Source organism: Pseudomonas sp. NMI760_13 (assembly GCF_021283245.1).
GTDB classification, from domain to species: domain Bacteria; phylum Pseudomonadota; class Gammaproteobacteria; order Pseudomonadales; family Pseudomonadaceae; genus Aquipseudomonas; species Aquipseudomonas peradeniyensis.
Map to the genome: position 1 here is coordinate 1 of NZ_JAJSRC010000021.1, position 57,323 is coordinate 57,323.

50 protein-coding genes, 3 tRNA genes and 1 pseudogene (1 of these 54 running past the window's edge) are annotated in these 57,323 nt (G+C 63.6%); 15 read left to right on the plus strand and 39 right to left on the minus strand.

The annotated features are described in order from the left end of the window. Window positions 1-379: 379 nt before the first annotated feature. The 3 genes from gabP to LU671_RS19755 all read right to left on the minus strand — a co-directional run bounded on the left by gabP (window position 380) and on the right by LU671_RS19755 (window position 4,781). Window positions 380-1,774 carry a GABA permease gene (gabP, locus tag LU671_RS19745; protein ID WP_203650243.1) on the minus strand — a complete coding sequence of 465 codons (1,395 nt, stop codon included), beginning with the start codon at window positions 1,772-1,774 and terminating at the stop codon, window positions 380-382. Between the two features lie 352 nt (window positions 1,775-2,126). Then, window positions 2,127-3,182 carry a magnesium transporter CorA family protein gene (locus LU671_RS19750; protein ID WP_232856620.1) on the minus strand — a complete coding sequence of 352 codons (1,056 nt, stop codon included), beginning with the start codon at window positions 3,180-3,182 and terminating at the stop codon, window positions 2,127-2,129. Window positions 3,183-3,194: 12 nt separating this feature from the next. Then, complete coding sequence (locus tag LU671_RS19755) at window positions 3,195-4,781, minus strand: RimK family protein (protein ID WP_232856621.1); 1,587 nt, start codon at window positions 4,779-4,781, stop codon at window positions 3,195-3,197. A gap of 92 nt (window positions 4,782-4,873) precedes the next feature. Here LU671_RS19755 and LU671_RS19760 point away from each other — a divergent pair, with 92 nt between their 5' ends. Both LU671_RS19760 and LU671_RS19765 read left to right on the plus strand, forming a co-directional pair. Further along, window positions 4,874-5,980, plus strand: coding sequence for a peptidase C39 family protein (locus tag LU671_RS19760; protein WP_232856622.1), 1,107 nt, complete (start codon window positions 4,874-4,876; stop codon window positions 5,978-5,980). Between the two features lie 138 nt (window positions 5,981-6,118). Then, window positions 6,119-7,012 carry a GNAT family N-acetyltransferase gene (locus LU671_RS19765; RefSeq protein ID WP_232856623.1) on the plus strand — a complete coding sequence of 298 codons (894 nt, stop codon included), beginning with the start codon at window positions 6,119-6,121 and terminating at the stop codon, window positions 7,010-7,012. 25 nt (window positions 7,013-7,037) lie between these two features. On the opposite strand, the gene LU671_RS19770 is transcribed toward LU671_RS19765, so the two are convergent. The 4 genes from LU671_RS19770 to LU671_RS19785 all read right to left on the minus strand — a co-directional run bounded on the left by LU671_RS19770 (window position 7,038) and on the right by LU671_RS19785 (window position 10,398). Then, the gene (locus LU671_RS19770) at window positions 7,038-8,048 is read right to left on the minus strand and encodes a zinc-dependent alcohol dehydrogenase family protein (RefSeq protein ID WP_232856624.1); all 1,011 of its coding nucleotides are present in this window, start codon (window positions 8,046-8,048) and stop codon (window positions 7,038-7,040) included. A gap of 232 nt (window positions 8,049-8,280) precedes the next feature. After that, window positions 8,281-8,871: an HAD family hydrolase gene (locus LU671_RS19775; RefSeq protein WP_232856625.1), complete on the minus strand. Its 591-nt coding sequence runs from the start codon at window positions 8,869-8,871 to the stop codon at window positions 8,281-8,283. Further along, window positions 8,868-9,737 carry an acyl-CoA thioesterase II gene (gene tesB, locus LU671_RS19780; RefSeq protein WP_050707021.1) on the minus strand — a complete coding sequence of 290 codons (870 nt, stop codon included), beginning with the start codon at window positions 9,735-9,737 and terminating at the stop codon, window positions 8,868-8,870. Before tesB ends, LU671_RS19775 begins: the two co-directional genes overlap by 4 nt. Window positions 9,738-9,828: 91 nt before the next feature. Then, entirely contained in the window at window positions 9,829-10,398 is a 570-nt protein-coding gene (locus LU671_RS19785) for a GNAT family N-acetyltransferase (RefSeq protein ID WP_232856626.1), read from the minus strand. A gap of 166 nt (window positions 10,399-10,564) precedes the next feature. Between LU671_RS19785 and LU671_RS19790 the strand changes: the two genes are divergently transcribed. From LU671_RS19790 to LU671_RS19800, 3 genes are all read left to right on the plus strand, one after another. Next, on the plus strand, window positions 10,565-11,251 hold the full coding sequence (locus LU671_RS19790) for a histidine phosphatase family protein (RefSeq protein WP_232856627.1): 687 nt from the start codon (window positions 10,565-10,567) through the stop codon (window positions 11,249-11,251). 162 nt (window positions 11,252-11,413) lie between these two features. Then, window positions 11,414-12,328, plus strand: coding sequence for a histone deacetylase family protein (locus LU671_RS19795; protein WP_232856628.1), 915 nt, complete (start codon window positions 11,414-11,416; stop codon window positions 12,326-12,328). 149 nt (window positions 12,329-12,477) lie between these two features. Further along, window positions 12,478-13,722 carry a TIGR03862 family flavoprotein gene (locus LU671_RS19800; protein ID WP_232856629.1) on the plus strand — a complete coding sequence of 415 codons (1,245 nt, stop codon included), beginning with the start codon at window positions 12,478-12,480 and terminating at the stop codon, window positions 13,720-13,722. Between the two features lie 133 nt (window positions 13,723-13,855). Here LU671_RS19800 and LU671_RS19805 read toward each other — a convergent pair whose 3' ends face one another. Together LU671_RS19805 and yedA are read right to left on the minus strand one after the other, a co-directional pair. Next, entirely contained in the window at window positions 13,856-15,187 is a 1,332-nt protein-coding gene (locus LU671_RS19805; protein ID WP_186734490.1) for a DEAD/DEAH box helicase, read from the minus strand. 150 nt (window positions 15,188-15,337) lie between these two features. Beyond that, window positions 15,338-16,258: a drug/metabolite exporter YedA gene (yedA, locus tag LU671_RS19810; RefSeq protein ID WP_232856630.1), complete on the minus strand. Its 921-nt coding sequence runs from the start codon at window positions 16,256-16,258 to the stop codon at window positions 15,338-15,340. A 153-nt stretch (window positions 16,259-16,411) separates the two neighbouring features. Between yedA and LU671_RS19815 the strand changes: the two genes are divergently transcribed. Then, a complete protein-coding gene (locus LU671_RS19815; RefSeq protein ID WP_110737865.1) occupies window positions 16,412-16,870 on the plus strand; it encodes an Lrp/AsnC family transcriptional regulator in 459 nt (152 codons plus the stop codon). 131 nt (window positions 16,871-17,001) lie between these two features. Here LU671_RS19815 and LU671_RS19820 read toward each other — a convergent pair whose 3' ends face one another. The 7 genes from LU671_RS19820 to LU671_RS19850 form a co-directional block, all read right to left on the minus strand. Next, window positions 17,002-17,481 (minus strand): NYN domain-containing protein, encoded by a 480-nt coding sequence (locus LU671_RS19820; RefSeq protein ID WP_186734492.1) that lies wholly within the window; start codon window positions 17,479-17,481, stop codon window positions 17,002-17,004. A 50-nt stretch (window positions 17,482-17,531) separates the two neighbouring features. Beyond that, window positions 17,532-18,299 (minus strand): SDR family oxidoreductase, encoded by a 768-nt coding sequence (locus LU671_RS19825; RefSeq protein ID WP_203650211.1) that lies wholly within the window; start codon window positions 18,297-18,299, stop codon window positions 17,532-17,534. 703 nt (window positions 18,300-19,002) lie between these two features. After that, a complete protein-coding gene (locus LU671_RS19830; RefSeq protein ID WP_028688239.1) occupies window positions 19,003-19,719 on the minus strand; it encodes an ABC transporter ATP-binding protein in 717 nt (238 codons plus the stop codon). After that, entirely contained in the window at window positions 19,716-20,591 is an 876-nt protein-coding gene (locus tag LU671_RS19835) for an ATP-binding cassette domain-containing protein (protein WP_050707124.1), read from the minus strand. Before LU671_RS19835 ends, LU671_RS19830 begins: the two co-directional genes overlap by 4 nt. Then, window positions 20,588-21,889, minus strand: coding sequence for a high-affinity branched-chain amino acid ABC transporter permease LivM (gene livM, locus LU671_RS19840; RefSeq protein ID WP_232856631.1), 1,302 nt, complete (start codon window positions 21,887-21,889; stop codon window positions 20,588-20,590). The genes LU671_RS19835 and livM overlap by 4 nt, the downstream gene beginning before the upstream one ends. Before the next feature lie 2 nt (window positions 21,890-21,891). Continuing rightward, a complete protein-coding gene (locus LU671_RS19845; protein WP_102683954.1) occupies window positions 21,892-22,806 on the minus strand; it encodes an ABC transporter permease subunit in 915 nt (304 codons plus the stop codon). Window positions 22,807-22,962: 156 nt separating this feature from the next. Next, a complete protein-coding gene (locus LU671_RS19850) occupies window positions 22,963-24,099 on the minus strand; it encodes a branched-chain amino acid ABC transporter substrate-binding protein (protein ID WP_198743819.1) in 1,137 nt (378 codons plus the stop codon). Between the two features lie 575 nt (window positions 24,100-24,674). Between LU671_RS19850 and pncB the strand changes: the two genes are divergently transcribed. Both pncB and nadE read left to right on the plus strand, forming a co-directional pair. Continuing rightward, window positions 24,675-25,880: a nicotinate phosphoribosyltransferase gene (pncB, locus tag LU671_RS19855; RefSeq protein WP_203650205.1), complete on the plus strand. Its 1,206-nt coding sequence runs from the start codon at window positions 24,675-24,677 to the stop codon at window positions 25,878-25,880. Between the two features lie 3 nt (window positions 25,881-25,883). Next, complete coding sequence (gene nadE / locus LU671_RS19860) at window positions 25,884-26,711, plus strand: ammonia-dependent NAD(+) synthetase (protein WP_232856632.1); 828 nt, start codon at window positions 25,884-25,886, stop codon at window positions 26,709-26,711. A gap of 128 nt (window positions 26,712-26,839) precedes the next feature. On the opposite strand, the gene azu is transcribed toward nadE, so the two are convergent. Next, window positions 26,840-27,286 (minus strand): azurin, encoded by a 447-nt coding sequence (gene azu / locus LU671_RS19865; RefSeq protein WP_050707129.1) that lies wholly within the window; start codon window positions 27,284-27,286, stop codon window positions 26,840-26,842. Between the two features lie 349 nt (window positions 27,287-27,635). Here azu and LU671_RS19870 point away from each other — a divergent pair, with 349 nt between their 5' ends. Next, complete coding sequence (locus LU671_RS19870; RefSeq protein ID WP_232856633.1) at window positions 27,636-28,223, plus strand: TIGR00730 family Rossman fold protein; 588 nt, start codon at window positions 27,636-27,638, stop codon at window positions 28,221-28,223. Window positions 28,224-28,352: 129 nt separating this feature from the next. Here the strand turns inward: LU671_RS19870 and LU671_RS19875 are convergent, their stop codons facing one another. The 8 genes from LU671_RS19875 to rnr all read right to left on the minus strand — a co-directional run bounded on the left by LU671_RS19875 (window position 28,353) and on the right by rnr (window position 38,079). Continuing rightward, window positions 28,353-30,650 carry a YgiQ family radical SAM protein gene (locus tag LU671_RS19875; RefSeq protein WP_203650185.1) on the minus strand — a complete coding sequence of 766 codons (2,298 nt, stop codon included), beginning with the start codon at window positions 30,648-30,650 and terminating at the stop codon, window positions 28,353-28,355. A 252-nt stretch (window positions 30,651-30,902) separates the two neighbouring features. Next, complete coding sequence (gene dnaB, locus LU671_RS19880; protein ID WP_110735182.1) at window positions 30,903-32,300, minus strand: replicative DNA helicase; 1,398 nt, start codon at window positions 32,298-32,300, stop codon at window positions 30,903-30,905. Window positions 32,301-32,413: 113 nt separating this feature from the next. Then, window positions 32,414-32,860, minus strand: coding sequence for a 50S ribosomal protein L9 (rplI, locus tag LU671_RS19885; protein ID WP_011535934.1), 447 nt, complete (start codon window positions 32,858-32,860; stop codon window positions 32,414-32,416). Window positions 32,861-32,880: 20 nt separating this feature from the next. Beyond that, the gene (locus tag LU671_RS19890; protein WP_203650179.1) at window positions 32,881-33,747 is read right to left on the minus strand and encodes a hypothetical protein; all 867 of its coding nucleotides are present in this window, start codon (window positions 33,745-33,747) and stop codon (window positions 32,881-32,883) included. Window positions 33,748-33,782: 35 nt separating this feature from the next. Then, entirely contained in the window at window positions 33,783-34,013 is a 231-nt protein-coding gene (rpsR, locus tag LU671_RS19895) for a 30S ribosomal protein S18 (RefSeq protein WP_003249563.1), read from the minus strand. 28 nt (window positions 34,014-34,041) lie between these two features. Then, window positions 34,042-34,467, minus strand: coding sequence for a 30S ribosomal protein S6 (gene rpsF / locus LU671_RS19900; RefSeq protein ID WP_011535936.1), 426 nt, complete (start codon window positions 34,465-34,467; stop codon window positions 34,042-34,044). 292 nt (window positions 34,468-34,759) lie between these two features. Next, window positions 34,760-35,506, minus strand: a complete 747-nt coding sequence (rlmB, locus tag LU671_RS19905; protein WP_203650176.1) for a 23S rRNA (guanosine(2251)-2'-O)-methyltransferase RlmB — start codon at window positions 35,504-35,506, stop codon at window positions 34,760-34,762. Next, entirely contained in the window at window positions 35,503-38,079 is a 2,577-nt protein-coding gene (rnr, locus tag LU671_RS19910; protein ID WP_203650175.1) for a ribonuclease R, read from the minus strand. Before rnr ends, rlmB begins: the two co-directional genes overlap by 4 nt. Before the next feature lie 271 nt (window positions 38,080-38,350). Here rnr and LU671_RS19915 point away from each other — a divergent pair. The 6 genes from LU671_RS19915 to LU671_RS19940 all read left to right on the plus strand — a co-directional run bounded on the left by LU671_RS19915 (window position 38,351) and on the right by LU671_RS19940 (window position 42,537). Continuing rightward, window positions 38,351-38,437: transfer RNA gene (locus tag LU671_RS19915), tRNA-Leu, on the plus strand. Window positions 38,438-38,525: 88 nt separating this feature from the next. Next, window positions 38,526-38,612, plus strand: a tRNA-Leu gene (locus LU671_RS19920). A gap of 88 nt (window positions 38,613-38,700) precedes the next feature. Next, window positions 38,701-38,787 (plus strand) — tRNA-Leu (locus tag LU671_RS19925). A 282-nt stretch (window positions 38,788-39,069) separates the two neighbouring features. Further along, window positions 39,070-40,083, plus strand: a complete 1,014-nt coding sequence (locus LU671_RS19930) for an extracellular solute-binding protein (RefSeq protein ID WP_203650167.1) — start codon at window positions 39,070-39,072, stop codon at window positions 40,081-40,083. Beyond that, a complete protein-coding gene (locus tag LU671_RS19935) occupies window positions 40,083-41,648 on the plus strand; it encodes an ABC transporter permease (RefSeq protein WP_203650158.1) in 1,566 nt (521 codons plus the stop codon). Before LU671_RS19930 ends, LU671_RS19935 begins: the two co-directional genes overlap by 1 nt. Before the next feature lie 190 nt (window positions 41,649-41,838). Next, on the plus strand, window positions 41,839-42,537 hold the full coding sequence (locus tag LU671_RS19940) for a LexA family transcriptional regulator (RefSeq protein WP_203650156.1): 699 nt from the start codon (window positions 41,839-41,841) through the stop codon (window positions 42,535-42,537). A gap of 396 nt (window positions 42,538-42,933) precedes the next feature. Here LU671_RS19940 and LU671_RS19945 read toward each other — a convergent pair. The 14 genes and pseudogenes from LU671_RS19945 to LU671_RS20010 form a co-directional block, all read right to left on the minus strand. Continuing rightward, window positions 42,934-43,551: pseudogene (locus LU671_RS19945) on the minus strand (TetR/AcrR family transcriptional regulator); the annotation flags it as partial. A 181-nt stretch (window positions 43,552-43,732) separates the two neighbouring features. After that, on the minus strand, window positions 43,733-44,425 hold the full coding sequence (locus LU671_RS19950) for a glutathione S-transferase family protein (protein ID WP_203650154.1): 693 nt from the start codon (window positions 44,423-44,425) through the stop codon (window positions 43,733-43,735). Window positions 44,426-44,458: 33 nt separating this feature from the next. Next, on the minus strand, window positions 44,459-46,750 hold the full coding sequence (locus tag LU671_RS19955; RefSeq protein ID WP_203650152.1) for an efflux RND transporter permease subunit: 2,292 nt from the start codon (window positions 46,748-46,750) through the stop codon (window positions 44,459-44,461). Between the two features lie 51 nt (window positions 46,751-46,801). Then, window positions 46,802-47,236, minus strand: coding sequence for an MAPEG family protein (locus tag LU671_RS19960; protein ID WP_028690310.1), 435 nt, complete (start codon window positions 47,234-47,236; stop codon window positions 46,802-46,804). A 102-nt stretch (window positions 47,237-47,338) separates the two neighbouring features. Continuing rightward, window positions 47,339-48,481, minus strand: a complete 1,143-nt coding sequence (locus tag LU671_RS19965) for a cupin-like domain-containing protein (protein ID WP_139668245.1) — start codon at window positions 48,479-48,481, stop codon at window positions 47,339-47,341. A gap of 22 nt (window positions 48,482-48,503) precedes the next feature. Next, complete coding sequence (locus tag LU671_RS19970; RefSeq protein ID WP_232856634.1) at window positions 48,504-49,634, minus strand: N-acyl amino acid synthase FeeM domain-containing protein; 1,131 nt, start codon at window positions 49,632-49,634, stop codon at window positions 48,504-48,506. A gap of 113 nt (window positions 49,635-49,747) precedes the next feature. Continuing rightward, window positions 49,748-51,031 carry a cation:proton antiporter gene (locus tag LU671_RS19975; protein WP_232856635.1) on the minus strand — a complete coding sequence of 428 codons (1,284 nt, stop codon included), beginning with the start codon at window positions 51,029-51,031 and terminating at the stop codon, window positions 49,748-49,750. Between the two features lie 6 nt (window positions 51,032-51,037). Then, window positions 51,038-51,994, minus strand: a complete 957-nt coding sequence (locus tag LU671_RS19980) for a bile acid:sodium symporter family protein (RefSeq protein WP_203650135.1) — start codon at window positions 51,992-51,994, stop codon at window positions 51,038-51,040. Continuing rightward, complete coding sequence (locus LU671_RS19985) at window positions 51,982-52,821, minus strand: dienelactone hydrolase family protein (RefSeq protein WP_232856636.1); 840 nt, start codon at window positions 52,819-52,821, stop codon at window positions 51,982-51,984. Before LU671_RS19985 ends, LU671_RS19980 begins: the two co-directional genes overlap by 13 nt. 115 nt (window positions 52,822-52,936) lie before the next feature. Next, window positions 52,937-54,046 (minus strand): hypothetical protein, encoded by a 1,110-nt coding sequence (locus tag LU671_RS19990; protein WP_232856637.1) that lies wholly within the window; start codon window positions 54,044-54,046, stop codon window positions 52,937-52,939. Window positions 54,047-54,099: 53 nt separating this feature from the next. After that, window positions 54,100-54,876: a hypothetical protein gene (locus LU671_RS19995; RefSeq protein ID WP_203650128.1), complete on the minus strand. Its 777-nt coding sequence runs from the start codon at window positions 54,874-54,876 to the stop codon at window positions 54,100-54,102. A gap of 158 nt (window positions 54,877-55,034) precedes the next feature. Further along, window positions 55,035-56,306, minus strand: coding sequence for a DUF1302 family protein (locus LU671_RS20000; protein WP_203650126.1), 1,272 nt, complete (start codon window positions 56,304-56,306; stop codon window positions 55,035-55,037). 56 nt (window positions 56,307-56,362) lie between these two features. Next, window positions 56,363-57,202: an outer membrane lipoprotein-sorting protein gene (locus tag LU671_RS20005; RefSeq protein ID WP_203650124.1), complete on the minus strand. Its 840-nt coding sequence runs from the start codon at window positions 57,200-57,202 to the stop codon at window positions 56,363-56,365. Beyond that, window positions 57,199-57,323 carry the final stretch of a beta-eliminating lyase-related protein gene (locus LU671_RS20010; RefSeq protein ID WP_232856638.1) on the minus strand. The gene runs 1,129 nt beyond the window's last position, so 125 of the gene's 1,254 nt are visible here — the last part of the coding sequence; its start codon lies off the right edge, out of view — the gene reads right to left on this strand; its stop codon occupies window positions 57,199-57,201. The genes LU671_RS20005 and LU671_RS20010 overlap by 4 nt, the downstream gene beginning before the upstream one ends.

A 57,323-nucleotide genomic window follows, 5' to 3' on the forward strand; every position in this document is an offset into this window, starting at 1 on the left:
ATTATGCCTGTGAAAGTATCGGCGCCTGCCTTGGTGCATGCCTCAAGTCGTGCGCAGCGGCAGTGGTGACCACGCTGAAACCGCGTCGGACCAACAAGGCGGACCAGGTAATGGCCCAGGAGCGATTGGCCCGAAACAAATGTGGGAGCGGGCTCGCCCCGCGATGCGCCGCGCGGGCGGCGCTCGATCTCATAGGCGCCAGAGAATCTTCGGCGAACACTTCTGAGACACACAGCAATCCCACGGCGAACACCTCGCACACACAACCCAATCCCAAGACAGGCACCTCCCACATCTGTTTTGGGCCAGTCTGTCCTGTAATAAGGTTATCGCTGTACGCCTTGTTGGCCCGACGCGGTTTCGGCGTGGGCACCACTGGTTATCCTGCCGAACGCACCCCCACCGCCCTGCGGGAATGGCCGCGCGTGGTGACGATTCCCAGGAACGAGATCACGATCGCCAGGCTCAGGGTGGCGGTTACCTCGGCGCGGTGCTCCTCGGTGAACATCATCACGGCCAGGGCGCCACTGATGAACAGGATCACCGCCCAGGTCAGCCAGGGGAACAGCCACATGCGGAACTTGAGGTTGGCGTTCTCGCGCTCCAGCCGCCCACGCATGCGCAGTTGCGAAATGGCGATCACCAGGTACACCAGCAGCGCGATGGCGCCGGAGCTGGCGAGCAGGAACTCGAACACGCCCTTGGGCGCGAAGTAGTTGAGGATGGCGATGGCCGCGCCGATCAGGGTGCTGCCGAACACCGCGGCGCGAGGGACACCCACCTTGGAGGTGTTCTTCAGCAAGGCCGGCGCATCACCCCGCTTGGCCAGCGAGTACATCATCCGCGAGGCAATATAGATAGAAGAGTTCATGCAGCTGGTTACCGCGATCAGCACCACGAAGTCGACCATCAGCGCCGCGTTGGGGATGTTCATGATTTCCAGCGCGCGCTGGTAGGAACCCACCACCGCCAGCTGCGGGTCATTCCACGGCACCACCGAGATGATCACGAAGATCGACAATATATAGAAGGTGCTGATGCGCCAGATCACCGAACGGGTGGCCTTGGCGATATTGCGCGCCGGGTCGCTGGACTCGGAGGCGGCAATGGTCACCGCCTCGGTGCCGATGAAGCTGAACATTACGGTGATGAAGGCGCCGACCACCGCGGACCAGCCCTTGGGCGCGAAGCCGCCGTGCTCATCCACCAGCGTGCTCAGCCCACTGACCTCGCGTTCCGGCAACCAGCCCGCCAGCGCGGCGAAGCCCAGGCCGATGAAACCGAGAATGGCGGTGACCTTGAGAATGGCGAACCAGAACTCGAACTCACCGTACTTGGCCACGCTGAACAGGTTGGTGCAGGCCAGCAGCAGCACCGAGGCCAGGGCGAAGATCCAGCTGTCCACCTGGGGGAACCAGGCGTTGAGCACGTGCCCGGCAGCCAGTGCCTCGATGGGGATCACCAGCACCCAGAACCACCAGTACAGCCAGCCGATGGTGTAGCCGGCCCAGCGACCGATGGCCTGGTCGGCATAGGTGGAGAACGAGCCGGTGTCGGGGTGGGCCACGGCCATTTCGCCGAGCATGCGCATGACCAGCACCACCAGGGTGCCGGCCACGAAATAGGAGAGAATGGTGGCCGGACCGGCCGCCGCGATGGCGTGCCCGGAGCCGACGAAGAGTCCCGCGCCGATGATGCCGGCGATGGACAGCATCGTTACGTGACGTGGCTTGAAACCTTGAGCAAGGTTGCCATCAGTTCCCACGGTGTTCATTGGTCTTGTTCTCTTTTTGCTGACACAAGGAAGGGACGGGCAGGCGCGGGCGAAACGGTCTCCTCGGCTAAGGGCGGAGTACGTTGCGCACGCTCTGTTACGGCCTTCTCAAGCGCCCGGGCAACGCACCGTGGGGATGCGGGCTTCACTTTAAGCCGGGCGCGGCGCGAGCAAAATGCTCGAAAACGTCAGGCAACGGTTCGATCACGACACCGCGTACCCATGCACGTCAGTCAAGCCCCTCGGCATGCCTGTTTGCGTCAGTCGCGGTCACGCAGGTAGTCCCAGTAGAAGTTCACCACCGCGAACACCACGATCACCGTGACGATCATCAGGCCGATCTGCAGGTTGCTCATGGGGCCTCCCGTTGAGTCATCTGTAGGAGCGGGCTTGTCCCGCGATTGCGATCATGGGGGACGACATCGTTGTGCGGCCCGGCGCTGTCGCGGGACAAGCCCGCTCCTACAGTGCTGCGATGTCTGCCCGAACGGGCCAGGCGCTTGAGCGCCAGCACCATGAGCACGCCCAGCAGCATCATCGCCAGCACCAGCACGGCATAGGCCAGCCACCATGGCACGCCCGTGGTCATCATGCTGAACTCGGACATGCCGCCAATGCTGGCGATCAGGTTCAGCGGCAGGAACACCACGTTGATCAGGGTGAGGTTGCGCAGGGTCTCGTTCATCGCGTTGTTGGCCAGGTTGCCGCGGGCATCCATCAAGCCGGCGAACACCGTCGAGTAGATCTCGGCCTGCTTGTGACACTGGTTGTTCTCGATCACCAGGTCGTCGATCAGCGCCAGCACCTCGGGGTTGAAATGACGCTTCTCGCCATGGGCGCGCAGGCGCGAGAGCACCGCGCCATTGCTGTGGATGGCATTGATATAGTGGATCAGGCTTTCGCTGAGGTTGAACATCTGCATCAGGTGGTGGTTCTCCAGCGACTGCTCGAAACGTTGCTGCAGTTCGCGGGCGACCATCTTGATCACCTTCAGGTGCCCCAGGTAGTGGTGCAGGTTGTCGAGCAGGATGGCCAACAACACATCCATCGGATCGTGCAGTGCATGGCGCTGTCCGAGGCCTTCGAGCAGGGACGCGTCCGGGGCGATCAACACCAGGTGGCCGTCGACCATCAGCATGCCGAAGGAAGACACCTGGAAGGCGAAACTGTCTCCCCCGGTGTAGCTCTCCGGGCGCTTCCAGATCAGGAACAGGCCATCGCGGTGCAGTTCGATGCGCGACACCTCGTCCGGGTCGAGTGCCGAAGCCAGGGCATGGGCATCCAGGTGGAACCACGCCTGCAACAGTTCACGCTCGGCGCTGTCCGGTTCAACGAACAGCAGCACCTCGCAATCGAGCCCTTCGCGCTTGCGCAACTGACCATGGGCCAGGCTGTAGCTTTCGATCATGCCAGCACCTCGTTACCAGGCTTGCCCCCGGCGCTTCTGCTCCAGGCGGCGGATGAATTCCTCCAGCACCAGGGTGTAGAGGTCGTCGTGCAGGTAGGCGTCCTCGATGCCGGCGTCGAGGTTGGGGTTGTCGTTGACCTCGATCACCACCACCCGATCACCGACCTGCTTGAGGTCGACGCCATACAGGCCATCGCCGATCAGGTTGGCGGCCTTCACCGCCAGCTCCACCACCGCCCGCGGCGCCTCGTGCACGGCCAGGGTGCGGCACTCGCCGTTGACCTCGTCGCGCTGGGCCTGGTGGTTGAAGATCTGCCAGTGGCCCTTGGACATGAAGTACTGGCAGGCGAAGATCGGCTTGCGATTGAGCACGCCGATACGCCAGTCGTATTCGGTGTAGAGGTATTCCTGGGCCAGCAGCAGCACCGAGTGCTCGAACAGTTCGCCGGTAGCGGCCTGGAGTTCGGCGGGGTCCTTGACCTTGATCACGCCCCGGGAGAAACAGCCGTCGGGTATCTTCAGCACCAGCGGAAAGCCCAGCCGCACACCGATGCCTTCCAGGGCCTGGGGGTTGTCGCGGTAGAGGATCTCGCTGGCCGGCATGGCCAGGCGATGGCTGCGCAGCAGGTCGGTCAGGTAGACCTTGTTGGTGCAGCGCAGGATCGACGCCGGGTCGTCCATCACCACCAGCCCTTCGCTCTCGGCCTTCTTGGCGAAGCGGTAGGTGTGGTTGTCGACGCTGGTGGTCTCGCGGATCAGCAGCGCGTCGTATTCGGCCAGGCGGGCGTAGTCCTTCTTGCCGATCAGCTCGACATCGACCCCCAGTTGGCGCCCGGCGCGAATGAAGTGCTCCAGCGCCTTGGGGTTGGACGGCGGCAGCGCTTCGTCGGGGTCGTGGAGGATCGCCAGGTCGTAACGCGCCACCCGGCGCGAGCGCGGTTGACGCCAGATCCTGCGGCTGAAGCCATCGAGGGCGTTGGCGAACGGGTCCTGCTGGTCTTCGCGCAACTTGTGCAGCGCGCCGGCCTTGACCCCGGCGATATGCCAGGCGCTGGTCTTGCGGAACTCCACCAGCAGGATCGGACACGGGAAACTTTCGAACAACTGGCGGGCGATGTCCTGCAGCGGTTCCAGATCGGTACGGCCGAAATACAGGGTCAGGGTGAACCCTTCGGTTTCGCCGTAGGGGTGATTGGCCAGGGCGCTCTCGAGGCTGCGCGCCATGTCGTCGAGGGCCAATCCGTATAACGACTTGCGGGTCAACTCACTGATACTTCTGACCGAGGGAATGACTTTATGCCCGCGCGCCTCGGCCAACAACGAACAATAATAACCGTGACCTAGATATTTATAGTTACGACATAGGTTTATTACCTGGACACGTTTGCCGTTATCGGCCTCGCGTGGTTCCTCCAGGTATTCCTGGGCCGTCACGACATCCTCGCTGGGCAGGTACGAAGCCCAGTCTTCACGCCGCTCCACGATGATCACCAGCTGACTTGACTTGTTATCCAGGGTCAGTGGATAAATAACACCAGTTGTACTTGAGTGTGAACTTTCCCCGGGCCAGCCAGGTAAGGGTTCCTGAAACGAAGACATGTTTGAAGCCCTGTGTTGGGTAGACACGGTTTCTATTAAGCACGAAGTTTTTCGAATGTCCCGTTTCATTACGCAACTTTTACGGCGGCCCTATGCACATCGAATTTCGCCTGGCAACTGTTGACGACCTGCCGGCCCTGCTGGCACTGGAGAACCAGTGCTTCGCCCTCGACCGGCTGACCCCGCGCAGCTTTCGCTGGATGCTGTCCCACGCCAATGCCAGCCTGCTGGTGGCGCAACGCGACGGCCAGCTGATGGGCTATGCATTGTTGCTGTTCCACCGCGGCACCTCGCTGGCCCGCCTGTATTCCATCGCCATTGCCGAGCAGGCCCGTGGCCATGGCCTTGGCGCCCGCCTGCTGGAACAGGCCGAACGCTGCGCCCTGGAGCACGAGCGCGCCTACCTGCGGCTTGAGGTGCGCACCGACAACCCCAAGGCCATTGCCCTGTACGAACGCCACGGCTACCGTCGTTTCGCCCAGGTCGACGACTACTACGAGGATCACAGCAGCGCCCTGCGCTACGAGAAGCGCATCCTCCAGCACCCGACGGGCGAGACGCGACCGGTCCCCTACTACGCCCAGACCACCGACTTCACCTGCGGCCCGGCCTGCCTGCTGATGGCCATGGCCGCGCTGCAACCGCAGCGCCCGCCGAGCCGTCGCGAGGAACTGCGCCTGTGGCGCGAGGCGACCACGGTGTTCATGACCTCCGGTCACGGCGGCTGCAGCCCTCATGGGCTGGCGCTGGCCGCCTGGCGCCGGGGCTTTCGCGTCAGGCTGCTGCTCAATACCGAGGGGCCGCTGTTTCTCGATGGCGTGCGCCAGCCCGGCAAGAAGGAAGTCATGCGCCTGGTCCATGAGGACTTCTGCGCCGAGTTGCAGGACAGCGACGTGGTAGTCGCGCGGCAGGCGCCCAATCTGCCCCGGGTACTGGCCGAGGGCGGCCTGGCGCTGGTACTCATCAGCAACTACCGGCTGACCGGCAGCAAGGCGCCGCACTGGGTGCTGGTCACCGCCTGCGACGACGACTTCGTCTACCTGCACGACCCCGACACCGACCACGCTCGTCACCGGCAGGTCCTGGACTGTCAGCACCTGCCGGTCAGTCACCAGGAGTTCCAGCGTATGAGCCTGTTCGGCGGTCGCAAGTTGCGGGCGGCGGTGGTGGTGTATGCAGGGAGTGAAACTGCGGCGTAAACAGAGACCGCCGCCTGACTGCGGTGCGGGCGGCCATCTTTCTACGTCTGCCCTCACCGCGTTAGCACAAACCCTTACAACTTTTCATCCACGCTACGGTTAACGTTCACCCTCACTTCACGGACCGGTATGGACGCCATGGCACTCCTCCTCGACGACCCCGCACTCGCGCAGGTCGAGCACTACCGCGACGACTCGCACCTGCGCGCCGAACTCAACGCCCTCACCCGCCAGACCTATGGCTTCGACTTCGAAGCCTGGTACCAGGCCGGCTTCTGGCAAGCCGACAACCAGCCGTGCTCACTGGTTCGCGACGGGAAGATGCTGGCCAACGCCTCGGCCAACCTGCTCGATTTCACCCTGGATGGCCAGCACCTGCGCTGCGTCCAGATCGGTACGGTAATGACCGCGCCGCAGGCACAGGGCCGTGGCTATAGCCGATACTTGATGGAGGTGCTGGTGGAGCGCTGGGCAGGTAACTGCGACCTGCTGTACCTGTTCGCCAACAGCACCGTACTCGATCTCTATCCCAGGTTCGGTTTTCGCCGAGTGGTCGAACACGAGTACTACCAGCCCTGGTCGACGCAACCACGGGCCACAACCTTCCACCCGGTGAACCTGGATGATGGCGAACAACGTCAACGTTTCATCGATGCGGTGGAAAAGAGTTGTCCACAGGCGCGATTGAGCCTGGTGCCGAATGTGCCGCTGACGATGTTCTATTGCGATGGGCCCTACCGGGAGGCCTTGTTCCATTCCTCGGAGCATGAGGCGTATGTGGTGATGGAACAGGATGGCGAGCGGATGGTGCTGGTGGACGTGTTCTGCGAACGCGAACTGGCGCTGGCCGATGTGCTGGCTGAACTGGTCACGGCAACCACGCGGGAGGTGGTGCTGGGGTTCGCGCCGCTGAACTGCGAAGGCTTCGCGACACGGGTTGCGGATAACGATGATGCGTTGTTCGTCTGGGGAGCGGCACCTACCCGTGTCGATGGGCAGGTGCTGATGTTTCCAGTGCTCTCCCATACCTGAATCGCGGGGCAAGCCTGCCACCATGTCACCAGGTCAGGCAGATCTTGCCAAAATGCTTGTTGCTCTCCTGGTACTTGAAGGCCTCGACCATCTGCTCCAGCTCGAAGTGCTTGTCCACCACCGGCCGCAGGCCATTGGCGTCGATGGCGCGGACCATCGCCTGCTGCTGGGCGCGACTGCCCACCAGCACGCCCTGCAGACGGATCTGCCGTACCAGCGCCTGCACCAGCGGCAGCTGTCCGGCCACGCCAGTGAGGATGCCGATCAGCGACACATGCCCGCCGATACGCGCGGCGATCATCGACTGCTCCAGCGTGGCCGGGCCACCAACCTCGATCACATGGTCCACGCCGCGTCCGCCGGTCAGCGCACGAACCTTTTCGCCCCAGGCGGGCGTGGTCTTGTAGTTGATCAGGTGATCCGCGCCCAGCGCCTTGAGACGCTCCAGCTTGGCATCGCTGGACGAGGTGGCGATCACCGTGGCGCCGGCCAGCTTGGCGAATTGCAGGGCGAAGATCGAAACGCCACCGGTGCCCTGCACCAATACGCTGTCGCCGGGCTTGAGGTGGTCATCGCTCATCAGGGCGCGCCAGGCAGTGACGCCGGCGGTGGTAAGGGTCGCCGACTCGGCATGGCTGTAGCCCTTGGGCGCGAGGGTGAAGGAGCTGGCCCGGGCAGTCACCTGTTCACGGGCATAGCCGTCGATGCCGTCACCCGGCACGCTGGCAAAGCCCTCGACCTGAGCCTGGCCATCGACCCAGTCGGGGAAAAAGGTGCTGACCACCGCATCACCAACCTGGAACTCGCTGACCCCGGCGCCCACCGCAATCACTTCGCCGGCACCATCGGCCATGGGGATGCGCCGCTCGCTCGGCCCCCACATGCCGCTGACCACGGCGAAGTCGTGGTAGTTGAGGGAGCTGGCGTGCAGGCGCACGGTGATCTCGCCGGCCTTGGGCGCGACGGTTTCGCAGGTGCCGACCTGGACCTTGTCGTAGCCGCCGCCGGGCAGGACGTAGAGGGCCTTGGTGCTCATGGGTGGGTCTCCATCAAGGGAAAAGATGCAGTGCAGCTTAGACAGGTCTGGACGATCGCGGGGCATGCCATCGCCAAGGTGACACCATTCCCCTGTAGGAGCGGCCTTGTGCCGCGAAAGGGCTGCGCAGCGGCCCCAGCCATTTTGGCTCTGATGATCCTGGGGCTGCTTTGCAGCCCTTTCGCGGCGCAAGGCCGCTCCTACAGAGGGATTGTGCAGGGCATGAGAGGCATCATCCGAGCAACGCCCTCAGCGCCCGGCAATCGGCCGCATGCCAGTCGGCCAGCTGCGGCCATGGGTTGTCCGGCAGGTTGACCAGCACGGTGCGGGTGCCCGCGGCCCGGCCGCAGTCGAGGTCGAAGCGGTAGTCGCCGACCATCACCATCTCACCGGGGCTCACGTCCCAGGCGCGGGCGATCTGCAGCAGCCCGTCAGGGCTGGGCTTGGGCGCCGCCTCGTCGCGCCCGAGGATGTGCTCGACCGGGAAGCAGTCGGCCAGGCCGATGGCCTCGAGGGTGACATGGGCCAGTTCGCGGGCATTGCGGGTGAGGATGGCCAGCCGGCAATCACGCCCGGCCAGTTCACGCACCAGCTCCACTGCGCCGTCAGCGGCCTTGGAGGCGATTGCCAGGTCGCGCTCGTGCTCCAGCAGCCAGGCATGCTTGGCCGCCGCTTCCGCCGCCGGCAAGGCGGCCAGGTGGGTGAGGATGTCGTGGTCGGACGGGATGTCGAGCGCCTCGCGGATGGCCGCGAAGTCATGCACGGCGACCGTCAGGGTGCCATCCATGTCAAACACCCAGTGGCGAATATCCCCGAGGCTCATGCCCAGTCCTTGCGATGGCGGATCAGGCCTTCCTGGGTGGACGAGGCCACCAGTTGCCCGGCGCGGTTGAAGATGCTGCCACGGCAGAAACCGCGGGCGTTGCCGGCCCAGGGGCTGTCGGTGGCGTATAGCAGCCACTCATCGGCGCGCAGGTCACGGTGGAACCACAGCGAATGGTCGAGACTGGCGATCTGCATGTCCTTGCGCCACACCGACTTGCCATGGGGCAGCAAGGAAGTGGTCAGCAGGCCGAAGTCCGAGGCGTAGGCCAGCAGGTACTTGTGCAGCGCCGGGATGTCCGGGAGGTTGCCGTCGGCGCGGAACCAGGCGTACTTGATTGGTTCGCCCGGCTTGGGGTCGAACGGATCACGCTCGGTGATCGGGCGGATCTCGATGGGCTTGGCGCACAGCACCTTCTCGCGGATACGCTCGGGCAACTTGTCGGCCATGGCACTGGCCAGCTCGACTTCGCTGGGCAGGTTTTCCGGGCCGACCACGTCCGGCATCTGCGCCTGGTGCTCGAAACCGTCCTCGTCGTACTGGAACGACGCGCTGCAGGTGAAGATCGGCTGGCCCTTCTGGATCGCCGTGACCCGCCGGGTGCTGAAGCTGCCGCCGTCGCGCACGCGGTCCACCGAATAGACCACCGGCATGCTGGCATCGCCCGGGCGCAGGAAGTAACCGTGCAGCGAATGCACGTGGCGGGCGTCCTCGACCGTCTGGCTGGCCGCCGACAGCGACTGGCCGAGCACCTGGCCACCGTACAGCTGGCGGAAGCCCAGGTCCTGGCTGCGTCCGCGGAACAGGTTCTCCTCGATCGACTCGAGGCTCAGCAAGTCGACCAGATCGTCGAGTACGTGGCTCATGGGGTTCTCCTGGCAAGGCAATACGGCGCGGTTATACCGGCGAATGATACAGGGTTTTGCCGTTCGTCCCGTCGTACGAATGGCGACCTATTCAGCCGCGCAGGTTCTGTTGCCAGCGGTCGCGGTCGATGCGGTACAGCACATGGGGGCGTAGCGGATCGCCGACGGGCAGCCGCGGGTGCTCGAAGCTGCCCGCCAGGTCCTGGACCATGCCGATGGCCTGCATCACCTTCTGCGATGGCAGGTTGGCCTCGGTGGTGAACGACACCACCTCGTCCAGGTGCAACTGGGCGAAGGCACAACGCAGGCAGGCCCAGGCCGCCTCGCTGGCGAAGCCCAGCCCCCAGTGGCGGCGGGCCAGACGCCAGCCGATCTCCACCGCCGGGCCGAACGGGGCGGCGAAGTTGACGTTGAGCAGGCCGGTCATGCCGATGAAGGCGCCGCTGTCCTTGCGCTCCAGGGCCCAGAGGCCGAAGCCGTACTCGTTGAAATGACCACGGATCCGGCCGATCAGCGCCGCCGCCTCGACCCGGGTCATCGGCGCGGGGAAATAGCGCATCACCTGCGGGTCGGCGCACAGGGCGGCGAACTCGCGCAGGTCTTCGTCCTGCCATTGGCGCAACACCAGGCGCGGGCTTTCCAGTTCGAGAATGGGGGTCATCGGCACGGCTCCGAAATCACGGTCTGGCAGTGTACAGCGTAGGCCGCGCGCATCAGCCAGCCGATGCTTTTTTCACATCGGCTTCACCGCCCCCCGACAGGCCGCTTCGCACAATGCCGCCACTATCGCGGCCTTCGTCGACGCCGCACTGCCATCGGAGTGACGCATGCACCCCAGCAACACCCTGCACAACCCGGCCCTGCTGGCCCCCCGCAAACGCCGCCGCTCGCGCACCGTGGTCGGCGCCGTCATCGGCCTGCTCCTGACACTGGCCGGGGCCAGCACCTGGCTAGCGACGAGGACGCACATCGTGAACCTTGGCAATGAGCAACAGTTGAGCGACAGCGGCCTGCTGCAGGACTGGAAGGAAGGCGCGGTGATCGTGATGATTCGCCATGCCGAACGCTGCGACAGTGCCCCGGGGCCGTGCCTGGACGATCCAACCGGCATCACCGTGTCCGGCAGCCAGGCGGCGCAACGGGTAGGCCAGGGCTTGCAGCAACTGGGGCTGGCCGGCGCCGACCTGCTCAGCAGCCCGAAGCTGCGCACCCGCCAGACCGCGCACTTCATCCTCGGCCAGGCCGTGACCAGCGAAGACTGGCTGGAGCGCTGCGACCGCCCGTTCCCGGCCGAGGCCATGGCCCGCAAGCGGCCCGGGCACAACCTGGTGCTGGTGACCCACAACGGTTGCATCGATCACTTCGCGCGCCAGCAGCATGTGCCGGGCGGTGAACGCGAGAGCGGTTATGCCAGCGCGCTGTTCGTGTCGGTGGATGGCAACGGCAAGGCGCGGATTCTTGGGCGGATGAACGAGCCGGACTGGCAAAGGGTGCTGGCGTCGGCCGACAAGTGATCGGCTACCAGCAATTCGCCATCCCCTGTGGGAGCGGGTTTACCCGCGAAGCAGCCAGCGCGGTCTCTGGCACCCGCTATGCGGGTGATCGCGGGTGAACCCGCTCCCACAGAAGCCAGCAAAGCTGGCAAGATCGGTGCTCGCCCCCACCGCACCGACACCATGCCCCTGCCGCTGATCTACCACGACGACTACAGCCCCGAGTTCCCGCCGGACCATCGCTTCCCGATGGACAAGTTCCGCTTGTTGCGCGATCACCTGGTGGACAGTGGCCTGACCACCGACGCCGCCCTGCTGCGCCCGGAGATCTGTCCCAACGACATCCTCGCCCTGGCCCATGACCGCGACTACATCGAGCGCTATATGAACGGCGAACTGTCCCGCGAGGACCAGCGCCGCCTCGGCCTGCCCTGGAGCGAGGCCCTGGCCCGGCGCACCGTGCGCGCCGTGGGTGGCTCGCTGTTGACCGCCGAGCAGGCGCTGCAACATGGCATCGCCTGCCACCTGGCCGGCGGCACCCATCACGCCCACTACGACCACCCGGCCGGCTTCTGCATCTTCAACGACCTGGCGGTGATCAGCCGTTACCTGCTGGAGGCCGGCCGTGTGCACCGGGTGCTGATCTTCGACTGCGACGTGCACCAGGGTGATGGCACCGCGCGCATGCTCCAGGACACGCCGGAGGCGATCACCGTGTCGCTGCACTGCGAGCAGAACTTCCCGGCGCGCAAGGCCCAGAGCGACTGGGACATCCCCCTGCCCCGCGGCATGCACGACAGCGCCTACCTCAAGGTGGTCGAAGATGCGCTGAACTACCTGCTGCCGCTGTACCAGCCCGACCTGGTGCTGTACGACGCCGGCGTCGATGTGCACAAGGACGACGCCCTGGGTTACCTGCAACTGACCGACGCAGGCCTGGCCGCCCGCGACGAGCATGTGTTGCGCCAGTGCCTGGGCCGCGACATCCCGGTGATGGGCGTGATCGGCGGCGGCTACAGCAAGGACCGCGAAGCCCTGGCCCGGCGCCACGGCATCCTCCACCACAGCGCAGCGCGGGTGCTCGGTTGTTCACAATGACTGTGGAACCGCTTGTGGATAACCTGCGGGAAAGCCGCTCCAGCCCTTTAACTGCCTGAGCTGCAAAGAATTGATCGTTTTTTGAGCAGTGTCGTGACAGGCCCCGCTGAGGTAGAATGCGCGGTCTTTTCCACAGCCTGTCGCCCGCCATGAACGATCCCCGCCCCGCCTCCCGCCCCCTAGTCGCCGTGATCGGCGGCGGCCCCGCCGGCCTGATGGCCGCCGAGACCCTGGCCCGGCGCGGGATGGCGGTAGAAGTGTTCGACGCCATGCCCTCGGTGGGCCGCAAGTTTCTGCTGGCCGGCGTCGGCGGCATGAACATCACCCATTCCGAGCCCTACCCCGCCTTCGTCGGCCGTTACGGCGCACGCCAGGGCGAGATCGACACGCTGCTGCGCGACTTCGATGGCGAGGCCCTGCGCCAGTGGATTCACGGCCTGGGCATCGAAACCTTCGTCGGTACCTCGGGCCGCGTGTTCCCTCGCGACATGAAGGCCGCGCCGCTGCTGCGCGCCTGGCTCAAGCGCCTGCGCGAGTCCGGCGTGGTTATCCACACCCGGCACCGCTGGTTGGGCTGGACAGCCGAAGGTGCCCTGCGGATCAGTTATCCACAAGGCGAGCTGCAGGTACGGGCCGACGCCGTGGTGCTGGCCCTGGGTGGCGGCAGCTGGGCACGCCTGGGCTCGGACGGTGCCTGGGTGCCGCTGCTGGCCGAACGCGGTGTGGATATCTCTGCGCTGCGGGCGAGCAACTGCGGTTTCGAGGTCGAGGGCTGGAGTGATCTGCTCAAGGACAAGTTCGCCGGCGCCCCGCTGAAGAACATCGCCCTTGCCATACCCGGCGCCGCGTCGCGCAAGGGCGAATTCATCCTCACCGCCCAAGGGGTGGAGGGCAGCCTGGTGTATGCCTGGTCGGCGGCCCTGCGGGAGGCGATTGACCGCGACGGGCGGGCGACGCTGCTGCTCGACCTGCTGCCGGACCGGCCTGTGGACAAGATTGCCCAGGCCCTGGCCAAGCCCAGGGGATCGCGCTCGATGGCCAAGCACCTGCACGGCCAGCTCGGGATCGACGGGGTGAAGGCGGCCTTGTTGCGCGAGTTGACCGACCAGGCGACCTTTGCCGACCCCGAGCGCCTGGCGGCGGCGATCAAGGCATTGCCGATCATGCTGGTGCGGACCCGGCCGCTGGACGAGGCGATCAGCAGTGCTGGTGGCGTGCGCTTCGAAGGGTTGGATGAAGGGCTGATGGTGCGCAACCTGCCTGGGGTGTTCTGCGCGGGGGAGATGCTGGATTGGGAGGCGCCGACTGGGGGGTACCTGCTGACGGCGTGTTTTGCCAGTGGTTTGCGGGCAGGAAATGCTGCGGCGGATTGGTTAATGCGTCAGGTCAGGTAGATTGCCGGGGCTGCTACGCAGCCCTTTCGCGGCACAAGGCCGCTCCTACAGGGTGATGCGCGGTCCTCTGTAGGAGCGGCCTTGCCGAGGCGTCGGACCGGCCGGAAAGGGCGGCAAAGCGGCCCCAAAAATCTCAAGGCTTACGCTTGCCCGGTTTGCCACCAAAGCTCGGCACCTTGCGCACGGCCTTGACCGCCGGCGCCGAAGCCCCCGCCTCCTCGCTGTCCATCCAGCGCCCCAGACCACGCTTGGCACTGTTCTCTTTCGGTTTCTTGGGCTTCTTCGGCTTTTTCAGCACCTGGCCACTGGCATCGGTCACCGGCACCCGGTGATCGGGGATGAAGTCCGGCTCCTCATGGCGCGGCAGCACCTGGCGGATCAGCGTCTCGATCGACGCCAGCAGTTGCACCTCGTCGGCGCACACCAGCGAGATCGCCTCACCCTTGTTGCCCGCGCGGCCGGTCCGACCGATACGGTGCACATAGTCCTCGGCGACGATCGGCAGGTCGAGGTTGACCACCAGCGGCAGGTCGTCGATATCCAGGCCGCGGGCAGCCACATCGGTGGCCACCAGCACCTGGACTTCACGCGCCTTGAAGGTGTCCAGGGCACGCTGGCGGGTGGCCTGCGGGCGGTCGCCGTGGATACCGTCGGCGTTCACGCCCTCGGCCAGCAGACGCTCGACCAACTGATCCACGCCATTGCGGGTCTTGGCGAACACCAGCACCTGCTTCCAGCGCTGCTTGCGCAACAGGTGGCAGAACAGGTCGGCCTTGCGCTTCTTGTCCACCGGCACCAGCCATTGCTTGACCGTGTTGGCAGCGGCATTTCGCGGGCTGACTTCGATGCTCAGCGGGTCGTTCAGCGCCAGGCCCGCGAGCATACGGATCTGGTCGGAGAAGGTCGCGGAGAACAGCAGCGTCTGGCGCTTGCGCGGCAACGCCGCATACACCGCCTGCAGCTCTTCGGCAAAGCCCAGGTCGAGCATGCGGTCGGCTTCGTCGAGCACCAGGGTCTGCACCTGGCCGAACTTGATGGCGTTCTGGCGGAACAGGTCGAGCAGACGGCCCGGGGTGGCCACCAGCAGGTCGACGCCACGGCGCAGGCGCATCATCTGCGGGTTGATGCTGACGCCGCCGTACACCGCGTAGGTGGACAGCGGCAGGTTCTCGGCATACTCACGCACATTGGCGTGGACCTGCTCGGCCAGTTCGCGGGTCGGCACCAGCACCAGCGCGCGCACCGAGTTGCTGGCGACCTTCTCCCCTTCCAGCGCCAGGCGTTGCAGTACCGGCAGGGCGAAGCCGGCGGTCTTGCCGGTGCCGGTCTGGGCGGCGGCCATCAGGTCGCGGCCGGCGAGCACGGCGGGGATGGCCTTGGCCTGGACCGGGGTGGGCGTGGTGTAGTCCAGCGTCTGCAGGGTGCGCAGCAGCGGTTCGATCAGGCCGAGTTGGGCGAAATTCATGGCAATACCGTCAGGGGTTCAGCGAAGGCGGCAAGTTTACCCCAGCACCACGGTGGCCCAAAGAACAAAGGGCCCGCTCCCACACGGATCGCGCCAGATTCTAGAAATTGAGCAAGACAGTTGCTCCCACAGGGTCAGAAGTCCGCTACCTTATTTGCACACCCCTTCTTTGAGCGGCACTGGCGACTCCGGCGCCTTGCGCCACTGCGGCAGGCCGATCAGCACCACCGCGCCGATGATCACCGCCATGGCCACGCACTCCTCGGCGCCGATCTGCTCGCCGGCGAAGACGATCCCCAGCAACACCGCCACCGCCGGGTTGACGTAGGCATAGCTGGTGGCCGCCGCCGGGCGCACGTGCTTGAGCAGGTACATGTAGGAACTGAATGCCAGGATCGAGCCGAAGAACACCAGGTAGGCCAACGCGCCCCAACCGGCGGCGGTGGGCATCTGGGTCAGGCGCTCGCCGCTGACGGCACTGCCGATCAGCAACGCGGCGCCGCCCACCAGCATTTCTGCGGCACTGGCCATCGCGCCCTGGGGCAGCGGCAGGCTCTTGCTCCACACCGAACCGAAGGCCCAGGCTGCCGCGGCGAACAGGATCAGCGCCGCGCCCATGGGGCTGGCCTGCAGGTTCGAGCCCATGTTGAGCATGCCGATGCCGACCAGCCCGAGAGCGATCCCCGCCCACTCCAGGCGCGAGTTGCGATGGCCGAAGAACAGGCCGAACACCAAGGTGAACAGCGGCACCGTGGCCACCGCCAACGCCGCCACGCCCGAGGCGACCCCGGCATGCTCGGCCAGGGTCACCCCGCCGTTGCCGCAACTAAGCAACAGGAAACCGATCGCCCCGGCCGCGCGCCACTGGGGCCAGGTCGGCGCCGGCACACCACGCCAGCGCAGGAAGCCATAGAGCAGGCTGCCGGCAATCACGAAACGCACCCCGGCCATCAGCATCGGCGGCCAGGACTCCACGCCGATGCGGATAAACAGGTAGGTCGAGCCCCAGACCAGGTACAGGGCAAGAAAGGCGCCAACAAGCAACAACGGGAAGCGACGGGAGGAGGACATGGCAAGGGCTCGAAATCCGTTTACGGGTGGATTAGTTTAGAAAGGCCCAGGCGCAAACTTAAGTTATAAAACACGTTTAAAACACCAAAACACTTTGTAATGGATGGTTGTTCGGCCACCTTGCCGTCGATTGCAAAGCCAACAGGAATCACCATGGACAAGTATGACCGCATGCTCCTCGCCGCCCTGCTGGAAAATGGCCGGGCCACCTACGCGCAGCTGGCGCGCCAGGTCAATCTGTCGGCCCCGGCGGTGGCCGAACGGGTGGCCAAGCTGGAAGCCAGCGGGGTAATCAGCGGCTACACGGCCAAGGTCGATCTGGAGAAGATCGGCCTGCCGATCCAGTGCGTGATGGAACTGCGCCTGGCCAGCCATGGCAACCAGCAGGCCTACGAGGCCCTGGAGAAAATCCCCGAGCTCACCGAATGCCACCGGGTGACCGGCGACCCGTGCGTGATCATGCAGGCGGCCGTCACGTCGATGGGCGAGTTGGAGGCGCTGATCAACCGCGTATCGCAGCTGGGCTTCACCAAGACCTCGATCATCCTGTCGAGCGCAGTGGCGCGACGGGTGCCGCTGGGGCACCTGGAGGGCAACGGCAAAAAGAGCTGAAACAGCAGCGCGGAAGCGGCGGTTCGCCGTTGCGACTTGGCCCGCGATAGAGCCGGCATTGCGATCGCGCGGCAAGCCCGCTCCCACGCACTGCTCCCACGCACCACTCCAGCCCGGAACCTGTGTACAGGTCAGTGGCGCAACAGTAACTTGCCTTCGATGGGCACATAACGGCTGGCCGCGCGGATCAGTGCCAGGGCTGTCAACCCGGGTACACCGTAGACCACCGTTTCGACGCCATGGCGTTGCATAGCACGCTCCAGCAACAGGTCGAAATCACCGTCGCCCGAGGCCAGCACCACCTGGTCGACCCGCGCCGCCGCCTCGATGACATCGAGGGTAATGCCCACGTCCCAATCGCCCTTGGCGGAACCATCGGCGCGCTGGATGAAGGGTTTGAGGCGCACCTCGAACCCGAGGTTGCGCAGGATCTGCTGGAATTGCTGCTGCTTGCTGTCGCCACGGTCGATGGCATAGGCCACCGCCTCGACGATCTGCCCTTCGCGGCTGACCTCGGCCCACAGCGCGGCGTAGTTGAAATGGCAGCCATGGCCTTGGCGAACCGTGTAGTAGAGGTTCTGCACATCGGCGAACAGGGCGATTTTCTTCAAGCGTGGACACCTCGTGTCTGCGGGGCTGCCTGGCAACCCCGCACCATGATTCAACCCTTGGCCGATCGGTCGATCGAGAAGCCAGCCCAGTCCTGGCTCACCGGCATCAGCTCCAGGCTGTTGATGTTGATATGCGCCGGCTGGTTGAGGATCCAGAAGATGGTCTCGGCGATATCCTGGGGCTGGATCGGATCGGCACCGGCGTAGGTCGCATCATACTTCGCCTGGTCCCCACCGAAACGCACCAGCGAGAATTCGCTCTCGCACAGCCCCGGCTCGATATTGCTCACCCGCACGCCGGTCCCTCGCAGGTCGCAGCGCAGGCTCAGCGAGAACTGGCCGACGAAGGCCTTGGTGCCGCCATACACGTTCGCGCCCGGGTACGGGTAGTTGCCCGCCACCGAACCGACGTTGAGGATCGACGCGCCGCGGCCATGGGCAATCAACCGAGGCAACAGCAAGCGAGTGGTGTACATCAGCCCCTTGATGTTGGTGTCGACCATGGTTTCCCAGTCGTCCAGGCTGCAGTTCTGCGCGGCGTCGACACCCAACGCCAGGCCGGCGTTGTTGACCAGGCCCTGGAGCTTGTCGAAGGTCGGCGGCAGGCTGGCGATGGCTGCCTCCATCGCCTTGCGGTCACGCACGTCGACCACCAGGCTGTGCACCTCGGTCTTGGCCGACAGTTCCTGGCACAACGCATCCAGGCGCTCCTTGCGCCGACCAGTGAGCACCAGCTTCCAGCCGGCGTCGGCGAAACGGCGGGCGGTGGCCTCGCCAAAACCGGACGTCGCGCCAGTGATGAATACGGTGGATGTCATGCTCTTCTCCTCAGCGTGGGATTGTCGTCGACTGGCCTCGCAGCATGCCCGGCGCAGGGCCCGACCACAACCGTCATCGCCACTGGTCAAAAAACGTACTAACCCCGCTGATGCCCGTGATAGAAGGGCTGCGCCGGGCTATGCGCATCTTATCCACAAGGCTTTCCCCACGGATTGGGGGCAACTCGTCGGGTCAAGGGAACCTCTGTAGGTTGTGGACATCGCTGCATGATGGCGCAACGCTTTCAACCATGCTGCCTGTGGCGGTCTGTCCAAGGTTTTTTCACAGAGTTATCCACAGAAAATAACGTACTCTGGGCAAACCGATCTGCTGCGCAAAACCTATGCAAAATCATGCACAAGCAGCACTTGGTCAAAAAACGATCAAATGCTTGGAGGCTCTGGTTTATCTGGGCTGGAGCGAGGTGCCACCATGTTTTCCACAGGCGGTTCCACACAATCCGTGGAAAGTTTTCCACTTGTGGAAACAAGGGTTTGCAGTGGGGTTGTGGAGTGTTTCAAGAAAGATATGCGACAAGTTGTCCACATGCGGTGAAAGCATCGCCAAGCGCTGCGATCCCCTGTAGGAGCGGCCTTGTGCCGCGAAAGGGCCGCGAAGCGGCCCCGGCGATTTCACATGATGCTGAGATCTTGGGGCCGCTTCGCGGCACAAGGCCGCTCCTACAAAGAGCGTGCTAAATCCTCAGTGCCCGCCCAGATAGGCGTTACGCACCTCCTCGTTGACCAACAGTTCCTGACCCGTCCCGGTCATGCGAATCTGCCCGTTGACCATCACATAGGCTCGATCAGACAGCTTCAGCGCGTGGTTGGCGTTCTGCTCCACGAGGAAGATGGTCATGCCGGTCTGCGCCAGCTCGCGCAAGGTGGAGAAGATCTGCTTGACCACGATCGGCGCCAGCCCCAGCGATGGCTCGTCGAGCAGCAACAGCTTGGGCCGGCTCATCAGCGCGCGGGCGATGGCGAGCATCTGCTGCTCGCCGCCGGACATGGTCATGGCGCGCTGGTTGCGCCGCTCCTTGAGCCGCGGGAACAGCTCGAACATGCGCTGCATGTCCTCACCGGCATGTTTGTCGCCAATCGGAATGGTGCCCATCATCAAGTTCTCCTCGACGGTCATGTCGGGGAACACCCGGCGCCCCTCCGGTGACTGGGCGATGCCGTTGGAGGCTATGTAGTGCGACGACTTGCGGGTGATGTCGGTGCCGCGATAGACGATCTGCCCGGAGGCCGCCCGCGGTTGGCCGAAGATCGACATCAGCAACGTCGACTTGCCCGCGCCGTTGGCGCCGATCAAGCTCACCGTCTCGCCTTCGTTGATGTGCATCGAGACTTTCTTCAGGGCCTGGATCGGCCCGTAGAACACATCCAGGTCCTTCAACTCGAGAATGGGCGCGCTCATATCAGCTCCTCTTCATCTGCGCCCAGGTAGGCGGCGATCACCGTCGGGTTGTGGCGGATGTCCTGCGGCGTACCTTCGGCGATCACATTGCCGTGGTCGAGCACGACAATATGATCGGAGATGCTCATGACCATGCCCATGTCGTGCTCGATCAGCACCACGGTGATGTCGTGCTCGTCACGCAGCACGCGGATCATGCGGCTGAGGGCCTCGGTCTCCTGCGGGTTGAGGCCGGCGGCCGGCTCGTCCAGGCAGATGATCTTCGGCCGCGTGCACATGGCCCGGGCGATTTCCAGACGGCGCTGCTGGCCGTACGACAGCTCGCCAGCCAGGCGGTTGGCGCAATCGACCAGGTCGACCACCTCCAGCCAATAGAACGCATGGTCCAGCGCGTCGCTCTCGGCCTTGCGGTAACCCGGGGTGTTGAGCACGCCGGCCAGCAGGTTGCGGTTGACCCACATGTGCTGGGCCACCAGCAGGTTCTCCACCACCGACATTTCCTTGAACAGGCGAATGTTCTGGAAGGTGCGCGCAAGACCTGCGCGGTTGACCAGGTGGGTCCCGCCGAACATCTTGTAGTACAGGCGGTTGGCGAAGCGCGCCGGCGAGACGAAGTCCGCCGCCTGGAAGCGCTCGCCGAGCAGCTGGATGACGTTGGTGTGGCTGCCGCGCACGTTCAGCTCGATACGCCCGCCGCTGGCCTTGTAGAAGCCGGTGAGGCAGTTGAACACAGTGGTCTTGCCGGCGCCGTTGGGACCGATCAGGGCGAAGATCTGGTTACGCTTGACCTTCAGGCTGACATCGCTGAGCGCCTTGATCCCGCCGAACTGCATCATCAGGTTGTCGACCGACAGAATGATTTCGTCGCTCATGGCGCCACTCCTTTACGCGGGACCACGCCGGTGCGGCTGATGCGGATCAGCCCCCGCGGTCGCCAGATCATCATCAGCACCATCAGCACGCCGAACAGCAGCACCCGGTACTCGGAGAAGCTGCGCAGCAGCTCCGGGGCCACGGTCAGCACGAATGCCGCTATCACTACGCCCACGGTCGAGCCCATGCCGCCAAGCACGACGATGGCCAGGATCAGCGCCGACTCGAAGAAGGTGAACGACGACGGGTTGACGAAGCCCTGGTAGGTGGCGAAGAACACCCCGGCCAGGCCGGCGGTGGAAGCGCCCAGGGTGAACGCCGAGAGCTTGACCAGTACATGGTTCAGGCCCATGGAGCGGCAGGCGATCTCGTCCTCGCGCAGGGCCTCCCAGGCGCGCCCGACCGGCATGCGGGTCAACCGGTGCTTGATGTACAGCACCGCCAGTACCACCAGGAACAGCACGGCATAGATGAACACGAACTTAAGGTTAGGGTTGTAATCGAAGCCGAAGAACTCATGGATCGGCACTCCGCCGTCCTTCGCCCGACGGCCGAACTCCAGCCCCAGGAAGGTCGGCGACGGCGCCGGCATGCCGTTCGGGCCACCGGTGAACGACAGCCAGTTGTTCAGCACCAGGCGGATGATCTCGCCGAAGCCCAAAGTGACGATGGCCAGGTAGTCACCATGCATTCGCAACACCGGGAAACCGAGGATGCACCCGGCCAGCGCCGCAGCGATCGCCGCCAGCGGCAGCACGCTCCAGAAGCCCAGGCCCAGGTACTGGTAGCCGAGGGCCAGGCCGTAGGCGCCGATGGCGTAAAACGCCACGTAACCCAGGTCGAGCAGGCCCGCCAGGCCCACCACGATGTTCAGGCCCAGGCCCAGCAGCACGTAGATCAGGCCGAGGATGACCACGGTCAGCAGGTACTTGTTGGCGAACACCGGGAACACGATGGCGATGACGATCAGCGCCGGGATGATGTAGCGCAGCCGCGACTTGTAGTCCGGCGCCAGTACATGCACGCCCGAACCACCGCTGTCGAAGCCCTGGAGCATGCGCTGGCCGGTCGGTGTCTGCAGGAACACACTGAGGATGAAACGCCCGATCATCACACCGCCGACCAGCCAGGCCACGCGGGCCGGCTCGGCGTTGAAGCTGTAGCCGTCGAGCACCACGCCGACGACCGGACCGAAGACGATGAGCGCCAGCAGGCCGGCGACGATCGTCTCCAGCAGGCTGCGTTTGAGGTCGAAACCCTTGGATTGGGCAATAGAGGCAGAATTGGCAGCGGACATGTTCACACCTTAGCCACGAGCGGGCGACCCAGCAGGCCTTGGGGACGGAAGATGAGGATCATCACCAGCAGCGAGAAGCTGAACACGTCCTTGTAGTCGGAGTTGATCAGGCCGGAGAACAACGATTCGGAGATCCCCAGGATGATGCCGCCGAGCATCGCCCCCGGCAGCGAGCCGATACCGCCGAGCACCGCGGCGGTGAACGCCTTGATGCCGATGATGAAGCCGGCGTAGAAGTCGAAGGTGCCGTAGTTCATGGTGATCAGCACACCGGCCAGCGCGGCCATCACCGCACCGATGACGAACACGTAGGAGATCACCCGGTCGGTGTTGATGCCCAGAATCGAGGCCATCTTGCGATCCTGCTGCGTCGCCCGGCACATGCGCCCGAGCTTGGTGTACTTGATGACGTAGGTGAGCAGCGCCATGCCGACGAAGGCGGCCACCAGGATGAAGATCTTGGTGTAGGTCAGTTGCACGAAGCCTGTACCCACCTCCACGCGCATGGCGCCTTCGAGCAGGGTCGGCACGCCTTGCTGGCGGGCGCCCTGGCTGATCTGCGCGTAGTTCTGCAGGATCAGCGAGATGCCGATGGCGCTGATCAGCGGGGCCAGGCGGGTGGAGTTGCGCAGGGGTTTGTAGGCGATGCGTTCGATGGTGAAGCCATAGACGCCGGTGACGACGATGGTGAACAACAGGGTGCCCAACATCAGCAGCGGAAACGACTCGATGCCGAAGTAGGCCAGCAATGCCAGGCTGATCGCCGCGAGGTACGCGGAGATCATGTACACCTCGCCGTGCGCGAAGTTGATCATGCCGATGATGCCATAGACCATTGTGTAGCCGATGGCGATCAGGCCGTAGACCGACCCGAGGGTCAGGCCGTTGACCAGTTGCTGCAGGAAAATACCATCCATAACGCAATCTCACCTGATTGAGATTGCACGAGCGCCGACCACGCAGGATCCGGATGCAACGGCCCTCGCAGCGCAGAACTGTGCAGATCTACTGACAATGACAGGTACCGCGGGGCTACGGCCCGGTGCGAAACGCACGCGGGCCGTTGGCCGTTTTTATTTTTGTTTTTCCAGCTGGTGGTACTTGCCGTTGGCATCCCACTGGTAGACCACGTAGTCGGAGACGGTCAGGTCGCCCTTGCTGTCCCACTTCTTCTCGCCCATGACGGTCTTGACCGGGTTGGCCTTCAGCCACTTGGCGGCGTCCTCGCCCTTGTTCGACTTGGCGCCGTTGAAGGCGGCGGCCAGGGCCTGGACCGAAGCGTAGGCGTACAGGGTGTAGCCCTCTGGCTCGGTGCCGTTCTTGCGGAACTCCTCGACCACGGTCTTGCTGTCGGGCAGCAGGCGCGGGTCGGCGCCGAAGGTCATGTACACGCCGTTGGTGTACTGGGCGCCGCCGGCGGTTGCCACCAGTTCGTCGGTGACGATGCCGTCGTCGGACATGAACGCCACATCCTTCAGGCCCTGCTCGCGCAACTGGCGTACCAGCGGACCGGCCTCCGGGTGCAGGCCGCCGAAGTAGACGACATCGGCACCGGCGGCGCGGATCTTGGTGACCACGGCGCTGAAGTCCTTTTCGCCACGGGTCAGGCCTTCATACAGCACCGGTTTGACGCCACGTTTTTCCAGTTGCGCCTTGGTCGCGTCGGCCAGGCCCTGGCCATAGGTGTCCTTGTCGTGCAGCACCACGACCTTCTTGCCCTTGAGCACATCGACGATGTAGTTGCCGGCGACGATGCCCTGCTGGTCGTCACGGCCGCACATGCGGAACATCGCGGACAGGCCGCGCTCGGTCACTTGCGGGTTGGTGGAGCCTGGGGTGATGGCGATCACGCCGGCCTCGTCGTAGACCTCGGAAGCGGGGATGGTGTTGGAGGAGCAGAAGTGACCGACCACGCCTGCCACCTTGTCCTGGTCGACCAGGCGGTTGGCCACGGCCACGGCCTGCTTCGGCTCGCAGGCGTCATCGCCCTTGACCAGGACGATCTTCTCGCCGTTCACGCCACCGGCCTTGTTGATCACATCGGCCGCTGCCTGCGCACCTTTCATGTACTGCTCGCCAAACGCTGCGTTGGCCCCGGTCATGGGACCTGCGACGCCGATCTTGATGTCGGCCTGAACATACGAAGAAACACCCAGTGCCGTGGCTACGGCCAGTGCCAGGAAACCTTTCTTGTAAAACGTCTGCGACATGAGGTGGTGCTCCTAGAATATTTTTTTTGGTTGGCACTACAACTTCTCAGCCCTGTGCTCCGAGCAAGGGCCGTGCCAGTGGTTTTGTCTTCCGGGAAAACACACGACAGGGGGTGAACAGTGGCGACCGGCGGCCTTTTCTTTATTGAGCGTGCAACCGTCTACTGCGGAGCAAGCGCTACCGACACGCCTAGACAAGGAGCAACCTTCGAGCGCCATCATTGCAACCCTTGCGAGTGTTAACGTGCAACCGACCTGTAACAACGGACGTCACCGAACTGCACACCGCTGGTGCGTGACTGCTACAGGCGGCACCGTTAGAAGGCTAGTCGGTGCACGGAAAAACACCTGTTTTGCCTGAGCCGGCCTCTTCGCGGGTAAACCCGCTCCCACATGGACCGCGCGACGCCTGGGCCTCGCATGGAGGAGTCAGCTTCCACAAAAGACAGTTGCTGTCACAGGATGGCACTCTACCTGTGGGAGCGGGTTTACCCGCGAAGAGGCCGGTACAGGCGCAATATCACCCCAAAGGCTGGCACAATAGCCGCCATTGCCCGCCTTGGAGCTTCCCCCTGATGAGCGAGAGCGCATTCGCCGAGCGCATCGTGCACAACCTGCTCGACACCGACTTCTACAAACTGACGATGATGCAGGCCGTCCTGCACAACTACCCGGACGCCGACGTCGAATGGGAATTCCGCTGCCGCAATGGCGAAGACCTGCGGCCCTACCTGGGGGAGATCCGCAACCAGCTCGAACTGCTCAGCGAGCTGACCCTGGACGATGACCAACTGGCCTTCCTCGAGCGCATCAGCTTCCTCAAGCCGGACTTCCTGCGCTTCCTGCGCCTGTTCCGCTTCAACCTGCGCTATGTGCGCATCGGTATCGAAAACGATCAGCTGTTCCTGCGCCTGCGCGGCCCCTGGCTGCATGTGATCCTCTTCGAGGTGCCGTTGCTGGCCATCATCAGCGAGGTGCGCAACCGCCACCTGCACCCGCGCATGCGCCTGGCCGAAGCCCGCGACCAGCTGCACCGCAAGTTCGACTGGCTGCGCGCCCACGCCAGCGACGACGAACTGGCCCACCTGCAGGTGGCCGACTTCGGCACCCGCCGGCGTTTCTCCAGCCGTGTGCAGGAGGAAGTGGTGCGGGTGCTGCGCGATGAGTTCCCGGGCCGCTTCGTCGGCACCAGCAACGTCGACCTGGCATGGAAACTGGATATCAAGCCCCTGGGCACCATGGCCCACGAGTGGATCATGGCCCACCAGCAGCTCGGCCCGCGGCTGATCGACAGTCAGATCGCCGCACTGGACTGCTGGGTCCGCGAATACCGTGGATTGCTCGGCATCGCCCTGACCGACTGCATCACCATGGATGCCTTCCTCCAGGACTTCGACCTGTACTTCGCCAAGCTGTTCGACGGCCTGCGCCACGACTCCGGCGAGCCGGTGGCCTGGGCCGAGAAGGCCATCGCCCACTACCAGAAACTGGGGATCGACCCGATGACCAAGACCCTGGTGTTCTCCGACGGCCTGAACCTGACCCGCTCGCTGGAGATCTTCCGTGCCCTGCGCGGGCGCATCAATGTCAGCTTCGGTATCGGCACCAACCTGACCTGCGACATACCCGGCGTGGCGCCGATGAACATCGTGCTTAAAATGACCGACTGCAACGGCTCGCCAGTGGCGAAGATCTCCGACGAAGCCGCCAAGACCCAGTGCCGCGACGAGAACTTCGTCACTTACCTGCGTCACGTATTCAAAGTCCCCAGCAAGGAGTAACCCATGCAAGCCGTTCAGCAAGAGATTGCCCGGGCGCTCAAGGTGCAGCCGCCGTTCGCAGACGCCGCCGCCCTCGAGCGGGAAGTCGCCCGGCGCGTGGCCTTCATCAAGGACTGCCTGGCCAATGCCCGGCTCAAGACCCTGGTACTGGGCATCAGCGGCGGCGTCGACTCACTGACCGCCGCCCTGCTCGCCCAGCGCGCCATCAACGAGCTGCGCAGCGAGACCGGCGACCAGGCCTACACCTTCATCGCCGTGCGCCTGCCGTACCAGGTGCAGCACGACGAGCACGACGCCCAGGCTTGCCTGGACGTGATCAAGGCCAACGAGGTGCACACCATCGACATCGCCCCGGCGGTGAAAGCCCTGGCGGCGGAAGTTCAGGAGCTGAAGAACGGCTCGCCGACCCTGGTGGACTTCGTTGTCGGCAACGTCAAGGCGCGTACCCGCATGGTCGCCCAGTACACCGTCGCCGGTGCCCGCGCGGGTTTGGTGATCGGCACCGATCACGCCGCCGAGGCGGTGATGGGATTCTTTACCAAGTTCGGTGACGGGGCGTGCGACCTGGCGCCGCTGAGCGGGCTGGTGAAGAACCAGGTGCGGGCCATCGCCCGCAGCTTCGGCGCGCCAGAGTCGCTGGTGGAGAAAGTGCCGACCGCGGACCTGGAAGACCTCGAACCGGGCAAGCCGGACGAGGCGTCACACGGCGTGACCTACCAGCAGATCGATGCGTTCCTGCATGGGCAGCCGGTCGACCAGGCAGCGTTCGACATCATCGTCGCTACCTACCGCAAGACCCAGCACAAGCGCGAGCTGCCGTTTGCGCCGTGAGGCCTGGCGGGGCCGCTTTGCGGCCCATCGCGGCACAAGGCCGCTCCTACAGAGGATATGCACTCTCCTGTAGGAGCGGCCTTGTGCCGCGAAAGGAGGGCAAAGCCCTCCCAAGTTTCAAATCGTCATTACTTGACGACAACCTTGCCCTTCATCATCGAGATGTGGCCCGGGAAGGTGCAGAAGAAGCTGTAGTCGCCACCGGCTTCCAGCTTCGAGGTGTCGAGCTTGATGGTGTCTTTCTCGCCGGCACCGATCATCTTGGTGTGGCCGATGATCGCGGCGTTGTCGGCCTTGATGTAGTCCTTGTCCAGGCCTTGCGACATGCCTTCGGTGGCGATGGCCTGCATGTCGGCGGTCTTGCTGATGACCAGGTTATGGCCCATGACGTTCTTCGGCAGGCTGCCACCGTGGGTCAGTTCGATCTCGACGGTCTTGCAGCTCTTGTCGATGGTGAATTCCTTGGTGTTGAACGACATCTGGTCGGTCGAGTCGACAGTCACCTTGCAGTCGGCGGCAAAGACAGAGGCGCTGGCGAGGGTCAGCAGGGATACCGCTACAGCTTTCGCAAACATCATGAATCTCCTTGGCAGGGTTTTATCAATTGCGAGATTGCCTGAAAACAGGACGCCCGTACCTGATGTGGGTCAAGGGGTGTCAAGTGGCCAGGCAGTAGATTTGTTCAATGGATTGTATACAACCAATCAAAGTGCACATCATGCCCTCTTGATAGACGATGGGACAACCTCTCATTTAGGAGTTGAATGAAATGTCCCTTTCCAGCTTCATGAACAGCCTGCTCGCCGCCTACGCCCACGGAGCCAGTGGCGCCATCTGCGAATTCGCCCGCCCCGAGTGATCTCCCCCCTTGGAAGCGACAGGCATGCGCCTTACCCTGTGCGCGCATGTAAAGGGAGATAAGCAATGCCTGTACGTTCCGTTTGTGTCTTCTGTGGCGCCAGCATCGGTGCCAACCCCGCCTATCGCGAAGCTGCCATCGCCCTTGGCCAGGCCATCGCCCGCCGAGGCCTGACCCTGGTCTACGGCGGTGGCGCGGTCGGCCTGATGGGCACCGTCGCCGATGCCGCCCTGGCCGCCGGTGGCGAAGTCATCGGCATCATTCCCCAGAGCCTGATGAACGCCGAGATCGGCCACAAGGGCCTGACTCGCCTGGAAGTGGTGGATGGCATGCATGCGCGCAAGGCGCGCATGGCCGAGCTCAGCGATGCCTTCATCGCCCTGCCGGGTGGTCTGGGGACGCTGGAGGAGCTGTTCGAGGTGTGGACCTGGGGGCAGTTGGGCTATCACGCCAAGCCGTTGGGGCTGCTGGATGTGAACGGGTTCTATGAAAAGCTGGGCGGGTTCCTCGACCAAATCGTCGAAGAGGGCTTCGTGCGGCCGCAGCATCGGGCGATGCTGTTGCTTGGGCAGCAGCCGGAGGCGCTGCTGGAGGGGATGGATCGATTCGAATCGCCGGTGCTGCCGAAGTGGGTCGACAAGCAGCCGGATTGAAGACTGAGAGCCTGGGACCGCGTTGCGGTCCTTTCGCGGCACAAGGCCGCTCCTACAGGTGATCGCATTCGCCTGTAGGAGCGGCCTTGTGCCGCGAAAGGGCTGCAAAGCAGCCCCATGAAAGATCAATCAGCGCGGAATGACCGGCTGGCGCGGCTTCTTGCCCTTGCCGCCCTTGGCTGCCTCTTTACGCTCCTTGGCCGCCTGCTGGTTGCGGGCGAACGCCTCGGCCTTGGCCTTCTCGCGCTTGTCCCACGGCTTGCTGCCGTCACTGGCGCGCGGTGGCAGGCCGGTGTGCTGGGTGAGGATCTTCTGGTCCTTGCCCACCTTGTGGCTGCCGGCCGGCGTCGAGTTCTTGCGCCGGGCGCTCTGGTAGGTATCAGTGGCTGGCTGGTGCAGCGGGATCAGCTGGTGCTTGCCCGGCCCGATCAGGTCGGCGCGGCCCATGCGCTGCAGCGCTTCACGCAGCATCGGCCAGCCCTTCGGGTCGTGGTAGCGCAGGAACGCCTTGTGCAACCGGCGCTGCTCCTCGCTCTTGACGATCTCCACCCCTTCGCTCTTGTAGGTGACCTTGCGCAGCGGGTTCTTGCCCGAGTGGTACATGGCCGTGGCCGAGGCCATCGGCGAGGGGTAGAACGCCTGCACCTGGTCGGCGCGGAAACCGTTGCCCTTGAGCCACAAGGCCAGGTTCATCATGTCTTCGTCGGTGGTGCCCGGGTGCGCGGCGATGAAGTACGGGATCAGGTACTGCTCCTTGCCCGCCTCTTTCGAGAACTTCTCGAACATGCGCTTGAAGCGGTCGTAGGTGCCGATGCCCGGCTTCATCATCTTGTCCAGCGGGCCACGCTCGGTGTGCTCCGGGGCAATCTTCAGGTAGCCGCCGACGTGGTGGGTGACCAGCTCGCGCACGTATTCCGGCGACTCGACCGCCAGGTCGTAGCGCAGGCCCGAGGCGATCAGGATCTTCTTCACCCCCGGCAAGGCACGGGCCTTGCGGTACAGCTCGATCAGCGAGCTGTGGTCGGTGTTGAGGTTCTCGCAGATGCCCGGGAACACGCACGACGGCTTGCGGCAATGCTTCTCGATGTCGTGGCTCTTGCAGGCGATGCGGTACATGTTGGCGGTCGGGCCGCCGAGGTCGGAGACCACGCCGGTGAAGCCCGGCACCTTGTCGCGCATCTCCTCGATCTCGTGCAGGATCGACTCGTGGGAGCGGTTCTGGATGATCCGGCCTTCGTGCTCGGTGATCGAGCAGAAGGTGCAGCCACCGAAGCAGCCACGCATGATGTTCACCGAGAAGCGGATCATCTCGTAGGCCGGGATGCGCTCCTTGCCATAGGCCGGGTGCGGGATACGCGCGTAGGGCATGCCGAACACGTAGTCCATTTCCTCGGTGGTCATGGGGATGGGTGGCGGGTTGAACCACACATCCACGTCGCCATGCTTCTGCACCAGGGCGCGGGCGTTGCCCGGGTTGGTCTCCAGGTGCAGCACGCGGTTGGCGTGGGCATAGAGCACCGGGTCGTTGCGTACCTTCTCGAACGACGGCAGGCGGATCACCGACTTCTCGCGGGTGACGCTCGGGCTGTCGAGGATCTGCACGACCTTGGCTTCGTTCGGGTCTTCCTGCTCGCCCTTGGCCTGCTCGATGGCGCAGGCCTGGGTGTCCTGGGTGTTCACGTACGGGTTGATGATCTTGTCGACCCGGCCCGGACGGTCGATGCGGGTGGAGTCGATCTCGAACCAGCCCTGCGGCGTGTCGCGGCGAATGAACGCGGTGCCGCGCACGTCGGTGATGTGCTCGATGCTTTCACCCTGGGACAGGCGCTGGGCGACCTCGACGATCGCCCGCTCGGCGTTGCCGTACAGCAGGATGTCGGCGCTGGCGTCGACCAGGATCGAGTGGCGGACCTTGTCCTGCCAGTAGTCGTAGTGGGCGATGCGGCGCAGCGAGGCCTCGATGCCGCCGAGCACGATCGGCACGTGCTTGTAGGCTTCCTTGCAGCGCTGGCTGTACACCAGGCTGGCGCGGTCCGGACGCTTGCCGGCCATGCCGCCGGGAGTGTAGGCGTCATCGGAACGGATCTTCTTGTCCGCGGTGTAGCGGTTGATCATCGAGTCCATGTTGCCCGCAGCCACACCGAAGAACAGGTTCGGCTCGCCGAGCTTCATGAAGTCGTCTTTCGACTGCCAGTTCGGCTGGGCGATGATGCCCACGCGGAAACCCTGGGCTTCCAACAGGCGGCCAATGATGGCCATGCCGAACGACGCATGGTCGACGTAGGCGTCACCGGTCACGATGATGATGTCGCAGGAATCCCAGCCGAGCTGATCCATCTCCTCCCTGCTCATCGGCAGGAAAGGCGCTGGCCCGAAGCATTCGGCCCAGTACTTGGGATAGTCGTAGAGTGGTTTGGCTGCTTGCATGTCAGTGACCGGTTCTAATGTGCAGGAAAATCGCGGGCGCGGAATATAGCACAAATTTTGACCAAATCCGACGGTAGTGGTCGGATTCATGGGGCAGACGAATAACGTGGTGGGCACGGTCTTTGTAGGAGCGGCCTTGCGCCGCGAAAGGGCCGCATGGCGGCCCCAGCAATTCAGCAGTAGTGCAAAATGCTGGGGCCTTGCGGCCCTTTCGCGGCACAAGGCCGCTCCTACAGGGTTCCTGGGCAGCCTTTATTCGTCGTCGTCGAAATTGTACATGCCCGGCGCGAGGTTCTCGAAGCGGGTGTACTTGCCGATGAACGCCAGGCGCACGAAGCCGATGGGGCCGTTACGCTGCTTGCCGATGATGATCTCGGCCACGCCCTTGTGCTCGGTCTCGGGGTGATACACCTCGTCGCGGTAGACGAACATGATCACGTCGGCGTCCTGCTCGATCGCACCCGATTCACGAAGGTCGGAGTTGACCGGGCGCTTGTTGGGGCGCTGCTCCAGGGAGCGGTTGAGCTGCGACAGGGCGATCACCGGGCAGTTGAATTCCTTGGCCAGCGCCTTGAGCGAGCGGGAGATCTCGGAAATCTCGTTGGTGCGGTTGTCGCCGGCCGAACCCGGGATCTGCATCAACTGCAGGTAGTCGACCATGATCATGCCGATCTCGCCATGCTCACGCGCCAGTCGGCGGGTCCGTGCGCGCATCTCCGAAGGGCTGATGCCGGCAGTGTCGTCGATGAACAGTTTGCGGTCGTTGAGCAGGTTGACCGCCGAAGTGAGCCGTGGCCAATCGTCGTCGTCCAGCTGACCGGAACGCACCTTGGTCTGGTCGATCCGGCCCAGGGACGAAAGCATACGCATGATCAGCGACTCACCGGGCATCTCGAGAGAGAACACCAGCACCACCTTCTCGCTGCGCAACACGGCGTTTTCCACCAGGTTCATGGCGAAGGTGGTCTTGCCCATCGAGGGGCGGCCGGCGACGATGATCAGGTCGGCGGCCTGCAGGCCACTGGTTTTCTCGTCCAGGTCGGTGTAACCGGTGGACACGCCAGTGATGTCGCTGTCGGAGTTGAACAGCGTGTCGATGCGGTCGATGGCCATGGTCAACAGCTCGTTGACCCCCACCGGGCCACCGGTCTTCGGCCGCGCCTCGGCGATCTGGAAGATCTGCCGCTCGGCGTCGTCGAGGATTTCTTCGGCGTTGCGCCCCTGGGGGTTGAAGGCGTTGTCGGCGATGTCGGTGCTGATGCTGATCAGCTGACGCAGCGTGGCCCGCTCGCGGATGATCGCGGCGTAGGCCTTGATGTTGGCCACCGACGGGGTGTTCTTGGCCAGCTCGGCCAGATAGGCCAGGCCGCCGACCTGGGTGGACACGCCTTCCTTGTCCAGCTGCTCGTGCAGGGTCACCACGTCGAACGGCTGGTTAGCATCCACCAGCTTGTGGATGGCACGGAAGATCAGGCGGTGGTCATGCCGGTAGAAATCGCCGTCCGAAACTTGGTCGAGCACCCGCTCCCAGGCGTTGTTGTCCAGCATCAGGCCACCGAGCACGGCCTGTTCGGCCTCGATGGAATGCGGCGGCACCTTCAGGGCAGCGGTTTGCAGGTCGAGTTGTTCGGGGGTGGTGATCTCGTTCATGGCCACGAAAGAATTCTGGAAGATGAAAAAGACAAAGGGCACGGCCTGCACAAAACAGGACCGTGCCCGATGTTAACCGCCTGACCCACGAGGAGCCAGTCGATTAAGGCAGCTTAGGCAGCTACGACAACCACGCGTACGGTGGCTTCAACGTCGCTGTGCAGGTGCACGGCTACGTCGTATTCGCCAACCTGACGGATGGTGCCGTTCGGCAGACGAACTTCAGCCTTGGCCACTTCAACGCCGGAGGCGGTCAGGGCGTCAGCGATGTCGTGGGTGCCGATCGAACCGAACAGCTTGCCTTCGTCGCCAGCGGTGGCAGTGATGGTCACTTCCAGCTCGGCCAGTTGGGCAGCGCGGCTTTCAGCCGAAGCTTTCTTGTCTGCTGCGGCTTTTTCCAGCTCGGCGCGGCGTTCTTCGAACGCGGCCAGGTTGGCGGCGTTGGCAACGGTGGCCTTGCCGAATGGCAGCAGGAAGTTACGGCCGTAACCAGCCTTAACGTTTACTTTGTCGCCCAGGTTGCCCAGGTTGGCGACTTTTTCCAGCAGGATCAGTTCCATTTGGTAAAACCTCTTAACTTTTAACCTTCACCGTTCGCGGAGTCGTCACCCTGTGAAGGGGACTTGCGACCGCGAAAATCAATCAGGCTGTCGACAATGGCCAAAACCACGAGCAACGGATACATCAGCTGCATGAGCAGCGGCAGCGTCACGTACATCCCCACCAGCCAGAAACCGGCCAGTCGCCGCTGTGCCACCAGCCCATGAACCAGGGCGATGCCAGCAAGCAGCAGCACCAGGCTGGAGGCGGAGGCCAGGACGATGAACGACGACCCGAGGAACGGGCCCAGCACCATCAATGACACCAGCACCAGCATTGGTACCAGCGGCAGCCTCAGCTCGCGAAACTCGCGGGCGAAACCACCAGGGTTGTACAACGCCGCCTGCCAATAGCGCGCCAGCATCAAAGCCAGCAGGCTGAACAGCTGCAGCATTACCGCACTGGAAGCGACCAGCAAAGGGCCGATCAGCTCACCAGGTAGTACCGGCTGGCCCTCGATCTGCGGCAGGGCTTTTTCAAGCGCCTTGGCCAGCACCTCGAAGGTCTCGCGCATCACCGCGTCCAGGATCAGGCTGTACAGCAAGCCTAATGCGACACTGGACAGCAGCACCCGGGTCCAGGAATGCCCGGCCCGCAACAAGGCGGCCAGACCCAGCGTTCCCAACAGCACCAGCAAGGTGCTTGGTTCGCCGAAGAACGCGATGATCAACGCTGGCAAAAGGCCCCAGGCGATGACCGATGACGCGTCCTTGAACCCGCGCCGCAGGAGCACCAGGCTCCCGGCGGCGGCACTCAACCAGAACAGCAGCGGCAGTACCGCGCTGATGACCACCACGAGGGTGGCCTGCACACGACCGCGCATGATGAAACCAGCTAACGCTCGCATGCTTATCCCTTGCTACTTAAGTCGACGACCCGGTCTCAGCGGCCGTGGCTGTCGGTGTAGGGCAGCAGGGCCAGGAAGCGGGCGCGCTTGATAGCGGTAGCCAGCTGACGCTGATAACGAGCTTTGGTACCGGTGATGCGGCTTGGAACGATCTTGCCGGTTTCGGATACGTAAGCTTTCAGGGTGTTGAGATCTTTGAAGTCGATCTCTTTCACGTCTTCAGCAGTGAAGCGGCAGAATTTACGACGACGGAAGAAACGTGCCATGTGATTGGCTCCTCAAAAGGTCCGTGGATTACTCGTCAGCGTTATCGCTGTTGTCGCTGTCATTGCTGTCGTCGCCTTCGGCGCCATCAGCATGCTCAGGACGTTCGCGACGCTCACGGCGCTCGCTGCGGTTCTCTTCTGCCTTGAGCATCTCGGACGGGCCGGTAACGGCTTCGTCACGACGGATGACCAGGTTACGGATCACGGCATCGTTGTAGCGGAAGTTGTCTTCCAGCTCGGCCAGGGCCTTGCCGGTGCACTCAACGTTCAGCATCACGTAGTGAGCCTTGTGAACATTGTTGATTGCGTAGGCCAGTTGACGACGGCCCCAGTCTTCCAGACGGTGGATCTTGCCGCCGTCTTCTTCGATCAGCTTGGTGTAACGCTCAACCATGCCGCCGACTTGCTCGCTCTGGTCCGGGTGAACCAGGAAGATGATTTCGTAATGACGCATGAATGCTCCTTACGGGTTAGTAGTCTGCCAGCGAATCTGGTCAGACAAGGAGTGAATGACACTGTAAGTCTTGCCCCGGCGTGTAGGCGCATGCGCACCGGCCAGCTGGCAAGGGGCGCAATTGTAGAGAAGGCCGGGGGCACAAGCAAGGTGATTGGCGAATATTTGAACAGCCGGCAACATATTTCGCGGGCAATCATGGAGCGTGGGAGCGGGCTTGCCCCGCGATGCGATGTCGAGTCCACCACCATCGCGGGGCAAGCCCGCTCCCACGCCGCCCGATATCAAGCCATCAGCGTTTGATCTGGCGCTGACGCACGGCCTCGAACAGGCACACCCCGGTCGCCACCGAGACGTTGAGGCTGCTGACGCTGCCCGCCATCGGCAGCTTGACCAGGAAATCGCAGTGCTCGCGGGTCAGGCGGCGCATACCCTTGCCTTCGGCGCCCATGATCATCACCAGCGGACCGGTCAGGTCCTGCTGGTAGATCTCCTGCTCGGCCTCGCCGGCAGTGCCGACCACCCACAGGCCACGCTGCTGGAGTTTTTCCAGGGTGCGGGACAGGTTGGTCACGGCCACCAGCGGAATCACTTCCGCGGCGCCGCAGGCCACCTTGCGCACCACGGCGGTCAGGCTCGCGGACTTGTCCTTGGGGATCACCACGGCGGTGGCGCCGGCAGCATCGGCGGTGCGCAGGCAGGCACCGAGATTGTGCGGATCGGTGACACCGTCGAGCACCAGGATCAGCGGCGGCGTTTCGGTGCGCTCGAGCAACTCCTCGAGCATCAACTCGCCCCACACCTGGCTCGGACTCACCTCGGCGACCACGCCCTGGTGCACGCCCTCGACCCAGGTGTCGAGCTCACGGCGCTCGGCCTGGCCGACCTGGACGCGGTTTTCCGCGGCCAGGGCCAGCAAGGCCTGGATGCGCGGTTCGCTGCGCCCTTCGGACAGCCAGATCTGCTTGACGCGCTTGGGGTGGTGCTGCAGCAGTGCCTGCACCGCATGTACACCGTAGATCTTTTCCAGCTGACTCATGACTTGTTCTTGCCTTTACGTGGCGCGCCGGACTTGGGCGGCCCCTTGCGATGCTTGGTCGGCTTGCCGGAAGACTTGCCACCCTTCTCCGACTTGCTGCCGGCATGGCCGCTGGCGCGCGCCTCGCCCATCAGCGCCTTCTTCATCTCGCGACTCTTGCGCACCTCGGCGTTGCGCTGCACGGCGTCCTTCGGGAAGTAGGCGTCGGCGCTTTCGCTCTTGCGGCTACGCGGCTTGGGCGAAATCTTCGCTTCGGCGGCGGGAGCCTTTTCGGTTTCAGGCTGCGCTGCGGCACTGCGCGGCTTGCGGCCAACCGGTGCGGTAACGGTCTTCTCGGACATCTCGAAGTCGATCTTGCGCTGTTCGAGGTCGACGCGCATGACCTTGACTTCCACCGTATCGCCCAGGCGGAAGCTGCGACCGCTGCGCTCGCCCGACAGGCGGTGGTGCACCGGGTCGAAGTGGTAGTAGTCGCCCGGCAGGGCGCTGACATGCACCAGGCCTTCGACATAGATGTCGGTCAACTCGATGAACAGGCCGAAACCGGTCACCGCGGTGATCACGCCCGGGAAGGTCTCGCCCACGCGATCACGCATGTACTCGCACTTGAGCCAGTTGACCACATCGCGTGTGGCCTCGTCGGCGCGGCGCTCGGTCATCGAGCACTGCTCGCCCATCTGCTCGAGGCTGTTCTCGTCGTACGGATAGATGCGCGCCTTGGGGATGCTCATGGCGCCGGCCCGCTTGACGTGCGGGGTATCGACCTTGGAGCGGATCACGCTGCGGATGGCACGGTGCACCAGCAGGTCCGGGTAGCGGCGGATCGGCGAGGTGAAGTGGGTGTAGGCCTCGTAGTTCAGGCCGAAGTGGCCGTTGTTCTCGACGCTGTACACCGCCTGGCTCAGCGAGCGCAGCATGACGGTCTGGATCAGGTGGAAGTCCGGGCGCCCAGCGATGCTCGCCAATAGTGCCTGGTAGTCCTTCGGCGACGGGTCCTTGCCCTTGTGCAGGCTCAGGCCCAGTTCACCGAGGAAGGCGCGCAGTTTTTCCAGGCGCTCTGGTGGCGGACCGTCGTGCACGCGGTACAGCGAAGGCACGTTGTGCTTCTGCAGGAATTCGGCGGTGGCGACGTTGGCCGCCAGCATGCACTCCTCGATCAGCTTGTGGGCGTCATTGCGCACGGTCGGACGAATTTCGTCGATCTTGCGGTCTTCGCCGAAGATGATGCGGGTTTCCTGGGTTTCGAAATCGATCGCGCCACGGGTGTGACGGGCGTCGACCAGCACCTTGTACAGGTTGTACAGGTTCTTCAGGTCCGGCAGGACTTCCTTGTATTCCTCACGCAGCGCCTTGCCTTCACGGGTACGGGCATGCTCGAGCATGCTGCTGACCTTGTTGTAGGTCAGGCGGGCGTGGGAGTGGATCACCCCTTCGTAGAACTGGTAGTCGACCATCTGGCCGGCCTTGTTCATGGTCATTTCGCAGACCATGGCCAGGCGATCGACGTGCGGGTTCAGCGAGCACAGGCCGTTGGACAGTTCCTCGGGCAGCATGGGGATCACGCGCTCGGGGAAGTACACCGAGTTGCCACGCTGCTGGGCTTCGACGTCCAGGGCCGAGCCCAGGCGCACGTAGCTGGACACGTCGGCGATCGCCACATACAGGCGCCAGCCGCCGGAGAACAGGCGCAGCTTGCCCAGGGGTTCGCAATAGACGGCGTCGTCGAAGTCGCGGGCATCCTCGCCGTCGATGGTGACGAACGGCAGATGGCGCAGGTCGATGCGCTTCTCCTTGTCCTTCTCCTCGACTTCGGAGCGGAACTTGCGCGCTTCCTTGATCACGTCCTGCGGCCAGACATGCGGGATGTCATAGCTGCGCAGAGCGATGTCGATCTCCATGCCCGGCGCCATGTAGTTGCCGATCACTTCGATCACGTCGCCCTGGGGCTGGAAGCGCGGGGTTGGCCAGTGGGTGATCTTGATCGACACGAACTGGCCGATCTTGGCGCCGCCGTTACGCCCGGCGGTGACCAGCACTTCCTGCTGGATCTTCGGGTTGTCCGGGGTCACGTAGCCGATGCCGCCCTCTTCGAAGTAGCGGCCGACCACGCTTTCATGGGCGCGGGAGATGACTTCGACCAGCACGCCTTCGCGGCGGCCACGGCGGTCGACACCGGACACCCGGGCCAGGCCGCGGTCGCCGTCGAACACCAGGCGCATCTGTGCCGGGCTGAGGAACAGGTCCTCGCTGCCGTCGTCGGGGATCAGGAAACCGAAGCCGTCACGGTGGCCGGAAACACGGCCGCAGATCAGGTCGAGCTTGTCTACCGGGGCATAAGTGCCGCGCCGGGTATAGATAAGCTGGCCATCGCGTTCCATGGCACGCAAGCGGCGACGCAGGGCTTCGATCTGGTCTTCTTCGTAAAGACCGAACTCTTCAGCCAGCTGTTCACGGGCAGCCGGTTCGCCACGGTCGGCCAGGCGCTGCAGGATCAGCTCACGGCTGGGGATGGGGTTGTCGTATTTTTCCGCTTCGCGAGCGGCCTCGGGATCGAGGGATTGCCAATCGGCCATCAGAAGGGGTTCACCTTGGGGTATATAGATATGAATTCTGGCATAGGCGTATTGAAACCGGAAATGTCAGCCTTGGACAGCCCCGGCAGTGCGTCCGTCGTGCAGCAATAGGCCTGCGGAATCAACAAGTTGAATTTTTTGAATTTTTTTTCGTTCGAGGGGTTTACAGGCATCAGGAGCGTCCGTATAGTGCGCACCACAACGACGGACAACCCCGAAGTTGTAGTAGAGATGAACGACGCTGTAAAGCATCTTGTAATCTCGAATGTGTGCCCAGGTGGCGGAATTGGTAGACGCGCTGGTTTCAGGTATCAGTGACTTAACGGTCGTGGAAGTTCGAGTCTTCTCCTGGGCACCAAAATTTTTCAAGTAACAGATGACCAAGGATCTGTTACTACTGTGTGAAAGCGAACGATAGTCGCCTTCATCAGATGATGCAAAGCTTTGCCCAGGTGGCGGAATTGGTAGACGCGCTGGTTTCAGGTATCAGTGACTTAACGGTCGTGGAAGTTCGAGTCTTCTCCTGGGCACCAAAATTTTTCAAGTAACAGATGACCAAGGATCTGTTACTACTGTGTGAAAGCGAACGATAGTCGCCTTCATCAGATGATGCAAAGCTTTGCCCAGGTGGCGGAATTGGTAGACGCGCTGGTTTCAGGTATCAGTGACTTAACGGTCGTGGAAGTTCGAGTCTTCTCCTGGGCACCATACAAAAACCCACTAGCTTGCTAGTGGGTTTTTTCTTGCCTGCGATTTTTGCAGCCACCCGACGCGCCCCCTGTAGGAGCGGCCTTGTGCCGCGAAAGGGTCGCACAGCGACCCCGGCGATCTTGACGTGAACGCTGAAACCTAGGGCCGCTGCGCGACCCTTTCGCGGCACAAGGCCGCTCCTACACAGATCCCATGAATTTCCCGTCATGCGCCCATTTGAGAAACAATTTCGTTTACCATTGTTTCCAAATATGTAGCCGTAAGCGAGGAAATACCCGCATGACGATCCGCCCGCAACCGCTGATGCGCACCCTGGCCGCCGCAGTTCTGAGCCTGGTGATCGGCGCTCCGGCCGCCCTGGCAGACGAACCGGTCACGCTGACGATGTACAACGGCCAGCACAAGGAAATCGGTGACGCCATCGCCAAGGCCTACGAGGCCAAGACCGGCATCCACATCAATATCCGCAAGGGCAGCAGCAACCAGCTGGCCAGCCAGATCATCGAGGAAGGCGCACGCTCGCCGGCCGACATCATCTACACCGAGGAATCCCCGCCCCTGAACAACCTGGGCGAACTGGGCCTGCTGGCGAAGATCGACGACGTCACCGCGAACATGATGCCCAAGGAATATGTGGGCGCCAACGGCACCTGGATGGGCATCACCGCGCGCACCCGTATCGTGGTGTTCAACCCGAAGAAGATCGACGAGAAAGACCTGCCGACCACGGTCATGGACTTCGCCAATCCCGAATGGGAAGGGCGTGTCGGCTACGTCCCCACCAGCGGCGCCTTCCAGGAACAGGCCGTGGCCATCCTGAAGATGCATGGCCGCGAAGCCACCGAAGAATGGCTGACCGGCCTGAAAGCCTTCGGCAAGACCTACACCAACAACATGGTGGCCCTCAAGGCCGTGGAAAAAGGCGAAGTGGCCGCGGTACTGGTGAACAACTACTACTGGTATGCCCTCGAGCGCGAGCGCGGCAAGCTGGACTCCAAGCTTTACTACCTGGCCGATGGCGATGCTGGCAACCTGGTGACCATTTCCGGCGCCGCGGTGGTCAAGGCCAGCAAGCACCCCAAGGAAGCCCAGGCCCTGCTCAACTGGATGGCCAGTGAAGAAGGCCAGCGGGTGATCACCCAGACCACCGCCGAATACCCACTGCACAAAGGCATGGTCTCGGACCGTGGCCTGAAGCCGTTCGATGAGCTGCGCCCGCCGAAGATCTCGCCGGCCGACCTTGGCAATGCCGAGGAAGCGATCGAGCTTGAACGTGAGGTTGGCCTGCTCTGATGACCGCCGCCCTGCCCTCGCCCGCCTTGTCGCGCTTCGTACCGAAGCGCAAGCGACCCTCCGTCTGGGTGGTGTTGCCCGTGTTGTTCCTGGTGACGATGAGCCTGTTGCCATTGCTTTATGTCGGGCTCAAGGCCTGGGAAGCCGGCTGGCACGAAGCCCTGCGCCTGCTCTGGCGCCCGTTTGTCTGGGGTCTGCTGCGCAACACCCTGATGCTGATGGTCGGCGTCACCGTGCTGTGTCTGCTGGTTGGCGTGGCCCTGGCCTGGCTGCTGGAGCGCAGCGACCTGCCGGGGCGGCGCCTGTGGGGCGTGGTGCTGTGCCTGCCGTTCGCCGTGCCGTCGTTTGTCAGCAGCTTCACCTGGGTGTCGCTGAGTTCGGACTTCGAGGGCTTGGGTGGGGCCATTCTGGTGATGGCGCTGTCGAAATACCCGTTGGTGTTCCTGCCGGTGGCCGCCACCCTGCGCAACCTCGACACCTCGCTGGAGGAATCGGCGCGCACGCTGGGCTGCGGCCGCTGGGGCGTTTTCCACAAGATCACCCTGCCGCTGCTGTGGCCATCGATGCTGGGCGGCGCGCTGCTGATCGCCCTGCACATGCTGGTGGAGTTCGGCGCCCTGTCGATCCTCGGCCTGCAGACCTTCACCACGGCGATCTACCAGCAGTTCGAGCTGGAATTCAGCAACGCCAACGCGGCCATGCTCTCGGCGGTGCTGTTGGTGCTGTGCCTGGCGATGCTGTGGCTGGAACTGCGGGTACGCGGCAAGGCCCGCCATGTGCGCATTGGCCAGGGTGTCGCTCGTCGCGCGCAACCGCTGCGCCTGCGCGGCTGGATGCCACTGGGGCAATTGTTCTGCCTGGCCCTGGCAGTGTTGGGCAGCGGCATTCCGCTGGCGATGCTCGGCTACTGGCTCAGCGTCGGTTCGTCGGCGGCCTTCCCGGTCGCGGCCATCGGCAAGGCCCTGGCCACCTCGCTGTCGGTATCCTTGGGCGGCGCCGGTTTCTGCGTGCTGCTGGCGCTGCCGATCAGCTTCCTGGTGGTGCGCTACAAGGGGCGCCTGGCGATCTGGGCCGAGCGTCTGCCGTACCTGCTGCACGCCCTGCCCGGGCTGGTGATCGCCCTGACCCTGGTGTTCTTCGCCCTGCACTATGTGCCGGCGCTGTACCAGACCACCGCGCTGCTGATCCTGGCCTATGCCTTGCTGTTCCTGCCCTTGGCGCAGTCGCCGGTGCGCACCGCGCTGAACAAGGCCTCGCCGACGCTGGAAGAAGCCGCGCGCACCCTGGGTGCTAGCAGTTTCGCGGCGTTCTGCCGGGTCACCCTGCCGATCATCTTCCCGGCGATGGCGGCGGCGTTCGCCCTGGTATTCCTGGATGCGATGAAGGAGTTGACCGCGACCCTACTGCTCAGCCCGACCGGCATGACCACACTGGCCACCGAGGTATGGGCGCACACCGCCAACGTCGAGTTTGCGGCGGCGGCACCTTATGCGGCATTGCTGATCGTCGTGTCGGGATTGCCGGTGTATCTGCTGACCACGCGGATGTATCTGAACAAAGCCTGAGACGTCATCGCGAGACAGGCCCGCACGAATTCGTGTACCGGACACGTGGCGGGCTTGCCCTGCGATAACGCGCAAAACGAAACTTCCTACCCGCTCCTACGCGCATACCTACAAACCAGCACATTTCCTACAAAATTCCTCTACATCGGGTTGATTTCCACACCGTACGAGGGCCTATAGACTCGACACCATGAAAACATCCGGTGACCGTCTCAAAGCCCTCCTGCTGGAGTGCCACCTGACCCCTTCCGACTTTGCCGCCCAGCGCAAGGTCTCGTCGCAGCACGTCAACAACTGGTTCAAGCGCGGCGTGCCCCAGGCCCGGCTCGATGAAATCGCCGACCTGTTCTGCGTACGCAGGCGCTGGCTGCGCAGTGGCGAGGGACCGAAGCATCCGACGCCTCTGGCTCCCGCGACACCAACGGCACCGGCCCTGGCGTTGCCGCCGCCGCTGCAGGCCCTGGACACGGACCTGATCCACCTGCCACTGCACCAGGTGCGCGATGGCAGCCTGCAGGCGCTACCAGGGCATTATCAGCCGATACCCCGGCGAGCCCTGGAGTGCCTGCAGGTCAACGCAGAAAAGGCCATCTGCCTCGGCATGCCAGGTAACAACATGGCCCCGCTGCTGCCCCAGGGCGCCCTGCTGGCCATCGAGCGCGGCTGCACCCGGGTGGTCGAAGGCGAATGCTACGCCCTGCTGCACAACGGTCGCCTGCGGGTGCAACACCTCACCCTTGGCCACAATGGCACGCTGTGCCTGCACAGCCATGACCGCCTCAACCATCCCAGTGAACGCTATACGGCCTATCAGCGCCGGGTGCAGAACGTGGAAATCCTCGGCTGGGTGTTCTGGTGGTCGAGCCTGCGCCCGGCACGCCCCGGCTGAAGCACCTCACTTTTTGCTGGGCATGCGCCACACACACGGGTATGCTACGCCGCACATCATGCCCCCTGATGGTGCAAGCCGCATTCCAGAGGGCCTGGCGACGTCTCACACAGCCGTCCGCCATCTTTTTCAGGCCATGTTGCCAACCGTTTAAGGCGGTTGCGGCTTATCAAAAATGAGCCAAGACCGTCCCCGAGAAGCCGGCCACAAGCCGGCTTTTTAATTCCTGTCGATTTCTCCAAGATGGCTCGCCCCGACGTCGCTCCTGCCGACGCCGGCTATTTGCTGCGGCAGGCTGCTCAACACCGGCCTGAACAGCATGCGCGATCGGTACCCGCCCCCCAGACTGCGTTCGACCATGCCTTCGGCACTCGGCACCGCGCCGCCATGCAAAGCCATGAACATCGACACGACCTCACGCACGTGCGCTTCGGCGTGCTCCCCTTGCAGCGGTGCACACAGGCCGATCAGTACGCGAAAATAGTCATCACCCTTGAGCAGGCAGAAGAAGCGTTTCGCCGACGTCTGCGCATCCTCGACGCGCAGACGACCTGCAAGCGAAGCACGCATCAGCAACTTGGTCATCTCCTTGAGCATGTGCTGTGCACCCGCCTCGTAGAACATGCAGGCCAGCTTCGGCTCCTGACGGGCCATCGCCACGATGATGCGTTGCAGCGCGACCGCCTCGCTGCTGCAGATCAGGTCCAGGTACTTGCCACCGATCTTGAGCAGAACCGACTCGATACTGGCATGCGGCGAAAACTCGAACAGCCGCTCTGGCAGCTGCTCGTCGCACTTGGCTGTGATGGCTGCCGAGAACAACGTCGCCTTGTCACTGTAGTGGTTGTACACAGTCAGCTTCGAGACCCCCGCCTCGGCGGCGATCGCATCCATGCTGCTCCCCTCGTAGCCTTTGCTCAGAAAGAGGCTCTTAGCCGCTTCAAGGACTGCCTTGCGCTTCGCTTGATCCTTGGGACGACCCGATCTACTCACCATCACCGGTTGTTTGGACATCTGATTTCCATACCATTCTTGTTTAATTTTTAGATGACTGACCCCTCCAGCCCGCATTGCTGCGAGCCGGCCAGTCAAGTGTTGCAGGCTAAGACGGCCCGGTCGGCGACCAGGCAGCCGGCAAGGCTCAGGCTCCGTACGAAATGTATCTGCACTCGCCCATACTGCGTTCGTACAGACCCTAGGGCACGAACAATCGCTGCCCTTGCTGTGCATAGGTTTCGCTAGCCTCGGCCGTGCGGCCGGCACCGAAGACATCACTGATATCGAACGGCACCTTCACGCCACGTTGCGCTGCGGGGCGCTGCTCGATAACCGCCAGCCAGCGCCGCAGGTTCGGCAGGTCCTGCACATCGACACCCGACCACTCGTGGCCGCGGGCCCAGCACCAGTTGGCGATATCGGCGATGCTGTAGTCCCCGGCCAGGAACTCATGCTCGGCCAGACGCCTGTCGAGCACAGCCAACAGGCGCTTGCTTTCGGCCTGATAGCGAGCGATCACACTTGGAATGCGTTCTGGAAAGTAACGGTTGAAGACGTTGGCCTGGCCCATCATCGGGCCGACACCGCCCATCTGGAACATCAGCCACTGCATCACCGTCGAACGCGCCTTGGTCTCCTCGGGCAGAAGTGCGCCGTGCTTCTGGGCCAGATAGACCAGGATGGCGCCGGACTCGAAGACGCAAAAGTCCTCTGAATCACGATCGACGATCACTGGAATGCGGCTGTTGGGGTTCAACGCCCTGAAGGCTTCGCTTTCCTGCTCCCGCGCGGCAAGGTCCACCAGAATGGCCCGGTAGGGCGTGGCGAGCTCTTCCAGCATCACCGAGACCTTCCAACCGTTTGGCGTAGCATAGGTATACAAGTCAATCATCGGTTAATTCCTCGAACAGATCGTCTGACTGAATCAGCGTTCGGAAAGCGCAATGCCGGACACATCAGCGCTGGGTTCGGTGCGCCTGGCGAAATGGTGGATGAGGTAGGGTATGCCCACGGCGTTGCAGAACAGCGAGACGAAGATCGCCAAGGCGCAGAACACCCCGAACAGGCGGGTGAAATAGGATTCGCCCAGTCCGAGCACGAGGAACCCCGCACACAGCACCAGCGCGCCGGTCCACAGCGCCTCGCCAATGTCCTCGAAGATCATCACCACCAGTTGCTGGGCCGACAGGTGCGCCGGGGCGTGCCGCGCGTGGTAGAAGCAATGCAGGGTTGCGTCCACCACCAGGCCGAACATGATGCAGCCGATCATCGAGGTACCCACATTGATCGACAGGCCCAAGGCCCCCATCACACCGAACACCGCCACCAGCGGCATGATGTTGACGACTACTGCGACGGCGGCGATCTTCCACGAACGAATGAGCAGGTAAAACGCGACCAGCATGCAGGCGACCGCGAACAGGATGCTCCACAGCATGCCGTCGAGCAGCAACTTGACCATCGCCGACTGCATCACCGAGTACGATGTCAGGCTGTGCTCGAACACACTCGGCTGCCGGTCGAGGTAATCGTTCACCTGGTCAAGCACCTGCTGCAGCTGGGCGTGAGGCATTTGCTGCAGGCGCACGCGCACTCGGGTGGACTGGTTGTCGTAGTCGATGAAACGCGTCAGTTCGTGGTCCGGCCCCGCCAGCGAGTAGGTGAAGACGTATTGCTCGGCCGCCTCCCGACTGTCAGGCAATACCTGGAAGCGCGGGTCGCCTCCATTCATCTCGCGATGGATATCGCGCAGGAAGTCGACCACCGACAAGGTCTTGTCCACCCCAGGGATTCGCCCGAGGTAATCCTGCAGCGCGGCGATCTCGCGCAACGCAGCGGGTTCGAGTACCCCGCCCTTGTCCTGGGTCCGCAGGCTGACCTCAAGGTTGGACACGCCACCGAGCTCACGCTCGACGAAGTCCGTGGACACCTTCACCGGTGCTGACCGATCGATGAAGTTGAGGAACGAGGCTTCCACATGCAGGCGACCGATCGGCAGCAGCGCCAGGGCCACCACCGCGACCGTCAGCAACGGCAGCGTGCGCGGCGAACGATACAACGGCGCGAGGCGCTCCACCCACCTGGCATGGTGCTTGTGCTCGGACCGTCGCACGCGCCTGGCCGGCGCGCACTCAAGCAGGAACGGCATCACCAGGTAGGACAGCACATAGGCAAGGATTGCCGCCAGCGCGGCGATCACGCCGAACGAGCGGATGGGCGCCACCTCGCTGACCGCCAGGGTGAGAAAGCCGATGGCCGTGGTGAAGGAGGTGAGGAAACACGGCACGAAGTTCTGCCGCAGCGAGCGACGTGCGGCCTCGAGCACCGGCAGGCCGTCGTTGAGGCCCTGCCGGTGGGTATCCAGCAGGTGCAGGCAATCCAGCACGGCGACGCACATCATGATCGACGGCAGGCCGACCGTGACCGCGTTCATCGGCAACCCCAGGCGTCCCATGCTGCCCAGCAGCAGCGCCGTGCACAGGGTCACGACGGCCATCACCACCCAGACATCGCCCAGGTTGCGCAGGAACGCCAGCAGCAACACCAGCAGCACCAGCGAAGTCAGAGGAATGAAGACCTTGAGATCCTTCCACATGTCGCTGGTCACCTGTTGCTCGACCACCGGCTCGCCGGCGACGTGGTACAGGGTGAAGCCGCTGCCTTGCATGATCGGCGCCACGCTCGCCAGGATCCGCTCGAACTTGCCTTCGCCAGCCGCCGAGCGGACCTCGATGAGGATCGCCGCCACCTGCCCGTCCGGCGAGATCAGGTCACGCTGGTACAAGGGGCTGGCGCGCAGCTTGTCGAGCACCCGTTGGCGATCGTACTGCGTCGGCTGGGCCAGCGCCTCGGCCACCGGCAGGATATCCAGCGCCTGCTCCTGGCCATGAATGATGTTGACCGAGGCGATGCTGGTCGCCTTGGCCACGTCGGGCAACTGCTTGAAGCGCTCGGTGACCGCCTCGAGCCTGGCCATCGCCTGGTCGCTGAACAACGCCTGGGGTGGCAGGGCAATCACCACCATGCGGTCTTCACCGAAGCGCTGCTTGAACGCTTCGTACTGCTGGCGCTCGGTGTTGCCTTCAGGCAGGAAGGAGTCGATTGACGCATCGAACCGCAGTCCCAGCGCACCGGGCGCGATTGCCAGCACGGCAATCAATACCCACAGCGCATTCAACCTGCGCCAGTTGATCAGAAATCGAATGATTGCATCCATGCCCATGGGTGTACCTCGCGCGATGGCGATCCTTTCATTGTCGTCGGTGCATCAGCCGGCCCTGGCGGCCAGCTGAGCGATGATTAACCCGGCAATACCAAACAGGCAGACGACACCCACGGCATAGGCCAGGGTCCGCCATGGCTGCCAGCGCGCCAGGTAGGTCACGGTGTGCACGATGCGTGCAGCGGTGAACAGCGAGAACAGCCATACCGCAGGCCCTGCCGGTCCCTCGAGCAGCACGTAGATGCCACCGAGCACGAAGAACAATGGAATGTTCTCCAGGTCGTTCATCCACGCCTGGGAGGCGCGGGAGACCTGCGGCAATTCCTCGGCACTGGCGGGGCGGCCGACGAACCCGGCATCTTCGGCATTCTTGAAGGTCAGGCGGCCAATCCGGTATGCGCCCTGGTAGAGCGAGATCGCGAACATCTTGGCGAACAGCACCAGGACACACAGGGTGTAGCTGTACAGAACAACGCTCATATCTACTCCTTTAGATAACTTCCGGTGTTTTGGTCGATGCCCCGGCGGTTCAGGCCTCCGGGGCAACTCCAGTGTAACAGCCGGGCTCTTTTCAACCGGAGCTTAAAGCGATACGCGCCGCACGAATTCCTCGGTGTCGAACTCGAACGCAAGCTTTGCGCCGGTCGCCTTGTCCGAGCCCCAGCCTTCCTTGAGCACGGTCATCACGGTCTGGCGGAAGCGTGGCGAGGTCACCCACATCAGCGAGAACATCTTGTTGCCCATGATCATCTTGTTGATCGCCCGCGAGGCAATGGCCAGCGAAGGCACCGGGGTCTCGACGCAGTGCCACCACCAGTGTGGCGAGAACAGCACGTCACCCGCCTCCAGGGTGGTGGTGTACTTGGGAATGTAGCGATACAGCGGATAGCCGTCGGCCTCGATCTCGTCGTGGCTCTTGCGCCAGTCGAGCATGGTTGCGGCGTAAAACATGTCCTTGCGGGTAATCGGGTGCATCCACATCGAGTGCTTGGGATGCACGAAGGTCCACTTCTTGACGCCGCTGATCATGGTGAAAAGGTTCGGTCCCCCGGTGCAGTGCCAGCCCGAAATCACCCCGCCGGCAGACAGGAACATCTGCGTCGACATGATCCGCTTGTCGCGGGTGCTCAGGTAGCGCCCCAGGGTCGGCAGGTCGAGTTCCTGGCGCAGCTCGGGGTGCTTGTTGAACAGGTCCTCGGTGTGGCCCGGGTAGTAGGTACCTCCGCCAAGGATGTTCTCCACCACTTCGGAGATCGGCAGGTCGATGTACTGCAGCGCCTTCTCGTTCAGTTCGTTGCCCCGCACGCGGGTCGCCACCTTGACATCGCCGTAGTGCTCGGCAAGGTATTGCGGGGTCCATTTGCGCACTGACTCCCAGTCCTTGGCAGCGCCGCGGAACACCACCGGGGTGTTGGGTTCCAGGTAGATCTTGTGGAAGTTTTCCGGCGACAGGTCCTTGAGCTCGACCTCCGGCACCGGCAGCGTCGGAGCGTCGCCGTAGGCCCGGGACTGCTCCTGGATGCGCGCCTCGATGCGCCGGGTGCGCTCGATGCATGCCTGCGAGCCATAGGGGCCATGTTCCTTGCGCCCGACGAAATAGTAGCGGCGGAGGAAATCCGCCCAGTACTGGCTACGGGTCAGCCAGTCGATCTTCGGGTCGTGGGTCAGGTCGATGGTCGGGAAATCCACGTGGGCGAAACTGCCGGAATTCATCACTTTGTCCATTGCTATCACTCTCCCTGTTGTCTTATTGGGTTTCACTGTTGAAATGCGCTGCGACGTCCTGCGGCGCACCTTGCACCGCACCGCTGCCGAACAGCCGAGCCAGGGCCTGGACGGACCACTCGGTCAAGCCGATATCCTGGAGCTGCGCCATGGGGTTGCCGAACAGGAACTGGCGCACATGCGGGCGCAGTTCGAGCGACAGCAGGTCGATGCGAATCGCCACGGCCGGGGTGTTGTAGTTGCTGTAGTAGCGCACCTCGGAGATCGCGCTCACCCCCATGAAGCGGTACAAGGCCTGGTGCTTGGGCGGTACGGCGAACACCACGTCGGTACAGCCGCGGGTGAACTTGGCGTGTTGCAGGGCGATGCGGAACAGCGAGTACACGCACAACATGCGCTCGGGGTCATGGATGCTGTAGTTCATCGCCCCGAAGTGCTCGGTGCTCACCGCCAGCATGCCGAACTCGACCAGACGGCGACCTTGTTTGCGCAAGGGCGCCAGGCAATCCTCGAACACCGCGTCCATCGGCAAGGCTGCCACCGAGTCGGGAATCGAGGTCAGGGTCATCGCCACCTCCCCCTCCACCTTGCCGACGAAGGTCACGGTCTGCGGGTTGAGCAGGAAGCTGTTGGTGTACAGCCCATTCTGCGCGGGCGCTGCCAGGCCCTTGCGGAAGTAGGCGCCATAGACCAGGCGATAGGCGGCCTCGCGGTCGTCGATCGATTTGGCCTGCCCCAGCAACACCGGTGCGCTGGAGTGCAGTTCGCTGGCCGGGCAACGCGGTTGGTGATCCGGCTGTTCGCCAGCCTCGGCGATCGCCTGGTCAACCCTCAGGCGCTGGCACAGGTGCTTCACCTCGCGCGGCCATTGCCCGCCATTGCAGGTTTCGCAAGGCAGGCAATGCAAACGCACGATCGCGCCGATGGCCTCCACCTGCACGACCTGCGCCTCGAAGGTCAGGTCGCGCCGAGCGATGTCGTCGCGGCCCTGCAGTGTCAGCACCTGGCCCACGCGTACTGCCAGGGTCGTCTCCAGCACCAGTGCCGACTCGCTCAGCGAACATAGCCGCGCCGTGCCCCGGACATCGTCGACGCTCAGGATCCAGGTCCCCCCTGCCTCGTCAACACATCGTTTTTCTACGTCTGTACTCAACAAAGGTCTCATCAGCTTCACTTCCTATCGATTGAACGAGAACATCCCTATCGCTACCTTTCGAAGCCCAGATCCATGCGTGTCGTGCTCCTCCCTGCCAGTTGCGTCATTGCTCAAGGGTTTTCCAGCACTGGCCGCTCTCGACCTTCGCGCGTTGCCACGACCCGTGCGCTTGAGGCGGTGGGCGCAGGCTCGCGCGGCCGGATCAGCCGGACGATCGGCAAGGTGATGACCGTCGCCGCGAGTGCGACAACCATGAGAATCGCGTAGAGGTCGGTCGTGATGACGCCGATCTCCAGCCCGACCGTCAGCAGGATGATTTCCATCACCCCCTTGGTGTGCATCAGCGTCGCCACGACGAATGCGTCGGGACGGCAAAGCCCCGTGCAGCGCGCCACCAGGTACGAAACCCCAGCCTTGCCCAGCGCGCCGACCAGCAGGAACAAACCGCCCCATGCCAGCAGGCCCGACCAGCTACCTGCCTCGATGTTCACGTTCATCGCCGCCGTGCCAAAGAACAGGGGTGCGAAGAACAGGTTGACCAAGGCCTGCGGTCCCTTTTCCCAGAACTCGCGAAGGCCCTGGTGACGGCGGAAGGCGATCCCGGCGATGAAGGCGCCGATGGTCACGTGGGCGTTGGCCAGGTCGGTGATGACACAGAAGGTGAACAGCACGATCAGCGCCGCGACCAGTGGCCGTGACGGATCACTGCCGGCGGTCGCGGACGAAGGCGCGACCAGGCGGCGGCTGACCACGAACTCGGCCACCGCCACCAGCACGATCAGGGTGATGCCGGAATACAGAATGCTCGCCGAGCCCGTGCTCGATAGCAGCACCAGCACCAGGGACAGGGCGAACCAGGCGAGGATGTCGGTGATCACCGCTGCGTTCATCACCAGCGGCGCCAGCCGGTGGTGGAGAAAACGCGGATCGGCGAGGATGCCGGCCAGCACCGGGACAGCGGTGGCCGCCATCGCGACGCCAAAGAACAGCATGTAGGGCAGCCGATCGACATGGCCGGAGAACACGCCGTGGCTGGCATAGCCAAGCAGCACCCCAGCCAGTCCCGCGCCGATGAAACCGAACACCGCGATCGGCAACGCCCCACCAGCCTTGGCCTGCGATCCACCATGGCTCCCCGAGCCGGTTTCCAGCCCCAGGCCAAACATGATGAAGATCAGGCCGATCTTGCCCAGCGCCATCAGGCCGGTGACGTTGGCGAACAACGCGCCGGTCAGGCCGGGATCGATCGCGCCCAGTACCATCGGCCCGACGATCACGCCGGTCAACAGATACCCGATGACTGCGGGCTGACCCAACCAGAAACTGACGCGGCCCAGACAGTGGGAGACCCCGAGGATCACCAGCAATTGCATGAAGATGTTTGCCGAGTTCATGGTCGATCAATCCTTGCGCGCCGCGGCGCCTGAGTGCTGTCCGATGAGTCGTCCATCGCCGAAGGGTTCGACCGGCCGCTGCCCGGGGTTGGTCGGGTGCACGCGCCAGCGAGCAGCAACGGCGTGCAACGTGACCACCAGCAACGCGGCCAGGCAGACGAGGACGCTGTAGAGAATCGCCGGGATCGCCATGTCGACACTGCCCAGCAAGCTGGCGATGACCAGCGCCAGGGCACTGTTCTGGATGCCGATCTCGACGGTGATCGAACGGGTCTGGGCACTGCCGAGCCCCGCCATCCTGGCTGCCAGCCAGGCAAGGCCCATGGTGCTGCCGAACAGCGCCACCAGGCTGAAGCCCAGGCGCGCGGCATAGGCCTGCAGCAGCGGGAATTCCTTCACCACCACCACCAGGATCATCAGCATGAGGAACGCGAAGCCGAGTATCCGCAGCAGCGGTTCCAGACGTTTGCAAGCAGTCGGCCAGAGCCGCGCCAGCCCCATGCCCAAGGCCAAGGGCAACAAGGTGAGGAGGAACAGGCGCACGACGGTGTCGGCCATCGGCAGTTGCACGGTCTGGCCGAGAACGCCGTAGTGGGCCAGCGCCAGCGCCACCAGCAGCGGCACGCTGATGAAGGCGATACAACTGGAAATCACGGTCAGCGAGATCGACAGCGCCACGTCGCCCTTGAGCAGGTAGGTGATGGTGTTTGAGGCCACCCCGCCCGGACACAGGCACAGCACGATCACCCCCAGGGCCAGGGTGCCGTCGAGCGCAAACACCCAGTTCACCCAGAGCCCCATCAATGGCAGCAGCAGCACCTGCCCCAAGGTGCCGATGGCGACCCCGGTTGGCGCCTGCAGCAGGTCGACGAAGTCCTTGCGGCGCAGGCCCAGCCCCATGCCGATCATCATCACGAACAACAGCACCGGGGCGATCAGCCTGGCCAGTTCTATGGTTTGCATACGTGTTCTCCTGGCTGGCCCAGGCCCAACTGGGCCTGGAGAAATGCCACCACCGCCTCTTGGGCCAGGTAAGTGGGGTGGTCCTGTTCGTCGACATAACTCACGCCCAGCACCGAATGGGCCCAACGCCCGATGCCATGGGGGTTGTCCGCCGACGAGTCGATTTCGCAAGCGACGAAACGCTCGCCGAAAGCCTGCTTCAGGCTTTCGAAACGGGCGTCTGGGACCGCCGGGTCACCGGTGAAGCGCAGGCCGAGTACAGGAATGGCCTGTTCGGTCGAGCGCCGTACGACAGCGTCCAGCGTGTCCTGCTCGATACCCAGCGCACCGGCCTTGGCAGCGGACAGGGCGAAGGGCAGCGAGGGGTTTGCCAACACAGGGGCGATGACTGCAGGGTCCGCCATCATGGCCAAGCCAAAGCCACCGGTCAGGCACATGCCGATCACCCCCACTCCTGGGCCTGGACTGGCCGCGTGCGCCGCTCGGGCCAAGGCCCGCAGCCAGTCGGTAATCGGGCTGCTGCGCCGGCTGGCCAGGACCCGGAACTCCCGCGAGATGCAGACCTGGCCCATGCAACCGGCCACCGACAACGCCGAGACCCGCACCCCTGGCTTGCCGAACAACACCGGCATCCACACGCCAAGGCCCGCATCGGCAAGCCGCCGGGCCAGGCGCACCACGCCATCGTGCAGTCCGGGGACTTCGTGCATGAGCACCACCGCGGGCCCCTCGCCCAGGCGAAAGACCTGGCGAGTCACGCCCTCATGGGAAAACTGGAAATCCGAGCAACCTGCGAAAAGGTCGCCAGCGAGCGCTAGATCGTTCATTCAACCATCCGTGGTAAGCCATCCGCGGCAGGTGCTCGGCCAACAGCCGGCCACCCGCTCGTGCATGCCGCCCGCGCCTTGCTGACCAAGGCGCGTGGCGGCGTCGGTCAAGCCTTCAGGCGCAGTCTCGTGCCTGGTCAGCAACGCGCCTCACCGCCCTGGACGGGGGTGGCGCTTCGAGCGGCGCCATCTTCAGATCCTCCAGACGCAGGTCAAGCTCGCGCAGCGAGCGGTCGATGTGCCGCCCCATGAAGATCCGCCGACGGACCATGAAGTCCATGAGTGCGAAGATCAGCAGCCACTTGCGCCGCCCCGCCTTGCCTTCGCGAACCAGCTTGGCGAACTCGGGCTTGTACGGGTTGTAGCCAAGCAGCTTGAGATCCGAATACATCAGCAGCCAATTCAGGGTGAAGTTGCTCAACACCGGGTTGGCATGCACTTTGTTCTGCACCAGGCCCAGTTCGATGACTGTGTTGGTGACGCGCGCCTGGTCGTAGTCCCAGGCATGGAACGGCGCGAGGATGCGCGGCAGCTTGATGCCCTCGCCATGGCGTTGCGGGTTCCAGAACAGCGCCCGCTCGTGTTCCTTGAACACGCCGTTGGCAAACAGTTCATGGGGCGTCCAATCCTGGGCGATACGCTCCGCCGGCATCTCGTAGAGCATGCGCTCGGGCTCCGGCTGGCCGGGTGAATAGCCGGTGAAGATCAACGGGATGTCCTTCTCCACGGCAAAACGCAGCAGGTCCCCTTCGCGGATGTCCAGCCAGAAATAGCAAACCGTGTGCACTGCCCCCTTCGGGCCCTGGTTCATCAGCAGATGGCGGATGAAACGCCGGTAGACGCTCTGGACCGGACGGTGCACGTGATGGTCCACCCCGAGTGCCTTGACCGTCCGCCGGATGTTGTCCCAGGTCCTGGCCGGTATGTCGAAATCGCTGGTATACGCCAGCACCTTCAGGCCGTAGTCCACCACCAGCCGGTGCAGCAGGTAGCAACTGTCCTTGCCACCACTGAAGGAGACAATGCAGTCGTACTTCCTGCCACTGCCCTTGGCGGCGCGCAAAGTCGCCTCCAGGTCCTGCTGGAAGCGCATGCGCTGCGCGTCCTGGCGCAACCGCCCCCCCGCCTGCGAGATGCGGCACAGGTTGCAGGTGCCGTCCGAATCCAGCGCCACGCCTTCGACGTCGTCGGTCAGCAGGCAGCTGACACATACTTTCTTGAACATACCGACCAGCTCCTTTCTATCCTTGTCGTGCTCCGATAACGGTCCGTGTCAGGTCACGCGTTCACGGCGACCTGGGCGTGTGGCAGGCGGGCGTATGCTTGCCGGGCCAGTTGCAGGGCCTCCCCAAGGAAATCGCCATAGGCGGTCAGTGCCTGCTCGCCGATGGCGACCAGGTGCTGGGTGTATTCAGGCTTGGCTTCGAGCAACTCGGCGACCACGCGGAAGTTGGTATCGGTATGGCCAAAGTCGAATCTCACATGCTCGGCCAGGAAGGAAATACTTTGCTGGCCTTCTTCACACAGCGCTGCGGCACAGGCTTTCAACAGTGCTGGGCCGTATTGGGTGGTGATCAGTTCAATCTCCACATCAATGGCAAGTTCGGCCCACGGTGCATCTCCGGCCACCACGTCCTTGTGCAACTGGTGATAACGGCGCACCGAAGGCGTCAGATTGGAAACCAGCAAGTCGTCGGTATTGATCGGCATTCCCGGATACTTCGCATTCCACAGGTTCACCAACTTGTGGACATCCGCCGCCGCCCACTCGTGGTGACCGTCTTCTTCTTCGGTGTGCTCCTTGAAGAACTCGGCCAGCCTGTTCAGGCCCAGGGCCTCGCAGCGCACGCCGGCCGTGGCCAGGTACTCCGGAATAGGCGTAGTCAGTGCCGCGCTCATGGCGCTCCAGTAGATCATGAAGAGGTTCACCAACGGCGCGTCCATCGGCGCGTTGAACAACGCCTGGACATCGTCACGGGCGGCAAACTTCTCACGTGCCGCCGCGATACGAATCTGGTACTCGTTCATCATGATCGGATCATTGCCAACATTCATTTTTCACGCTCCTTTGTAGGATGAATAAAACCTTTAAAGTCCATGAAACAGGCGATCGCGGCCAAGGGACGGACAGTCATATCCTCCCGTTTCAAACGATCGCATTTACTGCAAATGGCCCGCATGAACATGCGCGCGCAACTACATTGCCCTGTCAATCAGAAGTAATAGTGAACCCCTGCGTACAATTGATCGTTATCCCTGAACTGGCCGAAGATACCTTCGTCATGCCCGGCAAAATGCATTCCGCCAGTGCGCAGTTCCCAGTCGTCGGTGACCCGCCAGCGCAATTGCAGGCGCCAGAAACGGTCGGTCATGTTCATGAACTCGCGCCCCTGGAACTCCAGCCACAGGTCCTCGCCCTTGAGCGGCACGTTCACCCGCCATGTCACGCTTGGCCGGTACTTGTCCGGCTGCATGTTGCCGTTGTGGTTACGGATGTAGTCGAGGGTGTACTGCAGGTTGATGTAGGTCCGCGAGGCGAAGGTGTAGTCCATGCCGGCCACTCCCCTGAGCGTGTCACGGCGCTCGACCAGACCCGGCACAGCCATGTCGTAGCTGACATAACCGGCATCGGTGACGTAAGCCAGTTCGCCACGCACACCGATCCCGTCACGCCCCGACTCGAACGCCATCGACGTGGTGTGCTGGCGGGCGTGATAAGGCTGCACGGTACCGACTGCCCTGCCGCTGGCGTCGAAGCCCTGGATATCGGCGCGAAATGCCGCCATCTGCTCGAACTGGTAGGCATAGTTGAACGACAGGTCATAATTGTCGCGCCGCAGCACTCGCCGAGCGGCAAACACGCTGTCGCCCAGCGGACCACCTTCAACCTTGGTCGAGCGCTCGCTTAACCCCAGTCCGCGCACGTAGTTGTTCTCCACGAACAGGCTCCATTCCTCGCCTGGCTGGGCCAGCAGGTCCTGACGGAACTGCGGCTGCCAAAGCACCTCGAAGAAATCGCCGCCATCAAGAAAGTAGCGACCGCTCACCGCGGTCACCGGCCACTTGCGTTCGAAGCGGGTATGGATCAGGAAGCTGCGAAAATCCTGGGGTGTGAAGCTGTCGATCACACTGACCTCGTCCGCCACCCCCCACTGGATCACCTGCCGCCCGATGCGCCAGCTGGTCGTCTCGCCTTCCCATTCGACGTACCCTTCCCACAACCTGGCAGTGCTTTCGTTTTCGTCGGCTGCCGAACGCATGCGCTTGTGCTCCAGCTCCAGGTCCGCCGAAACCAGCGTGCGCAGGCCGTCGGCCTGGTGATCCAGCTCGACCCGGCCGCGACCTCGCAGGCCATTGTCCAGGCTCGACTTCAAGGCGCTCGAGCCCACCTCGCCACCGCTGCCCAGGCCAACCGCCGAGCGCAGGTCGAGAAACCCCGTCACCGTGTTCTGGCCACCCAGGGCCGCCAGCGCCTGGGCGCTCACGCAAGGCGCGCCAGCCAGCGACAAGACGGCTGCAAGTGTTCGGACAATCCCGACCATCACTCCACCATCCTGCTGGTTTCGTCACTGACCAGGCGTTGCACGTCCGCAGGTTCGGCAAAGTGCTCGATGCCCTTCTCCATCTGCCGCACCGTCACCAGCGACGCAGGCAGCCCGGTATCGACGCGAACCCAACGTCGCTCCATCAGCGTCTGATGCCCGTTGCGCAGATCATTCACCTGCACGAAACGCTCGTACAGGGCAGAGCCGTATGCCTGCACTTCGGTGCGCCGAACCTGCTTGATCAACTGGCCGGCAGCATCGAAAAAGTCGATCCGACTGGGGAAGTAACTGCCGTCGGCGCGGATGTAGTAGCGGCGCTTGGCATACGCCGAGTTCGACGACGGCTTGGCCTGGCAATCCACCACATGCACTGCGAAACCTTCCTCGCTGGCCTGCTCCACATAGCTGAATGTCCAGTCCTCGAGGTTGATCTTCTGCAGATCCTCGTAGATCAAGTCGGACCCGACCCAGGTCTGGTGCTTGGAAGATACCCGCCGAACCCGGCTGGCGGCCGGCAGGTACAGGTATTGCAGGTCCTCGGCGCCACGCACCTCCTCGTTGAAGGTGGCGATGTTGCGAATGCTGCGGGGATAGAAGAACTTCTGCAGGTCGAGGTCACCCTGCTCGCCTGCCAGGTGATACCAAAGCAACCCGCGCTGCCGCTTGGTTCCAGCCTTGTCGGTCAGGGTGACCAACAACATCGAGACCGAATCCTTGCCGGTTGGGCGGTCCTCGGAACGCTCGATGATATCCCTTGGCACCAGGTTGCCCGCCGGCATGCCAGCGAAGGCCAGCAGCGGACAGAGCACGCCGATGATCATCAGCAAACGCTTCATGGCTGCACGCTCCCGGCCTGGCGATAAGTGGCGAGCATGCCGCCGGCGAGGCCTGCAGGGCGGTGGACCTCCTCCAGGGCGAGGTGCTGGTCGGTTTCGCGCAGCGCCTCGCGGATGCAGA

Coding starts and splice junctions, on each gene's coding strand:
- LU671_RS19825 (WP_203650211.1), bottom strand. CDS start 18,299: ATGACATCCACCGTATTCATCACTGGCGCGACGTCCGGTTTTGGCGAG.
- LU671_RS19805 (WP_186734490.1), bottom strand. CDS start 15,187: ATGAATTTCGCCCAACTCGGCCTGATCGAACCGCTGCTGCGCACCCTG.
- LU671_RS19990 (WP_232856637.1), bottom strand. CDS start 54,046: ATGTTCAAGAAAGTATGTGTCAGCTGCCTGCTGACCGACGACGTCGAA.
- LU671_RS19835 (WP_050707124.1), bottom strand. CDS start 20,591: ATGAGCGACGAAATCATTCTGTCGGTCGACAACCTGATGATGCAGTTC.
- livM (WP_232856631.1), bottom strand. CDS start 21,889: ATGTCCGCTGCCAATTCTGCCTCTATTGCCCAATCCAAGGGTTTCGAC.
- azu (WP_050707129.1), bottom strand. CDS start 27,286: ATGTTTGCGAAAGCTGTAGCGGTATCCCTGCTGACCCTCGCCAGCGCC.
- LU671_RS19795 (WP_232856628.1), top strand. CDS start 11,414: ATGCCCCTGCCGCTGATCTACCACGACGACTACAGCCCCGAGTTCCCG.
- LU671_RS19870 (WP_232856633.1), top strand. CDS start 27,636: ATGCCTGTACGTTCCGTTTGTGTCTTCTGTGGCGCCAGCATCGGTGCC.
- LU671_RS19975 (WP_232856635.1), bottom strand. CDS start 51,031: ATGAACTCGGCAAACATCTTCATGCAATTGCTGGTGATCCTCGGGGTC.
- LU671_RS19785 (WP_232856626.1), bottom strand. CDS start 10,398: ATGACCCCCATTCTCGAACTGGAAAGCCCGCGCCTGGTGTTGCGCCAA.
- LU671_RS19985 (WP_232856636.1), bottom strand. CDS start 52,821: ATGAACGATCTAGCGCTCGCTGGCGACCTTTTCGCAGGTTGCTCGGAT.
- LU671_RS19995 (WP_203650128.1), bottom strand. CDS start 54,876: ATGAATGTTGGCAATGATCCGATCATGATGAACGAGTACCAGATTCGT.
- LU671_RS19760 (WP_232856622.1), top strand. CDS start 4,874: ATGCACATCGAATTTCGCCTGGCAACTGTTGACGACCTGCCGGCCCTG.
- LU671_RS19800 (WP_232856629.1), top strand. CDS start 12,478: ATGAACGATCCCCGCCCCGCCTCCCGCCCCCTAGTCGCCGTGATCGGC.
- LU671_RS19765 (WP_232856623.1), top strand. CDS start 6,119: ATGGCACTCCTCCTCGACGACCCCGCACTCGCGCAGGTCGAGCACTAC.
- LU671_RS19960 (WP_028690310.1), bottom strand. CDS start 47,236: ATGAGCGTTGTTCTGTACAGCTACACCCTGTGTGTCCTGGTGCTGTTC.
- LU671_RS19935 (WP_203650158.1), top strand. CDS start 40,083: ATGACCGCCGCCCTGCCCTCGCCCGCCTTGTCGCGCTTCGTACCGAAG.
- LU671_RS19755 (WP_232856621.1), bottom strand. CDS start 4,781: ATGTCTTCGTTTCAGGAACCCTTACCTGGCTGGCCCGGGGAAAGTTCA.
- LU671_RS19890 (WP_203650179.1), bottom strand. CDS start 33,747: ATGCGAGCGTTAGCTGGTTTCATCATGCGCGGTCGTGTGCAGGCCACC.
- LU671_RS19930 (WP_203650167.1), top strand. CDS start 39,070: ATGACGATCCGCCCGCAACCGCTGATGCGCACCCTGGCCGCCGCAGTT.
- LU671_RS19950 (WP_203650154.1), bottom strand. CDS start 44,425: ATGATTGACTTGTATACCTATGCTACGCCAAACGGTTGGAAGGTCTCG.
- LU671_RS19770 (WP_232856624.1), bottom strand. CDS start 8,048: ATGAGCACCAAGGCCCTCTACGTCCTGCCCGGCGGCGGCTACGACAAG.
- LU671_RS19940 (WP_203650156.1), top strand. CDS start 41,839: ATGAAAACATCCGGTGACCGTCTCAAAGCCCTCCTGCTGGAGTGCCAC.
- yedA (WP_232856630.1), bottom strand. CDS start 16,258: ATGTCCTCCTCCCGTCGCTTCCCGTTGTTGCTTGTTGGCGCCTTTCTT.
- rlmB (WP_203650176.1), bottom strand. CDS start 35,506: ATGAGTCAGCTGGAAAAGATCTACGGTGTACATGCGGTGCAGGCACTG.
- nadE (WP_232856632.1), top strand. CDS start 25,884: ATGCAAGCCGTTCAGCAAGAGATTGCCCGGGCGCTCAAGGTGCAGCCG.
- rnr (WP_203650175.1), bottom strand. CDS start 38,079: ATGGCCGATTGGCAATCCCTCGATCCCGAGGCCGCTCGCGAAGCGGAA.
- LU671_RS20005 (WP_203650124.1), bottom strand. CDS start 57,202: ATGAAGCGTTTGCTGATGATCATCGGCGTGCTCTGTCCGCTGCTGGCC.
- rpsR (WP_003249563.1), bottom strand. CDS start 34,013: ATGGCACGTTTCTTCCGTCGTCGTAAATTCTGCCGCTTCACTGCTGAA.
- LU671_RS19955 (WP_203650152.1), bottom strand. CDS start 46,750: ATGGATGCAATCATTCGATTTCTGATCAACTGGCGCAGGTTGAATGCG.
- LU671_RS19775 (WP_232856625.1), bottom strand. CDS start 8,871: ATGAGCCTCGGGGATATTCGCCACTGGGTGTTTGACATGGATGGCACC.
- LU671_RS19790 (WP_232856627.1), top strand. CDS start 10,565: ATGCACCCCAGCAACACCCTGCACAACCCGGCCCTGCTGGCCCCCCGC.
- LU671_RS19845 (WP_102683954.1), bottom strand. CDS start 22,806: ATGGATGGTATTTTCCTGCAGCAACTGGTCAACGGCCTGACCCTCGGG.
- LU671_RS19750 (WP_232856620.1), bottom strand. CDS start 3,182: ATGATCGAAAGCTACAGCCTGGCCCATGGTCAGTTGCGCAAGCGCGAA.
- LU671_RS19980 (WP_203650135.1), bottom strand. CDS start 51,994: ATGCAAACCATAGAACTGGCCAGGCTGATCGCCCCGGTGCTGTTGTTC.
- pncB (WP_203650205.1), top strand. CDS start 24,675: ATGAGCGAGAGCGCATTCGCCGAGCGCATCGTGCACAACCTGCTCGAC.
- rpsF (WP_011535936.1), bottom strand. CDS start 34,467: ATGCGTCATTACGAAATCATCTTCCTGGTTCACCCGGACCAGAGCGAG.
- LU671_RS19850 (WP_198743819.1), bottom strand. CDS start 24,099: ATGTCGCAGACGTTTTACAAGAAAGGTTTCCTGGCACTGGCCGTAGCC.
- LU671_RS19965 (WP_139668245.1), bottom strand. CDS start 48,481: ATGGACAAAGTGATGAATTCCGGCAGTTTCGCCCACGTGGATTTCCCG.
- LU671_RS19815 (WP_110737865.1), top strand. CDS start 16,412: ATGGACAAGTATGACCGCATGCTCCTCGCCGCCCTGCTGGAAAATGGC.
- gabP (WP_203650243.1), bottom strand. CDS start 1,774: ATGAACACCGTGGGAACTGATGGCAACCTTGCTCAAGGTTTCAAGCCA.
- LU671_RS19830 (WP_028688239.1), bottom strand. CDS start 19,719: ATGAGCGCGCCCATTCTCGAGTTGAAGGACCTGGATGTGTTCTACGGG.
- LU671_RS19875 (WP_203650185.1), bottom strand. CDS start 30,650: ATGCAAGCAGCCAAACCACTCTACGACTATCCCAAGTACTGGGCCGAA.
- tesB (WP_050707021.1), bottom strand. CDS start 9,737: ATGAGCCACGTACTCGACGATCTGGTCGACTTGCTGAGCCTCGAGTCG.
- rplI (WP_011535934.1), bottom strand. CDS start 32,860: ATGGAACTGATCCTGCTGGAAAAAGTCGCCAACCTGGGCAACCTGGGC.
- dnaB (WP_110735182.1), bottom strand. CDS start 32,300: ATGAACGAGATCACCACCCCCGAACAACTCGACCTGCAAACCGCTGCC.